55 protein-coding genes (1 of these 55 running past the window's edge) are annotated in these 57671 nt (G+C 32.3%); 24 read left to right on the forward strand and 31 right to left on the reverse strand.

What is annotated here, in order from left to right; translation table 11 throughout:
* Positions 1-459: 459 nt before the first annotated feature.
* Both IRZ99_RS18895 and IRZ99_RS18900 read left to right on the forward strand, forming a co-directional pair.
* Entirely contained in the window at positions 460-912 is a 453-nt protein-coding gene (locus tag IRZ99_RS18895; protein ID WP_194658788.1) for a DUF1569 domain-containing protein, read from the forward strand.
* 16 nt (positions 913-928) lie between these two features.
* Positions 929-1363 (forward strand): nuclear transport factor 2 family protein, encoded by a 435-nt coding sequence (locus IRZ99_RS18900; RefSeq protein WP_194658790.1) that lies wholly within the window; start codon positions 929-931, stop codon positions 1361-1363.
* 7 nt (positions 1364-1370) lie between these two features.
* On the opposite strand, the gene nth is transcribed toward IRZ99_RS18900, so the two are convergent.
* Positions 1371-2015: an endonuclease III gene (nth, locus tag IRZ99_RS18905; protein WP_194658791.1), complete on the reverse strand. Its 645-nt coding sequence runs from the start codon at positions 2013-2015 to the stop codon at positions 1371-1373.
* Positions 2016-2062: 47 nt separating this feature from the next.
* Positions 2063-2929: an alpha/beta hydrolase gene (locus IRZ99_RS18910; protein ID WP_194658793.1), complete on the reverse strand. Its 867-nt coding sequence runs from the start codon at positions 2927-2929 to the stop codon at positions 2063-2065.
* Positions 2930-3028: 99 nt separating this feature from the next.
* Here IRZ99_RS18910 and IRZ99_RS18915 point away from each other — a divergent pair, with 99 nt between their 5' ends.
* The 6 genes from IRZ99_RS18915 (at position 3029) to IRZ99_RS18940 (ending at position 12659) form a co-directional block, all read left to right on the forward strand.
* Positions 3029-4456: a glycogen synthase gene (locus tag IRZ99_RS18915; protein WP_194658795.1), complete on the forward strand. Its 1428-nt coding sequence runs from the start codon at positions 3029-3031 to the stop codon at positions 4454-4456.
* Entirely contained in the window at positions 4446-5726 is a 1281-nt protein-coding gene (locus IRZ99_RS18920; RefSeq protein ID WP_194658797.1) for a glucose-1-phosphate adenylyltransferase, read from the forward strand. Before IRZ99_RS18915 ends, IRZ99_RS18920 begins: the two co-directional genes overlap by 11 nt.
* Before the next feature lie 36 nt (positions 5727-5762).
* On the forward strand, positions 5763-7667 hold the full coding sequence (glgB, locus tag IRZ99_RS18925; RefSeq protein ID WP_194658799.1) for a 1,4-alpha-glucan branching protein GlgB: 1905 nt from the start codon (positions 5763-5765) through the stop codon (positions 7665-7667).
* Positions 7668-7869: 202 nt separating this feature from the next.
* Entirely contained in the window at positions 7870-10269 is a 2400-nt protein-coding gene (locus tag IRZ99_RS18930; RefSeq protein WP_194658801.1) for a glycoside hydrolase family 31 protein, read from the forward strand.
* Positions 10270-10358: 89 nt separating this feature from the next.
* The gene (locus IRZ99_RS18935) at positions 10359-11171 is read left to right on the forward strand and encodes a M48 family metallopeptidase (protein ID WP_194658803.1); all 813 of its coding nucleotides are present in this window, start codon (positions 10359-10361) and stop codon (positions 11169-11171) included.
* Positions 11172-11333: 162 nt separating this feature from the next.
* Complete coding sequence (locus tag IRZ99_RS18940) at positions 11334-12659, forward strand: MFS transporter (RefSeq protein WP_194658804.1); 1326 nt, start codon at positions 11334-11336, stop codon at positions 12657-12659.
* 99 nt (positions 12660-12758) lie between these two features.
* On the opposite strand, the gene IRZ99_RS18945 is transcribed toward IRZ99_RS18940, so the two are convergent.
* Genes IRZ99_RS18945 through IRZ99_RS18960 form a run of 4 tightly spaced genes read right to left on the reverse strand, consistent with a single transcriptional unit; the run spans position 12759 to position 15644 of the window.
* Positions 12759-13490 (reverse strand): head GIN domain-containing protein, encoded by a 732-nt coding sequence (locus IRZ99_RS18945; RefSeq protein WP_194658806.1) that lies wholly within the window; start codon positions 13488-13490, stop codon positions 12759-12761.
* Positions 13491-13508: 18 nt separating this feature from the next.
* Entirely contained in the window at positions 13509-14570 is a 1062-nt protein-coding gene (locus IRZ99_RS18950; protein WP_194658807.1) for a hypothetical protein, read from the reverse strand.
* Positions 14554-15093 (reverse strand): anti-sigma factor, encoded by a 540-nt coding sequence (locus IRZ99_RS18955; protein WP_194658808.1) that lies wholly within the window; start codon positions 15091-15093, stop codon positions 14554-14556. The genes IRZ99_RS18950 and IRZ99_RS18955 overlap by 17 nt, the downstream gene beginning before the upstream one ends.
* Positions 15090-15644, reverse strand: coding sequence for an RNA polymerase sigma factor (locus IRZ99_RS18960; RefSeq protein WP_194658809.1), 555 nt, complete (start codon positions 15642-15644; stop codon positions 15090-15092). The genes IRZ99_RS18955 and IRZ99_RS18960 overlap by 4 nt, the downstream gene beginning before the upstream one ends.
* Before the next feature lie 273 nt (positions 15645-15917).
* Between IRZ99_RS18960 and lon the strand changes: the two genes are divergently transcribed.
* From lon to rpsA, 8 genes are all read left to right on the forward strand, one after another.
* Positions 15918-18371 (forward strand): endopeptidase La, encoded by a 2454-nt coding sequence (lon, locus tag IRZ99_RS18965; protein ID WP_194658810.1) that lies wholly within the window; start codon positions 15918-15920, stop codon positions 18369-18371.
* Between the two features lie 166 nt (positions 18372-18537).
* A complete protein-coding gene (gene porQ / locus IRZ99_RS18970) occupies positions 18538-19557 on the forward strand; it encodes a type IX secretion system protein PorQ (RefSeq protein WP_194658811.1) in 1020 nt (339 codons plus the stop codon).
* Between the two features lie 8 nt (positions 19558-19565).
* Complete coding sequence (locus IRZ99_RS18975; RefSeq protein ID WP_194658812.1) at positions 19566-20165, forward strand: murein L,D-transpeptidase catalytic domain-containing protein; 600 nt, start codon at positions 19566-19568, stop codon at positions 20163-20165.
* A 51-nt stretch (positions 20166-20216) separates the two neighbouring features.
* Entirely contained in the window at positions 20217-20819 is a 603-nt protein-coding gene (locus IRZ99_RS18980) for a murein L,D-transpeptidase catalytic domain-containing protein (RefSeq protein ID WP_194658813.1), read from the forward strand.
* 44 nt (positions 20820-20863) lie between these two features.
* A complete protein-coding gene (gene cmk, locus IRZ99_RS18985; protein ID WP_194658814.1) occupies positions 20864-21556 on the forward strand; it encodes a (d)CMP kinase in 693 nt (230 codons plus the stop codon).
* Positions 21557-21624: 68 nt separating this feature from the next.
* Entirely contained in the window at positions 21625-23001 is a 1377-nt protein-coding gene (locus tag IRZ99_RS18990) for a nucleoside permease (RefSeq protein ID WP_194658816.1), read from the forward strand.
* A gap of 152 nt (positions 23002-23153) precedes the next feature.
* On the forward strand, positions 23154-24398 hold the full coding sequence (locus tag IRZ99_RS18995; RefSeq protein WP_194658819.1) for a hypothetical protein: 1245 nt from the start codon (positions 23154-23156) through the stop codon (positions 24396-24398).
* A gap of 411 nt (positions 24399-24809) precedes the next feature.
* Positions 24810-26588 (forward strand): 30S ribosomal protein S1, encoded by a 1779-nt coding sequence (gene rpsA, locus IRZ99_RS19000; protein ID WP_029270489.1) that lies wholly within the window; start codon positions 24810-24812, stop codon positions 26586-26588.
* A 304-nt stretch (positions 26589-26892) separates the two neighbouring features.
* On the opposite strand, the gene IRZ99_RS19005 is transcribed toward rpsA, so the two are convergent.
* Positions 26893-27432, reverse strand: coding sequence for a biopolymer transporter ExbD (locus tag IRZ99_RS19005; protein ID WP_194658821.1), 540 nt, complete (start codon positions 27430-27432; stop codon positions 26893-26895).
* Between the two features lie 11 nt (positions 27433-27443).
* Positions 27444-27968 (reverse strand): biopolymer transporter ExbD, encoded by a 525-nt coding sequence (locus tag IRZ99_RS19010; RefSeq protein WP_194658823.1) that lies wholly within the window; start codon positions 27966-27968, stop codon positions 27444-27446.
* 211 nt (positions 27969-28179) lie between these two features.
* Here IRZ99_RS19010 and IRZ99_RS19015 point away from each other — a divergent pair, with 211 nt between their 5' ends.
* Entirely contained in the window at positions 28180-28734 is a 555-nt protein-coding gene (locus tag IRZ99_RS19015; RefSeq protein ID WP_194658825.1) for a fasciclin domain-containing protein, read from the forward strand.
* 86 nt (positions 28735-28820) lie between these two features.
* Here IRZ99_RS19015 and IRZ99_RS19020 read toward each other — a convergent pair whose 3' ends face one another.
* From IRZ99_RS19020 to IRZ99_RS19055, 9 genes are all read right to left on the reverse strand, one after another.
* Entirely contained in the window at positions 28821-29666 is an 846-nt protein-coding gene (locus IRZ99_RS19020; protein ID WP_194658826.1) for a DMT family transporter, read from the reverse strand.
* A gap of 115 nt (positions 29667-29781) precedes the next feature.
* On the reverse strand, positions 29782-29922 hold the full coding sequence (locus tag IRZ99_RS19025) for an SsrA-binding protein (protein ID WP_194658828.1): 141 nt from the start codon (positions 29920-29922) through the stop codon (positions 29782-29784).
* A 77-nt stretch (positions 29923-29999) separates the two neighbouring features.
* Positions 30000-31439 (reverse strand): serine hydrolase, encoded by a 1440-nt coding sequence (locus tag IRZ99_RS19030; RefSeq protein WP_194658830.1) that lies wholly within the window; start codon positions 31437-31439, stop codon positions 30000-30002.
* Between the two features lie 113 nt (positions 31440-31552).
* The gene (locus tag IRZ99_RS19035; RefSeq protein WP_194658832.1) at positions 31553-33310 is read right to left on the reverse strand and encodes a M56 family metallopeptidase; all 1758 of its coding nucleotides are present in this window, start codon (positions 33308-33310) and stop codon (positions 31553-31555) included.
* Between the two features lie 5 nt (positions 33311-33315).
* Positions 33316-33684 (reverse strand): BlaI/MecI/CopY family transcriptional regulator, encoded by a 369-nt coding sequence (locus IRZ99_RS19040; protein WP_194658834.1) that lies wholly within the window; start codon positions 33682-33684, stop codon positions 33316-33318.
* Between the two features lie 33 nt (positions 33685-33717).
* Positions 33718-34527, reverse strand: a complete 810-nt coding sequence (locus tag IRZ99_RS21325; protein ID WP_370527672.1) for a hypothetical protein — start codon at positions 34525-34527, stop codon at positions 33718-33720.
* Positions 34524-35336, reverse strand: a complete 813-nt coding sequence (locus IRZ99_RS21330) for a M56 family metallopeptidase (protein WP_370527673.1) — start codon at positions 35334-35336, stop codon at positions 34524-34526. The genes IRZ99_RS21325 and IRZ99_RS21330 overlap by 4 nt, the downstream gene beginning before the upstream one ends.
* Before the next feature lie 12 nt (positions 35337-35348).
* On the reverse strand, positions 35349-35717 hold the full coding sequence (locus IRZ99_RS19050; RefSeq protein WP_194658836.1) for a BlaI/MecI/CopY family transcriptional regulator: 369 nt from the start codon (positions 35715-35717) through the stop codon (positions 35349-35351).
* Positions 35718-35864: 147 nt separating this feature from the next.
* Positions 35865-37100, reverse strand: coding sequence for an MFS transporter (locus IRZ99_RS19055; RefSeq protein WP_194658838.1), 1236 nt, complete (start codon positions 37098-37100; stop codon positions 35865-35867).
* A 99-nt stretch (positions 37101-37199) separates the two neighbouring features.
* Between IRZ99_RS19055 and IRZ99_RS19060 the strand changes: the two genes are divergently transcribed.
* The 7 genes from IRZ99_RS19060 (at position 37200) to IRZ99_RS19090 (ending at position 42137) form a co-directional block, all read left to right on the forward strand.
* Positions 37200-37799 (forward strand): DUF1684 domain-containing protein, encoded by a 600-nt coding sequence (locus IRZ99_RS19060; protein WP_194658840.1) that lies wholly within the window; start codon positions 37200-37202, stop codon positions 37797-37799.
* On the forward strand, positions 37799-38446 hold the full coding sequence (locus tag IRZ99_RS19065) for a TatD family hydrolase (protein WP_194658842.1): 648 nt from the start codon (positions 37799-37801) through the stop codon (positions 38444-38446). Before IRZ99_RS19060 ends, IRZ99_RS19065 begins: the two co-directional genes overlap by 1 nt.
* 119 nt (positions 38447-38565) lie before the next feature.
* On the forward strand, positions 38566-39282 hold the full coding sequence (locus IRZ99_RS19070; RefSeq protein WP_194658844.1) for a ThiF family adenylyltransferase: 717 nt from the start codon (positions 38566-38568) through the stop codon (positions 39280-39282).
* A gap of 182 nt (positions 39283-39464) precedes the next feature.
* Positions 39465-40127 (forward strand): HAD family phosphatase, encoded by a 663-nt coding sequence (locus IRZ99_RS19075; protein ID WP_194658846.1) that lies wholly within the window; start codon positions 39465-39467, stop codon positions 40125-40127.
* Positions 40128-40196: 69 nt separating this feature from the next.
* Entirely contained in the window at positions 40197-41039 is an 843-nt protein-coding gene (locus IRZ99_RS19080; RefSeq protein WP_194658847.1) for a DUF2911 domain-containing protein, read from the forward strand.
* Positions 41040-41196: 157 nt separating this feature from the next.
* Complete coding sequence (locus tag IRZ99_RS19085; protein ID WP_194658849.1) at positions 41197-41721, forward strand: TetR/AcrR family transcriptional regulator; 525 nt, start codon at positions 41197-41199, stop codon at positions 41719-41721.
* A 2-nt stretch (positions 41722-41723) separates the two neighbouring features.
* On the forward strand, positions 41724-42137 hold the full coding sequence (locus IRZ99_RS19090) for a nuclear transport factor 2 family protein (protein WP_194658851.1): 414 nt from the start codon (positions 41724-41726) through the stop codon (positions 42135-42137).
* Here the strand turns inward: IRZ99_RS19090 and IRZ99_RS19095 are convergent, their stop codons facing one another.
* The 14 genes from IRZ99_RS19095 to IRZ99_RS19160 form a co-directional block, all read right to left on the reverse strand.
* Positions 42138-42767: an MCP four helix bundle domain-containing protein gene (locus IRZ99_RS19095; protein ID WP_194658853.1), complete on the reverse strand. Its 630-nt coding sequence runs from the start codon at positions 42765-42767 to the stop codon at positions 42138-42140.
* A 79-nt stretch (positions 42768-42846) separates the two neighbouring features.
* The gene (locus IRZ99_RS19100) at positions 42847-43455 is read right to left on the reverse strand and encodes a hypothetical protein (RefSeq protein ID WP_194658855.1); all 609 of its coding nucleotides are present in this window, start codon (positions 43453-43455) and stop codon (positions 42847-42849) included.
* A 204-nt stretch (positions 43456-43659) separates the two neighbouring features.
* Complete coding sequence (locus IRZ99_RS19105; RefSeq protein WP_194658857.1) at positions 43660-45384, reverse strand: sodium:solute symporter; 1725 nt, start codon at positions 45382-45384, stop codon at positions 43660-43662.
* Positions 45385-45507: 123 nt separating this feature from the next.
* On the reverse strand, positions 45508-48039 hold the full coding sequence (locus IRZ99_RS19110; protein WP_194658859.1) for a PIG-L family deacetylase: 2532 nt from the start codon (positions 48037-48039) through the stop codon (positions 45508-45510).
* A gap of 205 nt (positions 48040-48244) precedes the next feature.
* Positions 48245-49873: a hypothetical protein gene (locus IRZ99_RS19115; RefSeq protein WP_194658861.1), complete on the reverse strand. Its 1629-nt coding sequence runs from the start codon at positions 49871-49873 to the stop codon at positions 48245-48247.
* Positions 49874-50092: 219 nt separating this feature from the next.
* Positions 50093-50608, reverse strand: coding sequence for a hypothetical protein (locus IRZ99_RS19120; protein ID WP_194658863.1), 516 nt, complete (start codon positions 50606-50608; stop codon positions 50093-50095).
* Between the two features lie 196 nt (positions 50609-50804).
* A complete protein-coding gene (locus tag IRZ99_RS19125) occupies positions 50805-52637 on the reverse strand; it encodes a hypothetical protein (protein WP_194658866.1) in 1833 nt (610 codons plus the stop codon).
* A 71-nt stretch (positions 52638-52708) separates the two neighbouring features.
* On the reverse strand, positions 52709-53824 hold the full coding sequence (locus tag IRZ99_RS19130; RefSeq protein WP_194658867.1) for an AI-2E family transporter: 1116 nt from the start codon (positions 53822-53824) through the stop codon (positions 52709-52711).
* Positions 53825-53937: 113 nt separating this feature from the next.
* Positions 53938-54468 (reverse strand): mechanosensitive ion channel domain-containing protein, encoded by a 531-nt coding sequence (locus IRZ99_RS19135; protein WP_194658870.1) that lies wholly within the window; start codon positions 54466-54468, stop codon positions 53938-53940.
* 11 nt (positions 54469-54479) lie between these two features.
* Positions 54480-55064, reverse strand: coding sequence for a Maf-like protein (locus IRZ99_RS19140; RefSeq protein WP_194658872.1), 585 nt, complete (start codon positions 55062-55064; stop codon positions 54480-54482).
* Positions 55057-55983, reverse strand: coding sequence for a geranylgeranylglycerol-phosphate geranylgeranyltransferase (locus IRZ99_RS19145; RefSeq protein WP_194658874.1), 927 nt, complete (start codon positions 55981-55983; stop codon positions 55057-55059). The genes IRZ99_RS19140 and IRZ99_RS19145 overlap by 8 nt, the downstream gene beginning before the upstream one ends.
* A 106-nt stretch (positions 55984-56089) precedes the next feature.
* Entirely contained in the window at positions 56090-56617 is a 528-nt protein-coding gene (locus IRZ99_RS19150; protein ID WP_194658875.1) for an HAD family hydrolase, read from the reverse strand.
* Entirely contained in the window at positions 56601-57362 is a 762-nt protein-coding gene (locus IRZ99_RS19155) for a Rossmann-like and DUF2520 domain-containing protein (RefSeq protein ID WP_194658876.1), read from the reverse strand. The genes IRZ99_RS19150 and IRZ99_RS19155 overlap by 17 nt, the downstream gene beginning before the upstream one ends.
* Positions 57363-57515: 153 nt before the next feature.
* Positions 57516-57671 carry the 3' portion of a glycoside hydrolase family 28 protein gene (locus IRZ99_RS19160; protein WP_228519129.1) on the reverse strand. It continues 1410 nt past the right edge of the window, so only the last 156 of its 1566 coding nucleotides appear in the window; its start codon lies off the right edge, out of view — the gene reads right to left on this strand; the stop codon is at positions 57516-57518.

A 57671-nucleotide genomic window follows, 5' to 3' on the forward strand; every position in this document is an offset into this window, starting at 1 on the left:
GGTTTTTGGTTTTGTAAAATCGGCAGTTATGTGGAAGCCCCGATAGCCATCGGGGGTCGTCGCTTTTCTTTTTAAAAACCCTTCCCGATTTATCGTGAGGGGTTTTTTGTTTTAATTCTGTTTGTGTTTTTTTACCGCAAAGAACGCAAAGGTTGTTTTCTTGTGCGTTTAGGGTTGACTTTATTTAGGTCGTAAAGCTGTTCATTGCGAACTTTGCGTATCTCTTTGTGTTCTTTGCGGTTAAATAGCAGTACGATATAAAAGTTTCTTTTGAAAACGTTACTTCTTATCTAGCCTATTTTGAAGTGTAACCCGTCTATCGCAAAAGATACAAAGGACAGCCCGACCCGGAGGGAAACGCCCAGATTCTCGAATTAACTTTCCTGGGCTATTCTGATCTTAAATTTTATATATTTGTTGTGTTATCACTATTGCCCAAAACTTCAATAAACACAAAAAATGAAAAATATTTTTCGTACAGAAGATTGTCATGAATTCGAAAACAGAATTAATCACCTTACATCGGAATCAAAAGCACTTTGGGGTAAAATGAGTGTTGCTCAAATGCTGGCTCATTGCAATGTCACATATGAAATGGTATATGAAGATATTCACCCGAAACCTAATATTTTTATGAAACTTATTTTAAAAGTATTAGTTAAAAAGAATGTAGTTAACGAAACTCCCTATCCTCGAAATAATCAGACTGCACCACAGTTTATTATTAAGGATAACAGGAATTTTGATATAGAAAAAGAGAGACTGATTTCTTATCTCAATAAAACTCAGGCTTTAGGTGAGAATGAATTTGAAGGCAAAGAATCTCACTCTTTTGGAAAATTAAGCGCATTGGAATGGAATAATATGTTTGCTAAACATCTGAATCATCACTTAAATCAATTTGGAGTGTAAGTTTAAAAAGTTAATTATGAATAGATTAATTGTAGTTTTTTTCCTGTTTTTCGGATTATGCTCAAATGCACAACAACAGGAAGTTCAGAAAACCATAGAATACTTTTTTGAGGGATTTCATCAAAAAGATACAACTAAATTAAAGTCGGTTTGTGCTGATACTATTATTCTTCAGTCGATAAGTGAAAGTGTGATAAAGGGCAATAAATTATCTGACGAGACTGCCAAAGAATTTTATAAATCCATCGCTTCAATTCCGTCAAGCATGAAATTTCAAGAGAAAATTTTAAGCTATACTATTCAAATTGATGGAACGATGGCGCATGTTTGGGCACCTTATGAATTTTATCTAAATGATAAATTAAGTCATACCGGTGTCAATACTTTTACTTTATTTAAGGAAAAAGATTCCTGGAAAATTATTTACCTCATTGATACTAGAAGGAAATAATCTTGTATTATGCCACATAAGTTGCATAATAAAGACAAATATCTGCGAGTACACATTCCTCACATTTTGGTTTTGGTCTGCAGGTTTCTCTTCCTAAAAAAGATATCGCCATTCCAATTTCGGACCAAATTGATTTTGGCAGCACTTGCATAAGTTCTTTTTCAACTTTAATCCCATCCTTAAATTCTTTTATAATTCCGATTCTTGGAGCTACTCTAATCACATGAAGATCAGCTATTATTCCTTCTGCTGGCTTATGGGTTTCTCTTAATATGACATTTGCTGATTTCCTGCCAATTCCTTTAAGGCTCGTTAATTCCTTCATATTTAAAGAAATATTTTTGTCTTCTTTAAGTGTTTTTGCAATTTCTAAAATCCATTGTGTTTTTGTTGGATAATTTCGAACTTTACTGAGGTAAGGTATTAAAGTTTCAGAATCTGTCTGTGACAAACTTTTTAGAGTGGGAAATCTTTCAAATAAAGATGGGGCAATTTTATTAATATTGGCATCTGAATCTTGTGCTGATAAAATTACCATGACCATCAACTGATAGGTATTTTGATATTCAAGAGGATGTCTCTTTCCTTTGTATTTTTCCAGAATGGGCTGAAGTTTCAATTCCCAATCTGATGTTTCTCCAAATAAATTCATGTTGTATTTCTTTAGATTTAAATAGAAAGTATATAACTCTCACAAAATTAGCTACTTTTAATGAAACTGATGATTTTATTTATCACATTTTGATTTCCTAAAATTTTTCTGTGTCCTAAACCATCAGTTAAAAATAGTAATCCCTTTTCTAAGTTTTTATGAATATGAATTCCTGCTTTTACCGAAACTTCCGGGTCATCATTATCATGTATTACTAAAATTGGAATTTGTACTTTTTGAGCCGCTTTATAAGCTGAAAAATCATCCATTTTAACCTCGTATTTTTCTTCAAAATAATCACGGAGCTTTATACTCATTTCGGGTTTTAAGCCTAATTTAGAAGTAAATTCATCGAGAATATCCTGGACAATATCACCACTTCCGATTATAATCGCTTTTTCCACTTTTAGACCATCTTTAATAGCATTCAAAACTGACATTCCTCCCAGAGAATGACCAATTGCAATGTCAAAAGGGCCAAATTGTTTTTCAATTTCTAATATTGAATGAATGAATTCGGACATTATAGTTGTTGTTCCTTGTGACTTACCATGCGCTGGAGCATCAAAACTAATAATAGAATATCCAACTTTTAGTAATGAATCTGCTATTTTGAATAATTGTGTACCTCTGCCTGACCAACCATGAACTAACAATATTTTTTGCTCACTTGTTCCATATTCATATGTGATTATATTTTTTCCAATAGCAGCAACATTGATTGTCTTTTTGATACTTTTAGTATCCATCTCAAGCTCTCGTTTGGGAACTTTATGTTTTATAGGAGTTGTAAATAGTTTTGCAGCATAGGTTGTTGCTAATTTAGTGGATATAAAAGCACATAATTTAGCAGATAGAATTATAAGCTGTGGAATTTTTAATGATTTAGTAGGATTAGTTTCCTTTTTTGCCATATTAATAATTTTTTTATGAGGGCTAGATGTTGCTTATTTTTTCCTAAATTTAGGAAACATAAATGTAGTACAATAAATAGATGTTTATAAATTTCTAAAATGGAAATATTTCATATCAGTGCAGAATGTTATCCAATGGCAAAAGTTGGCGGTCTGGCCGATGTTGTTGGAGCTTTACCAAAATATCAGACAAATGCTGGTCATCAGGTTCGAGTAGTTGTTCCTTGTTATGATACAAAGTTTAAAAAGGAAAATGATTTTGAATGCGTTCATTGGGGAAATGTAAAGCTGGGGAATTTCGATTTTCCGTTTAGCGTTTTAAAAGAAACTACGAATAAATTAGGTTACGAACTATATCTGATCGTAATAAAAGAATTATTTGATAGACCAAATGTATATGGATATGAAGATGATATCGAAAGATTCTTATCTTTTCAAATAGCAACTTTGAATTGGATTACCGCCCGTCAAACCGTTCCGAACGTAATTAATTGTCACGATCATCATACGGGATTGATTCCGTTTATGATTAAATATGCCTATAAATATCAAACGTTAAGAAGTATAAAAACTGTTATTACAATTCATAATGGTTTATATCAAGGTTGGTTTGACTTTGATAAATTGCATTATTTACCTGAGTTTGATTTAATTCATGTTGGCTTTTTAGAATGGAATAATTCACTTAATTCATTGGCTGTTGGAGTAAAATGTGCCCATGCTGCTACAACAGTGTCTCCTAGTTATTTGAATGAAATAAATATTGCTGCAAATGGTTTAGAAGATTTATTTAAATCGGTTAGAAGTAAATCCAAAGGAATCTTAAATGGTATTGATTTCGAAGTTTGGGACCCTTCAAAAGATCAAATGATTGCCGGAAATTATACAATCGAAAATTTTCAATCCGGAAAGAAGGCAAATAAAGAAAAGTTGTGCGAGCAGTTTGAATTAGATCCAACAAAACCATTGTTTAGTTTTATAGGACGTTTATTTGAAGAAAAAGGTGGAGATTTATTACCTCAGGCAGCTGCTTTAGCCTTATCTGAAAATTTTGAGAATATCAATATATTGATTTTAGGATCGGGAAATGCTCTAATTGAAGAACAGTTGGTGCAACTCCGAAATGATTATAAAGGAAATTACAATGTTTTTATAGGTTATAATGAGGAATTAGCTCATTTAATATATGCAGGTTCAGATTATATTGTAATGCCTTCAAGAGTAGAACCTTGTGGATTAAATCAAATGTATGCATTACGATATGGCACAGTTCCAATTGTTAGAAGGACTGGGGGGTTACGAGATACGGTAATTGATTTTGGTGACAATGGAAATGGAATTTGCCATGATCAGGCTTCGGTTGGAGATATTTGTTATTCTATAAATCGTGCGGTAAAATTGTACGACGATAAAATAAATTTCAATGAAATTATAAAAAAGGGAATGGCAACAGATCATTCCTGGGAAAGAGTTTGCCAAGAATATATTGAGATATACAACCTAATAATTGAGAAAAATGAAATTTAAAAAGAAAAATGTAGTTGCTATTATTTTAGGAGGAGGACAAGGATCACGTTTGTTTCCATTAACAGAAACAAGATCTAAACCAGCGGTACCAATTGGTGGAAAATACCGATTAGTTGATATTCCTATTTCAAATTGTATAAATTCTGATATTTTTAAAATATTTGTTTTGACACAGTTTAACTCGGCATCATTAAACGCACATATCAAAAACACTTTCAATTTCAGTATTTTCAGTCAATCATTTGTTGATATTTTAGCAGCAGAGCAAACTCCGGATAATCCAACATGGTTCCAGGGAACGGCGGATGCTGTTCGACAATGTATGTCACATTTTTTAAAACATGAATTTGATCATGCTTTGATTTTATCTGGGGATCAATTGTATCAAATGGATTTTAACGAAATGTTGGAAGCGCATATAGCGGCAGATGCAGAAATCTCAATAGCTACTTTACCGGTAAATGCTAAAGATGCACCCGAATTTGGAATTCTTAAAACGAATCACGAAAGTTGTATTGAAGCTTTTATTGAGAAACCTGACGCTTCTTTATTACCTCAATGGGAATCTGATGTAAGTGAGCAAATGCAGGAAAAAGGAAAAAAATATTTGGCCTCAATGGGAATTTATATTTTTAACCGACGATTATTAGAAGACTTAATGGCCGATCCTCATACGAAAGATTTCGGAAAAGAAATTATTCCGCAGGCTGTCGGAAAACATAAAATTCTTAGTTATCAGTATGAAGGATATTGGACAGATATTGGAAATATAGAATCGTTTTTTGAAGCTAATATTGGATTAACAGCTGATATTCCGGAATTTAATCTGTTTGATAATGATAATAAAATTTTTACCAGACCAAGATTACTTCCTCCATCTAAATTTAGAAATTCGATTATCAACCAATCTCTAATTTCTGAAGGATGTATTATCAATGCTAAAGAAATCAAAAGTTCTGTTATTGGAATTCGTTCCAGAATTGGAGCAGGAACTGTACTTGAAAATTGTTATGTAATGGGTAACGATTTTTATCAGGACTTAGATGAACTTAATCACGAAGTAAGTGTCAATAAAATTCATGTTGGAATTGGTGAAAACTGCTTTATTCAAAATGCTCTGGTAGACAAAAATGTACGTATTGGAAACAATGTTCATATTAGTGGAGGTAAGCATTTAGATAATTTTACTAATGAATTATATAGCATCAAAGATGGTATTGTTGTTATTAAAAAAGGTGCCATTTTATCAGATAATTTCAGAATTGAATAAGAATTTTTAAATTAATTATTGCCTTAAAAACCAAATATGTCTAAAGTAATCACGCATTCTCTATTTACTGATTTTGATATCGATTTATTCAAAGCAGGAAAACACTTCAAATTATATGAAAAGTTAGGAGCGCATTTAGTTGAAGTTAATGGAGTAAAAGGTGTTTATTTTGCCGTTTGGGCTCCAACGGCCCAATCCGTTTCTGTTGTAGGTGATTTTAATTATTGGACAGGAAATGAACATCAATTACAAGTGCGCTGGGATTCTTCAGGTATTTGGGAAGGCTTTATTCCTGATATTACAAAAGGTGCATTATACAAGTACAAGATTCAATCAAACATAAATGGAATTGTAACTGAAAAAGCAGATCCATTTGCTTTATATTGTGAAAAGCCGCCTCACACAGCTTCTGTTGTCTGGGATTTAGATTATAAATGGAAAGATGAAAACTGGATGCAATCCCGCCAAAATCATAATGGTTTAGATAAACCTTATTCTGTTTATGAAGTGCATTTAGGTTCCTGGAAACGTGGTGAGCATAATAGATTTTTGACGTACTTAGAGTTAGCAGATGATTTAGTGGATTATGTGAAAGAAACCGGATTTACACACGTAGAATTTATGCCGATTATGGAGTATCCTTATGATCCCTCGTGGGGATATCAGCTGACAGGATATTTTGCACCTACTTCTCGTTTTGGAAAACCGCAAGACTTCATGGTTTTAGTTGATAAACTGCATCAGGCTGGTATTGGCGTAATTTTAGACTGGGTTCCATCTCATTTTCCAGATGATGCACATGGTTTAGGTTTTTTTGATGGATCACATTTATACGAACATCCTGATCGCCGAAAAGGGTATCACCCAGATTGGAAAAGTTTGGTTTTTAATTATGGACGAAATGAAGTTCGTGCATTCTTAATTAGCAATGCGGTTTTTTGGCTAAATCATTATCATGCAGATGGATTACGAGTTGATGCTGTTGCTTCAATGCTTTATCTTGATTATTCGAGAGAAGAAGGCGAGTGGGAACCGAATATTTACGGAGGAAGAGAAAATCTGGATACCATAAGTTTTCTTAAAGAATTTAATGAAGTAATTTATGCTAATTTTAATGGCGTTCAAACTATTGCAGAAGAAAGTACTTCTTTTCCAATGGTTTCAAGACCAACTTTTACAGGAGGTTTGGGTTTTGGAATGAAATGGATGATGGGCTGGATGCACGATACTTTAAAATATTTTCAAAAAGAAACAATTTATAGAAAATACCATCAGAACGACTTAACTTTTTCGATGACATATGCTTTTACGGAAAATTTTATGCTTCCGTTTTCGCATGACGAAGTTGTATATGGTAAAAAATCTATTGCCAATAAAATGCCCGGAGACGAATGGCAGAAATTTGCCAATTTAAGACTTTTATACGGTTACATGTTTACACATCCCGGAACCAAATTACTATTTATGGGTTCTGAGTTCGGACAGAGTGATGAATGGAATTTCGAAAAAAGTTTAGATTGGCATTTACTTCAATATGATTATCATTCTGGTGTAAAAAGAATAATTACAGATTTGAATCAACTATATAAATCTCAACCTGCATTATATGAAAAACAATTTACAGGTGAAGGTTTTGAATGGATCAATTATTCCGATCATCAAAATGCCGTTTTATCTTACATCCGAAAAGGAAATAATGCCAAAGAAAATTTAGTCATTGTGGGGAATTTTACACCAGTTATTCGTGAGAATTATAGAATTGGTATTTCACAAAAAGGTAAATTAATTGAGATTTTCAATACAGATGCTACTATTTATGGTGGAAGCGGCATTGCAAATTCAGGCAATTTAAAAATTGAATCTTCACCTTACGATGGCAGAGATTATTCCGTAGAATTAACATTGCCTCCGTTGAGTGTGACTGTTTATTCGTTTGGATAAAATTTCTGTGTTAATTTTCAGAATATCATTTTGTCATTTTTTGATTCTAATATTACCGAATTGTTGATTTTTTGAGATGTAATTTGTTAGTCAGACAGAAAAAACGTTTTCGTGAATAAACCTCATATTCATAGGGCTTTATGTAGTTTTTTTGTATGTTTGGAATAGCGATATAGTTAGATTAATTAATTTCATTAGCGATATGATTACAAATACATCATTAGAATATAAAGGCGATTTATATCCATCAAAAATTGTCTCGTATGAACATGAGGGCGATTCTATTTTCTTTCATACAGATAATAAAGTAATCTTAAAAGTCACTATTCTTAGAGACAGTTTAATTCGATTTCGTTTCACTACCAAAGGTTATTTCAGTAATGACTTTTCGTATGCAATTGATAAAACTCAGCTTCACGGTTATAATTTTCTGGAACTTACCGAAGAAGAAACTTATTTTTTGATAAGAACCAGTAAAGTAAAATGCAAAATTCAAAAAGCAGATCTTCGTTTATCCATTTATGATTTAAGTGATCTTTTAATTCTGGAAGATGAGCTTGGTTTTCATTGGGAGGAAAGCTATGAATATGGTGGAAATATTGTAAAAATGAGTAAATCTTCTAAAGATGGAGAATGTTTTTACGGTCTTGGTGATAAGGCAACTCAAATGAATCTTAAAGGTAAAAGACTTGAAAATTTTGCTACAGATCAATATGCTTTTCAAAAAGAACAAGATCCATTATACAAAGTAGTTCCTTTTTATATTGGTCTACATAATAAACAATCGTACGGGATATTTTTTGACAATACCTTTAGAACCTTTTTTGATTTTTGCCAGGAAAGACGAAATGTTGCCAGTTTTTGGGCTGAAGGAGGGGAAATGAACTATTATTTCATTTACGGTCCGCAAATGCAGGATGTTGTTACGACTTATACTGACTTAACAGGTAAACCTGAATTACCGCCTTTATGGGTTTTGGGTTATCATCAATGTAAATGGAGTTATTATCCGGAAAGTAAGGTAAAAGAAATTACTTCAAAGTTTAGAGAGCTTAAAATTCCATGTGATGCCATTTATTTGGATATTGATTATATGGAAGGCTTTCGATGTTTTACCTGGAATAAAGAATATTTTCCTGATCCGAAAAAAATGGTGGCTGAATTAGCCGAGGATGGTTTCAAAACAGTTGTCATCATCGATCCCGGAATTAAAATTGATAAAGATTATTGGGTTTATCAGGAAGCTTTAGAAAAAGATTATTTCTGCAAAAGAGCTGATGGACCTTATATGAAAGGTAAAGTTTGGCCGGGAGAATGTAATTTTCCTGATTATACAAATCCCGTAGTTAGAGAATGGTGGGCAGGATTATTTAAAGAATTAATTTCAGATATTGGCGTAAAAGGAGTTTGGAACGATATGAACGAACCTGCCGTGATGGAGGTTCCGAATAAGACTTTCCCAATGGATGTTCGTCACGTTTACGATGGAAATCCTTGTAGTCATAGAAAAGCCCATAATATCTACGGTACACAAATGGCGAGAGCCACGTATCATGGCGTAAAACGCTTTGTATACCCTAAGCGACCTTTTGTTATTACCAGATCTGCTTACTCGGGTGCACAGCGTTATACATCGTCATGGACAGGTGATAATGTCGCCACCTGGGAACATTTATGGATTGCAAATATTCAGGTTCAGAGAATGTGTATTTCAGGAATGGGCTTCACTGGTTCGGATATTGGAGGTTTTGCAGAACAGCCAACAGGAGAATTATATGCACGTTGGATTCAGTTAGGTGTTTTTCATCCTTTCTGCAGAACACATTCTTCAGGCGATCATGGAAATCAGGAACCTTGGGCTTTTGATGAAGATGTGATCGATATTACGAGAAAATTTGTGAGTCTCCGTTATCAATTATTACCTTACTTATATACCATGTTTTGGCAATATATTGAAGAAGGTGTTCCCATGTTAAAACCTCTTGTTTATTATGATCAGGAAGATATTCAAACTCATTATCGTAATGACGAATTTATCTTCGGAAATCAAATTTTAGTTTGTCCTATTCTTGAACCTAATGCTGTAGGTAGACGTATGTATATTCCACGAGGGGAGTGGTATAACTATTGGACTAATGAATTCTCGATAGGAGGAAGAGAAGTTTGGGTTGATACTAAATTTGATGAAATTCCAGTCTTTGTAAAAGCAGGAGCTATTATTCCAAAATACCCGGTTCAGCAATTTGTTGGTGAACTTGAATTTGATGAATTGACACTTGATTTATACTTCAAAATTGGTAAGGAGCAATCTTTTGTATACGAAGATGCGCAAGATGGTTATGACTATAAAAAAGGTCGTTACAGTTATTTATCTTTTAGAACTATAGGAAAAGAAAAAGAACTTATTATTCAGTTACACAAAGAAGGTAAATATGATACGCCATATAGCAAATATAAAATCAACTTAATTGGATTGCCGTTTAAAGTTATGGAAATCGAAATCGATAATGAAAAAGTGGACTTTGATAAAGTTATATTTGAATCAAGTCATGTATTGCTCGTTGATAAAGGTTTTAATGAACTTCATATAATTGGTGAATGATAAAATTATGATATGTTTTAATTTAATTGTGTAAAAATTTCAGAATATAATATTTGTATTTTTACTTTGTATTTTAAAATTTAAGAATAATGAAAAAGTTTTTACCAATAGGGATCTTCGTAGCACTAATAGTTTGCGCATGTGCCACAAATCCAATTACAGGAAAGCAAAATTTAAATTTTGTTTCGAATAGCGAATTATTTCCAACTTCGTTTCAACAATATAATGCTTTTATAGCTGAAAATAAAGTGATAACAGGTACTGCTGACGCTAAGCGAGTTGACCTTGTTGGTAGTAAAATTAAAGCAGCAGCCGAAAGATATTTAACCTATTTAGGTCAAACCCAATATTTGAAAGATTATCGTTGGGAGTATAAACTTGTTGATAATAAAGAGGTAAATGCGTGGTGTTTGCCTGGAGGTAAAATTGTCGTTTATTCCGGAATTTTACCCGTTACACAAAATGAATCAGGATTAGCAACGGTTATGGGACATGAAGTTTCTCACGCATTGGCGAATCATGGAGCACAAAGAATGTCTGCTGCGCAATTACAACAAATCGGAGGTGTAGCTCTAGATGCTGCAACAAGCAATAAGTCTGAATCTACCAGATCAATATTTTCTCAGGCTTACGGAATTGGTTCAGAAGTAGGAGTAATGCTTCCTTTTAGCAGAAGTAATGAAAGTGAGGCTGATAAAATTGGTTTAACATTGATGGCAATTGCAGGTTACAATCCTGATGATGCCATTGCCTTTTGGAGTAGAATGTCTGCGAAATCAGGAGCTGGAGGAACTCCTGAATTTATGAGCACTCACCCTTCTGATGCAACAAGAATTGCTAATTTAAAATCACTTATTCCACAGGCGAAAGAAATAGCTCTTAAAGTTGGAACTATCAGATAACTTTTTACCTTAATAAATAACTAAAGCTATTCTTTCAGAGTAGCTTTTTTTATGTACTCTATTTTTTAAAGTTGTTGATTTAATAATACAGGATTTGAAGAAAATTCATTTGATTATGATAAAAAATAGATAAATTCGTAGCGCATTAACAAAACCATTTCTATGAAAAACCTACAAAAAGGAGATAAAAAATTATTAAATGCCTGGGCATTTTATGATTGGGCAAATTCAGTTTATACACTAACTATTGCTTCTGCAGTATTTCCTATTTTTTACGAAGCCTTATTCTCAAAGGACAATCATTACATTGATGTTTTTGGAATGCATTTAAAAAATACAGCTTTAATTAGTTTTATAACTGCTTTTGCCTTTTTAGTAGTTTCATTTATATCGCCGCTATTGTCAGGAATTGCAGATTATGTGGGGAATAAAAAGTCATTCATGAAATTTTTCTGCTATTTGGGAGCTTTGTCTTGCATGGGATTATATTGGTTTGATCTCGATAATATCTATATCGGATTAGCTTTTTATTTCTTGGGACTGATCGGATATTGGGGAAGCTTGGTTTTTTACAATTCCTATTTGCCGGATATTGCTTTTGAAGACCAACAAGACAGAATTAGTGCAAAAGGATATTCGTTAGGTTATATTGGAAGTGTGATTTTATTGATTATCAACTTAGCCATGATCATGAAGCCAAAACTTTTTGGAATTACCGGCACTGATGGCGAAGCTGCAATAAAAGCAATGAGATATTCTTTTATTATGGTAGGAGTTTGGTGGATTTTATTCAGTCAATATACTTATTATTATTTACCAAAAGGAAGTAAAGAAAATGGCCAAAAATTAACGAATGATGTGATTTTTAACGGTTTTAGAGAATTGAAAAAAGTTTGGGCTTTGTTACAGGATAATATTCCATTAAAAAGATATTTGGGTGGTTTTTTTGTTTCAAGTATGGCGGTACAAACCGTGATGCTTGTAGCTACCTATTTTGGAGCGCAGGAAATTCAATGGTCAACAAAAGAAGAAGGTACGATTGGTTTGATCATTTGTATTTTAATTATACAATTAGTTGCAGTTGTTGGAGCCATTCTTACATCAAGAGCTTCTGCTAAATTTGGAAATATTCCCACTTTAATTGTTATAAATATTATTTGGGCAATATTCTGTGCATTAGCATTTTTTATAACATTGCCAATACATTTTTACGTTATGGCGACCGTTGCAGGATTTGTAATGGGAGGAATTCAGGCTTTATCGCGTTCTACCTATTCAAAATTATTGCCTGAGACAGAAGATACAGCTTCTTTTTTCAGCTTTTATGATGTTGCAGAAAAAATCGGAATTGTAATTGGAATGTGTGTTTACGGAATAATAGATCAAATAACCGGAAGTCCGCGTGCAGCAATTGTAATTTTAGGAGTTTTCTTTGTTACTGCCATTTTCCTATTGAGAAGAGTTCGTAAAAAAGGCGCTATAAATTAATGTAGCGCCTTTGATAGATTATTTTAAAGAAATTTTTTATTTGATTGATGATGATTTTTTTGAATCTCTTCATTAATGAGATTTATCTGTCACAAATAATTATGCTTTTGAAATATTTCCTGAACCAGAAACTTTTACATCTCGTTTCTCAGGATTTCCTGTGTATTTAATATCGCCTGATCCAGAAACTCTCGCTGTTAAACTTTCGCTACAGTTTACTTTACTGTCCCCTGATCCGGAAACATTAACATCAACTTTTTTTGATTTTAGTTCGGCAGCATCGATATCGCCAGAACCAGAAAGTTTTGTTGTAAAGCTATCGGCTGATCCTTTCAAACGTACATTTCCAGAACCACTTAAATTAAGTTCTAAAGTATTTGAATCTACTGCCAGGTTAAAATTTCCTGAACCAGAAAGTCTTGCTAAAAATTTATCATTTTTGATCGCGTCTTTTGATTGAATATCACCAGAGCCAGATAAACTTAGTTCAGAAATTTTCTCAAACGGTACTGTTACCTGAACTTTTTTACCCATACCAGAACGGATATTAGTGTTTTTCTTTACCTGAATTTTAAGTGTGTTATCTTCAACTTCAACCACAATAACATTCAATATGTTTTCTTCACCTTTTATTGTAATTTTACCTTCTTTTCCGGCAACTAAATCAACATCAAAAGAACCGGAAACTTTTATAGCATCGTAATCGGCTGTATTTCTTGTTTGGGTTACTACTTTTCCATTTCCATCAACTCTGTTATTTGAAGATTGTGCATTTGAGACAAAACTTGCTAAAAATGCGCTGCAAACTAATAATTGAACTGCTTTTTTCATTTTTTTGATTTTTTAGGTTTATTGTTTTTTGATGAGTGTTACGTTTCCGTAATTAGAATTTATTGATATTTTATTTTGACCTTTTTTCTTATTGAATCCACTGATTCTTTTGGAAGTATTTTTGCTTTCTGTAACAGATACCTCTAAAGAGTTATCACTTTTAACATTTCCATATTTTGTATTAATATCAAAATCAAAAGCATAGTTTGTATCGTATCCCAAAGAAACATCGGTATAACCCGAAGTGATATTTACATTATTGGCTTTACTTGTTATCGTAGAAACATTTATTTTACTGTAATTCGCATCAACATTTATGCTGTTTGAGATTTCAGCAATGGAAATAGTAAGATAGTTTCCAGAACCCGAAAAGGAATTTAATTTCTGAAATTTTAAAGTTCCGTAGTTACAGTCGTATTTGATATTTTGTCCATCAGAAACAATCAAATCAGTATAATTAGTATCAAGATTCAAATTACCAGAATCATTGATTTTTAAACCTGAATATCGGGCTTCAATTGTTCCGTTTTTAATATAATCAATCGTAGAATTTTGACAATATTCAATCTGAAATCTATTATTAGTATTGTTTAATTTTCCGGCGGTAACTTTTCCATATTTGCAGGTAATATCCGAAGCGCCTTCTAAACTAAGAACGTTAATGTTACCGTATTTATTCATCAGTTTTACAGTTCCGTTTTTTGGAATTTTTATCACATAATTAATCTCAAAACTATTATTGCTCCCTTTGCTTTTTATGGAAGAGCTACCAAGTTTAGTTATAGCGGTAACCATAGATTTCAAAGCAGTAATATCTACATCAATACCGTTTAGTCTTTCATTTACCCAATTTTCATTAGGTCCGGTAACTTTAATTGTGATATCAAAATCAATTTTATCTTCATCCCAGGTTGAGACTGATATGTTTCCATATTTATTGTCGACATCAATTCCTGCATTTGAATTGACGATATAAGTTTTTTTTATGTTTTTTTGTTTTGAAATAAAAGTATCATCATTTGAAAACCCCAAAAAAGGAATTAATATGAATAGAATAAGTATTTTATAATGTTTTTTCATCTGTGGTGTTTTTTAGATTTTCGTTTTCTTCAATTCTTTTTAATACAGTCTGTAAAAATGATATCCTGGTTTGCAGATTGCTGATCATGGCGTAAATTATTTGTTTGTTTTCGCCATTCTTTTGTAATTCATTAATAATTTTTTGATAATCGGCATCAAAAACTTTCATCTGTTTTAATGCGTCATTTATGATTTGTTCGTTTTCCGGCGAACTTTTTTCTTTTAGTTTTACAAGTTCATTGTCGATTAAAATGCTAAAAATTGAATCTGTTCGCTGTGTTTCCTTAGAGGCAAATTTGAATTCTTTTGGCTTTTCATTCTTGTAAAATAATGACACTCCCAACATTAATACAATCGATGCGGCAATAGCAGTTACGAACCAATAATTTTTTCTTTTTGGCTGTTTTTTATTATTTAACTTATTCAAAAAATCTACCTGATGATCAGAATTCATTTCCTCAACATCCCATTGATTTTCAAACTTGCTAAATAATTCATCTAAATTGTCATTTTCCTTTTTCATATCTCCTCTAATTTTTTTCGTAAACTTTCTTTTGCTCTGCTCAATGTTGTTCGGCAATTGGCATAACTAATATTCAAAATTTCGCAAATCTCTTCCTGATCGTAACCTTCGATGTAAAAGAGCGTCAATACCATTCGATAATTATCTTTTAGGCCTGAAATGGTATCTAAAACCTGTTTTACTTTAAGTGAATTCAAGTCAATATTCTCAGAAAAAAAACTATCATTTTCTTCGATTTTATAAAGTGTCTTGCTTAGGTCTTCAACCTGAAAAGCATTATTCTTTTTGTAAAAATCGATACTATAATTGATAATAATTTTTTTTAGCCAGGCGCCAAAAGCTACTTCCTGCTTGTAATCGTTTATTTTTGTAAAAGCTTTCAAGAAACCTTCCTGCATGACGTCTTGTGCAAAATGTTCGTCTTTTACAATCCTGTAAGCTACGTTGTACATGGCTTTACTGTAACGATTGTAAATTTCGAATTGTGCTTTCTGATTGTTAGTTTTACAAAGCGCGATTAATTCTTCGATATTTTGATTGGTTATACTCAAGTAATGGTTGCTAGTTTTATATAAGGACTTTACTTTTTTTGATATGTTACACTTTTCATAAAATTAATTTTATTTTTTTTGAAATAATTAGATTTGCGACTTTAAATTGAATTTCAAAACTGACTCTTTTGCATTTGGCATAATGATTGTCTATTTTTACCGCCTATGTTGTAATTGAAACACTTATTATAGTTTTATTAAAAACCAGAGTATTTGAGACTAAATTTACAACTTGGATTCACTTTTTAATGACAAAACGACTTATATACTATTATGTCAAATCATAAAATACTTACTATTGACAATCTGTCACTTCAAGAATTTGATTCAGAAGCAGAATTAATTCCATTATTAACACCAGAAGACGAAGAGGAAATGAATAACGAAGAGCTTCCGCTTTCGTTACCAATTTTACCTTTACGTAATACTGTTTTATTTCCGGGAGTTGTTATTCCAATTTCTGCCGGAAGAGATAAATCTATTAAACTAATAAATGATGCCAATGCTGGCGGAAAAATTATTGGTGTAGTTTCTCAAATTAATGAAGAAGATGAAGATCCGTCTAAAGATGATATTCATAAAATTGGAACTGTTGCCAGAATTCTTCGTGTTTTAAAAATGCCTGACGGAAACGTTACTGTTATTTTGCAAGGAAAAAAACGTTTTGAAATTGATGAAGTAGTTTCAGAAGAACCTTATATTACTGCAACTATTAAAGAAGTTTCAGAAGAACGTCCTGATGAAAATGACACTGAGTTTACGGCAATCTTAGATTCTGTCAAAGAATTGGCTATTCAGATTATAAAAGAAAGCCCAAATATTCCATCAGAAGCTACATTTGCGATTAAAAACATTGAAAGCCAGTCGTTTTTAATCAATTTTGTTTCTTCTAATATGAATTTATCGGTAAAAGAAAAACAAGGCTTATTATCAATAAATGGACTAAAAGAGCGTGCTTTAGAAACATTGCGTTACATGAATGTGGAACTTCAAAAATTAGAATTGAAGAATGACATTCAGTCAAAAGTTCGTTTTGATTTAGATCAGCAACAGCGTGAATATTTCTTGCACCAACAGATGAAAACCATTCAGGAAGAATTGGGGGGTGTTTCGCAGGAAGAAGAAATGGACGAAATGGGGCAGAAGGCGAAAACCAAAAAATGGGACGAGAAAACGCAGAAACATTTCGAAAAAGAGCTATCTAAAATGCGTAGAATGAATCCGCAATCACCAGATTTTGGAATTCAGCGTAACTATTTAGAGTTATTTTTAGAATTGCCTTGGGGTGAATACTCTAAAGATAAATTTGATTTAAAACATGCACAGAAGATTTTAGATAAAGATCATTTTGGACTTGAAGAAGTAAAGAAAAGAATGATTGAACATTTGGCTGTATTGAAGCTTCGTAACGATATGAAATCGCCAATTATTTGTTTGACAGGACCTCCGGGAGTCGGAAAAACATCTATTGGGCGTTCAGTTGCTGAGGCTCTTGGCCGTGAATATGTACGTATCTCTTTAGGAGGGTTGCGTGACGAAGCAGAAATTCGAGGACACAGAAAAACATATATTGGTGCGATGCCAGGACGTATTATTCAAAGTTTAAAGAAAGCCGGAACCTCAAATCCTGTTTTTATTTTAGATGAAATTGATAAATTGTCAAGCGGTAATAGTGGTGATCCGTCTTCAGCTTTATTAGAAGTTTTAGATCCGGAGCAAAACAATGCTTTTTATGATAATTTCCTTGAAATGGGATTCGATTTGTCTAAAGTAATGTTTATCGCAACTTCAAATAATATGGCTACTATTCAGCCAGCGTTGCGTGACAGAATGGAAGTAATCAAAATGTCAGGCTATACTATTGAAGAAAAAGTAGAAATTGCAAAAAGACATCTTTTTCCAAAACAATTAGAAGCACACGGATTAACATCTAAAGATTTAACCATTGGTAAAAAACAATTAGAGAAAATTGTTGAAGGTTATACACGTGAATCCGGAGTTCGTAATTTAGAAACCAAAATAGCTCAGGTTATCCGTAATGCAGCAAAATCGGTTGCAATGGAAGAGGAGTACAATAAAAAAGTTACAGATGAAGATATTGTAACTGTTTTAGGTGTACCGAGATTAGAGCGTGATAAATATGAAAATAATGATGTTGCCGGCGTAGTTACAGGTTTAGCCTGGACAAGTGTGGGTGGTGATATTTTATTTATTGAATCCTTAATTTCTGAAGGAAAAGGGGCGTTGAGCATTACAGGAAATTTAGGTACTGTAATGAAAGAATCAGCTACTATTGCTTTGGAATATATTAAAGCTAATGCCAAAAAGTTAGGTTTAAATACAGAGTTGTTCCAAAAATACAATATTCATTTACACGTTCCTGAAGGAGCAACACCAAAAGACGGGCCGAGTGCAGGTATTGCGATGCTGACATCTTTAGTTTCTTTATTGACTCAAAAGAAAGTGAAGAAAAACCTGGCAATGACAGGTGAGATAACACTTCGTGGAAAAGTTTTACCTGTTGGAGGAATTAAAGAGAAAATCCTTGCTGCCAAAAGAGCTGGTATTAAGGAAATTATCTTATGTCATGAAAACAAAAACGATATTGATGAAATTAAAGCTGAATATTTAGAGGGTCTTACATTTCATTATGTTAAAGAAATGAGTGAAGTTTTAGCTTTAGCATTAACTGATCAGAACGTTAAAAATGCTAAGACATTGAAATAATTTTCAATTCAATTTCAATATTTAGAATCCCAAAATTCCAAACATCGTGCATTGGAAATTTGGGATTTTTTTATTGGAATATATTTAAGGTTTAATTTTATTTTTGCTGTTATATAATTTTATATTTGTATTTGCGTTATTCCCATATAGGAATCGCCCCAAAAGCATGTTAAAACGATTAGTTTTACTTTTTTTTATCTTGATTTGTTCGATTTCCTACGGGCAAATTGGAGGGAGGTACACCTATCAGTTTCTTAATTTAACCTCGTCACCAAGGCAGGCAGCGTTAGGAGGAGAGAACATAACAATTTATGATGAAGATGTTAATCAGGCGATGGCAAACCCTGCAGCTTTAAATGGAGATATGGACAATCATTTAGCAATGAATTATGGCAGTTATTATGGAGAAGCTTCGTATGGAACTGCTTCATATGCTTACACCTATGATCGACACGTTCAGACTTTTTATGCAGGTGTAAGTTACGTTAATTACGGAACCTTTGAAGGTTATGACGAAAATGGTCAGTCAACATCAGATTTCTCTGGAAGTGAAGGGGCTCTTTCTCTGGGCTACGCGTATAATATTCCCTTTACAAATGTTCATATTGGTGCCAATGCCAAGTTAATAACTTCTACTTTAGAAAGTTATAATTCTGTTGGCGGAGCAATTGATGTGGGAATTATGTATCAAATTGAAAAAAATAATGTAAATTTGGCCTTAGTATTTCGTAATATTGGAACTCAGTTTACCACATATTCAGGAATACAGGAGAATTTACCGTTTGAAATAATTGCTGGTGTATCGCAAGAATTAGAACATGTTCCGCTTCGTTGGCATCTTTCCTTAGAAAATTTGCAACAATGGAATATCTCTTTTTCGAATCCTGTTAGGGGAGAAACCAATATTGATGGAACAACAAGTGAGGAAAAAGTTTCCTTTGTAAATAATGCTTTGCGACATGCTGTGTTTGGTGTTGAGCTTTTCCCAGGGAGAGCAGTCAATTTGCGATTAGGTTACAATTTTAGAAGGGCAGAAGAATTGAGAATAGATGAACAACGTAATTTCTCAGGGATTTCTTTAGGGTTTGGTCTGAAAATGAATCGTTTAAAATTTAACTATTCATATTCACGATATACATTGGCAGCAAATACGAGTCTTTTTGGGTTAATTTTAAATTTTCAATAGGTAATTTTATGAAGCTATTTTATCTAATTCTATTTTTTACAGCAGGTCTTTTTAATACCTCAAATCTTAATTTTAAAGATGAATCCCTTAGTGAAGTTGAAATCGAAAGAATCAACTATCACGTAAATACAGTAAGAGAAATGGTTTATGCCGGTCCTCAATACAATACTAAAATTGCTTTTTTAGTAGATATGAGAATTAAATCCGGAAAAAACAGATTCTTTGTTTATGATTTGGTAAATAACAAAATTTTAGATCAGGGACTTGTAGCCCACGGTTCAGGCTCTGAAACAGGAATTAGAGGAGAACTTAAATTCAGTAATACACCAAATTCAAATTGCACCTCATTAGGCAGATATTCTATCGAAAAATGTTACAAAGGAATATTCGGAAAAGCCTACCGCTTAAATGGATTAGATGAAAGTAATAATAATGCTTTAAAAAGAGCTATAGTGTTACATCATTATTCTGCAGTACCACTTGACGAACAAGATTATTATATTTCGAACAGCCATGGATGCCCAATGGTTAATGAAGAATTCTTTAAAAGAATCGAAAAAATAGTTGATAGTTCTAAATCGAAAATTATATTGGATATCTATTATTAGCCAGCCATTTTCATTTAGTTTTAATATTTATAATTTAATAACAAGTATCATATGAAGAAGATCTTAATCGTTTTTCTTATGATACTTTTTGTTTTTATAGGGTATGAAATTTTTTATAAAGACAATAAATATTATTCATCTGCTACCGCAACAATTGAACTTAAGCATATAAATGAGGTTAAGAGGCTGATAGAAAGCAATAAAAAATACAATAAAAGAATTGCATTTTTTATTGATATGAAAATACCGTCTTGTAAGAATCGTTTCTTTGTTTATGATTTAAAAACTAATAAAATTATAGATAAAGGCCTGGTTGCTCACGGTTCAGGATCCGAAACAGGGATTAAAGGAAAGTTGAAATTCAGTAATGTTCCCAATTCATTAAGTACTTCATTAGGTAAATATTATATTGGAAATTTCTATTACGGAAAGTTTGGGAAAGCCTATAAATTATACGGATTAGATAAAACCAATAGCAATGCATTTCATCGTGATATTGTTTTTCATTACTATTTTGATGTTCCATATCAAGAGCAAAAAGGATATATTTGCAACAGTTTTGGTTGCCCGATGGTCAATAAAAAATATTTTGAAAGAACGGCTAAAATAATTGACGGTTCTCAATCGAATATTGTTATGAGTATTTATTACTAACCGAAGAACTGAAAGACTTAAAATTAAATTTAAAATATAAAAAATTGAAAAAAATAACAATTGCAATCGACGGGTTCTCGTCAACAGGAAAAAGCACTTTAGCAAAACAATTAGCAAAAGAGTTGGAATATGTTTATGTAGATACCGGAGCAATGTATCGTGCAGTAGCTTTCTTTGCAATGCAGCATAACTTTATTGGAGCTGATTCTTTTGATAAAAAAGCACTTGTAGAAGCGTTGCCAAAAATTCAATTAGAGTTTAAATTTAATGCCGATTTAGGCTTTGCTGAAATGTACCTGAACGGTGAAAACGTAGAGAAACAAATCAGAACTATTGAAGTTTCTAATTACGTAAGCAAAGTGGCTGAAGTTTCTGAAGTACGTTCTAAATTAGTAGAACAACAGCAGGAAATGGGTAAAAACAAAGCGATCGTAATGGATGGAAGAGATATAGGAACTGTCGTTTTTCCAGATGCAGAATTAAAAATATTTATGACCGCAAGTGCTGAGACTCGTGCCCAAAGACGTTTTGATGAACTACAGCAAAAAGGTAACGATGTTTCTTATGAAGATGTTTTAAAGAATGTGATGGAAAGAGATTATATAGATACACATCGGGAAGATTCTCCTCTAATCATTGCCGATGATGCTATTGAAATTGATAATTCTTACCTAACGAGAGAAGAACAATTTGCAGCAGTTTTGGAATTGATAACTGACGTTGTTAAAACGGTATAATTTTTTGCAGATATCATTTTTAATGGTAGTTTTACCGCTTCATTTTATTTAAAAGACAATTTCATCATATGGGAATTAAAAACAGATTGATTGTAATGAGTTTTCTTCAGTTTTTTGTTTGGGGAGCGTGGCTTATTACTATTGGGAATTATTGGTTTGGAACTAAAAATTGGGAAGGAACTCAATTTGGTCTTGTTTTCGGAACCATGGGAATTGCTTCTTTATTTATGCCTACCTTAACAGGGATTATTGCGGACCGTTGGGTAAATGCCGAAAAATTGTATGGTTTTTTACATATTGCTTATGCGGTAGTTTTGTTTGGAATTGCACAGGTTACTACACCAGATACTTTTATTGCCGTAATGCTTATTGCTATGTGTTGTTATATGCCGACAATTGCTTTGAGTAACTCCATTTCTTATACTTCATTAAAGTTAAATGATAAAAATATTGTAAAAGATTTTCCACCTATTAGAGTTTGGGGAACAATAGGTTTTATTGTTGCAATGTGGATTACAAATTTAAGTGGAAGTAAAGCGACTGAATACCAGTTTTATATTGCTGGTGTTGGTGCTTTGATTCTTGGGATTTATGCATTCACATTACCAAAATGTGAACCACAGCGTTTAACAAAAGAAAATGCTTCATGGGTTGAAACTTTGGGTCTTGAAGCGTTTAAATTATTTGGGAATTACAAAATGGCTTTGTTTTTTGTTTTCTCTATGTTTTTAGGAGGTGCATTGCAATTGACAAATGCTTATGGAGATGTATTCTTAGATGAGTTCAAACATTTTCCGAAATATGCAGATTCATTCGTAATTGAATATTCGACAATCATTATGTCGATTTCTCAGGTTTCTGAAACTTTGTTTATTTTGGCAATTCCGTTTTTCTTAAGACGTTTTGGAATTAAACAGGTAATGTTGATTTCTATGTTGGCTTGGGTATTACGTTTCGGATTATTTGCTTTTGGAGATCCTGTAACTGGTTTATGGATGATTATTTTGTCTTGTATCGTTTACGGAATGGCATTTGACTTTTTTAATATTTCAGGATCATTATTTGTAGAAAGTAATACGGATTCTAAAATACGTTCTTCTGCACAAGGATTGTTCATGATGATGACCAATGGAGTAGGAGCAGTTTTAGGAAGTTTGACTTCAGGTTGGGCAATTGATAGATTTTTCACAAAATCTTTTAGTAATACAATCGAGTTGTCTGGATTTTTGCAAACCGAAACTACAAATCCTAAAATGTTAGAATTTGTAAAAAGTCAGGGAAATTCAGTTTCTCCGGAAGGAATTTTTAGCAATCCAATTTTAATGAAAGACTGGCATACGATCTGGTTATCATTTGCGGCTTATGCTTTGGTTATTGCAATTGCTTTTGCTGTTTTGTTTAAGCATAAACATGATCCTAAGGAATTGGAGAATTTGAGTCACTAATAATATAGATTTTTGTCAAAGTTTTAAACTTTGACAAAGATGATTACACATAGTAAACTCGACAGTTTTTTAAAACCTGTCGGGTTTGTTGTTTCTGTAGCATTCTGTTTCAAGTAAAAACTATAACTTAGTAATTCATTTTTAAAACTTTAATGATGCAGAGATTTAGATTATTTGTTTTGCTTTTGATTGGAGTTTCTGGTTTTGCACAAACTAAGGTTTTGTACAATCGAAGTATTGAAGCATATAAAAGCAAAGATTATGTTTTGTTTTTGAAGTTGGCTAAACAGTTGGACAGTATCCGGCCAACGCATCCTGCATATACTTATAATTTGGCATCAGCTTATTCTTTAAATGGTAAAATTGAAGAGGCTTTATCGGTTTTAAAAAAGATTATTCTGGCAAATAATACTATTGCTTTTGAAGATGATGCTGATTTTGAATCTATTAAAAAAGAGAAAGGTTTTAAAGATTTATTAGATTTGAAAGTTTCACAATCAAAAATAATTGAAACTTCTGTAGAGAAAATAAGGCTTTCTGAAAAAGATCTACATCCGGAAGGATTGCTTTATTTACAGAAACGCAAACTTTGGCTGGTATCGAGTATTCGCAATAAGAAGATTGTTTCTTTTGATGAAAATGGAAAATGTTCTGATTGGTTTACCGAATGTTCTTATTCGGTTTTTGCTTTAAAAACTGATTCGGATGAAAAATATCTTTGGGTTGCCTGCTCAGCGATTCCTGAAATGAAAGGTTTTTCCAAAGAAATTGATGGAAAAAGCGAAATTTTGAAAATTGAAATTGCCACGAAAAAATTAGTAAATCGTTATACTGTTGATGGAAATCATGTTTTTGGAGATTTGATTGTGATTAAAAATAATGATATATATATTTCAGATAGTGCCGAACCGATTATTTATAAAATTGAAAACGAGAATTTAGTTGTTTGGAAAGATTTGCGAAAAGAAGCTTTTAATCTCCAAGGAATTGCTTTGAATAAAAGTGAATCGAAATTGTTTGTTGCTGATTATTTGAAAGGGATTATTTCTATTGATATAAAGTCTCAAAAAGGAAACTGGCTAGAATTTCCGGAAGAAGCTTCTAAAAAGGGAATTGACGGATTGGTTTTTTCTAAGAATTCGTTATTTGCGATTCAGAATGGAGTAGTGCCAATTCGAATTGTACGCTATAATTTGAATGAAACCCAAACTAAAATAACTGATTTTAAGGTTTTGGATAATAATAGAAAAGAATATAATGAACCTGCATTGGCGACCTTGGTTAAAAACAAAATGTATTTCTTTGCCAATTCGCCTTGGAAGTTTTATGATAAAGATTTTCAATTGGATGAAAGTAAATTTGAAAATCCGAAGTTGTTTGAGCTTGAGCTACAGTAAATCTTTGTCAAAGTTTAAAACTTTGACAAAGATAGTTGCGCATCGTATACCCGACAGGTTTTTTAAAATCTGTCGGGTTTGTTTTTAATTTAAAGTTAAAGGTTTTAAAAACAACTATTCGTTCTTGTCTAGCCCCGATAGAAGCGGTATTCTTTTTTGCTTTTTCTGCAAAAAAGATACAAGTGGATAGCGGGACTGAACGCCTTAAAAAATCTAAAATCTTCTGCTCCTGAACAATTGGCTGATAATCATTTAGAATTGTTTTGCTATTACAAATATTTGTATTAATTTTGCAAACCTTTTGGCAAAGAAGAGTTTCCTTTAGGTATCAACTATTTATGTAAAACAACTTCTGTTTTTTCTACTGCTTTATGAAACTCGAGGAAAACAGAATACAAATTTTTTATCAGCATGTCTGAACAATTAAAATCACAAGAAGAGTTTTTAGCAAATTTTAACTGGCATAACTTCCAAGAAGGAATTGATGCAGTAGATGAGAAAAACTTACAAGAATTCGAAGAACTAGTTTCAAAAACTTTCATCGCTACAGATCAAGAAGAAGTAGTTGAAGGTGTAGTTGTTAGAATTACTGATAGAGACGTTATCGTTGATATCAACGCAAAATCGGAAGGTGTTATTTCTTTAAACGAATTCCGTTACAACCCAAACTTAAAAGTTGGTGACAAAGTAGAAGTATTAATCGACATCCGTGAGGATAAAACAGGTCAATTAGTATTATCTCACAGAAAAGCACGTACTATTAAATCATGGGATAGAGTTATTTCTGCAAATGAAACAGGAGAAATCGTTAATGGTTTTGTAAAATGCAGAACTAAAGGTGGTATGATCGTTGACGTTTTCGGAATTGAAGCTTTCTTACCTGGTTCTCAAATTGACGTTAAGCCAATTAGAGACTACGATGTATATGTAAACAAAATGATGGAATTCAAAGTGGTAAAAATTAACCACGAATTCAAAAACGTTGTTGTATCTCATAAAGCGCTTATCGAAGCTGATATCGAAGTACAGAAAAAAGAAATCATCGGTCAATTACAAAAAGGACAAGTATTAGAAGGTGTTGTTAAAAACATTACTTCTTATGGTGTGTTCATTGACTTAGGTGGTGTTGACGGATTAATTCACATTACTGACCTTTCTTGGAGTAGAATCAACCACCCAAGTGAAGTTCTTGAATTAGACCAAAAATTAAACGTTGTAATCCTTGATTTCGATGATGAGAAAACAAGAATTCAATTAGGATTGAAACAATTAAACGCTCACCCATGGGATGCTTTAGATGCTAATTTAACTATTGGTGATAAAGTAAAAGGTAAAGTAGTTGTAATCGCTGATTACGGTGCATTTATTGAAGTTGCTGAAGGTGTTGAAGGTTTAATCCACGTTTCTGAAATGTCATGGTCAACTCATTTACGTTCTGCTCAGGATTTCGTAAAAGTTGGAGATGTTGTTGAGGCTGTTATCTTAACTTTAGATAGAGATGACCGTAAAATGTCATTAGGTATCAAACAATTGACTCAAGATCCATGGACTGACATTACTTCTAAATACCCAGTAGGTTCTAAACATACAGGTATCGTTAGAAACTTTACAAACTTTGGTATTTTCGTAGAATTAGAAGAAGGAATTGATGGATTAATTTACATCTCTGACTTATCTTGGACTAAGAAAATCAAACACCCATCTGAATTTGTAAATGTTGGTGAGAAACTTGATGTAGTTGTATTAGAATTAGATGTTGAAGGACGTAAATTATCTTTAGGTCACAAACAAACTACTGCTAATCCTTGGGATCAATACGAAGATTCTTTCGCTGTAGGAACTATCCACAATGGTGAAATTTCTGAAATCGTTGACAAAGGAGCTACTGTAGAATTCGGAGATGATATCGTTGCTTTCATTCCTACTCGTCACCTTGAAAAAGAAGACGGAAAGAAATTGAAAAAAGGTGATACTGCTGATTTCAAAGTAATCGAATTCAATAAAGAATTCAAAAGAGTAGTTGCTTCTCACACTGCTATCTTCCGTGAAGAAGAAGAGAAAAACGTGAAAGCTGCAACTGAAAATACTTCATCTAACTCTACTACTAATGCACCAGCTGCAACTTTAGGAGATAACAATGATGTATTAGCTGCATTAAAAGCTAAAATGGAAAAAACTGAGAAAAAATAATTCTTAGTTTCCTCTAAATAGAAAGTCCCACAGTAATGTGGGACTTTTTTTTGTTTATTTGTTCCAGGTTTCAGGTTTTGTTTTGTTTCAGGTTTCAAGTCCCCTGTGTTGCGTTTGCCTGTTCGGACGTTCCGAAGTTTTGATAGAGAGTGTTTCCTAATTGGAATTTGGAGTTTAAAAATTGGAATTTGTTTTTCAGGAGCTATTTCCAGCTATCATTCCAAATCTTTTGCGCCGAACCCCGGCACAAAAGGATTTTCTCTTCTATCTAGGCTATGGCAGTCATTTTCAAAAGAAGGTTTGATTATTTTGCTGCTAATAATTTTGATTCTTCAGGAGTGAATTCATTGACAATTGCATATGTACCAATTTGTGCAATTGCCATTTCATCTAAAATATCTACCAAATTTTTAAAATTTGACTTTTTGCTCGGTTTTATAATTACAATTGGACCGTTTCTCGGTCTTCCAATTTTAGTCGAATGTTCGCGAATAATTTTATTTTTAATTGCTAGTTCTTTTCTGATTCCATTTTTACCGTAGCTTAAAATTTTGGGATTTTCTAACGAATAAAATAAAGGCCCGGAATAAGTAACTATTTTATCATTTTCATCAAGTAAAATAGTTATTAAACGTTCGTCAGCTCCTAAACCACATTGTATAATGTGACTCCATTTGTCTTCGTAATATTTTTCAGGCAAACTTAAATCCATAACTTTTGGCTTAGACAATTCACCTACAACCATAAAAAATATAATCAACAAAAACGAAACGCTGACCATAGCAGTTAAATCAACTCTTGTGCTTAACTTTTTACTTCTTATTTTTTTAGGTAGATTTTCCATGGTTTAAATGTTTATTTAGAAGCTAATAATTTTGATTCTTCTACAGTGTATTCGTCTACAATAGCATACGTATCAATTTTTGCAATTTTCATTTCATCCAAGATGTCAACTAAATTTTTATAGTTGCATTTCTTGCTTGGTTTGATAATTACAATAACACCACTTTTTGGTTTACCCATTGAGGTCATATATTCTTGTATTTGTTTCTTTTTAAGAAATACTTCTTTTCGAATACCACCTTCTTCAAAATTAACTTTTTTAGGTTTCTCAATTGGATATGATAATAAACCAGAATAAGTAATTATTTTATCGTTATCATCTAGTAAAATTGTGTACAAGCGATTACCATCAATACATCCCGCTGGGCCACAATCTGGATCTTTATCTGGTAAAGCAAAATCCATTGCTTTCGGCTTAGCCAGCTCAATAGTTACCATAAAAAATATAATTAACAAAAATGAAACGCTGACCATAGCGGTTAAATCAACTCTTGTACTTAATTTTTTGCTTCTTACTTTTTTAGGTAAATTTTCCATAATGAATCAATTTGGTCACTAAAGTTAGTAATAAAAGTAATACAATAAGAATGTCGATTTACAAAATATTTAAAAATAAATTCACGAATTAATATGTTGTTTTACAGTTGTTTTTGAGGTTTTTTCAATGGTTTGAAAACTTTTTTAAATTTTTCATAAAACCAAATCGAAAACAATCCCGTAAATGAGCTTATAACTTAAAAATATAATTATGAAAACTAGAAAATTTTTAGCCGTATCAATCTTAACACTTGGATTTGCATTTACATCTTTTGCACAAAAAACAGTAATGGTTGGTGGAGCTGCAATGTATCCAAATAAAAATATTGTGGAGAATGCCGTAAACTCAAAAGACCACACCACATTGGTTGCTGCTGTAAAAGCTGCAGGTTTAGTAGAAACATTACAAAGTAAAGGACCATTCACTGTTTTTGCCCCAACAAATGAAGCATTCGATAAATTACCAGCTGGAACTGTTGAAACATTATTAAAACCAGAGAATATCAAAACATTGCAAACCATCTTAACCTATCATGTCGTTGCAGGAAAAATGAACTCCTCTGATATTGCAAAAGCAATTAAAATGGGTAAAGGAAAAGCAACTCTTAAAACAGTAAGCGGTGGAACTTTAACTGCCTGGATGGACGGTGCAGCTCTTTACATTAGCGACGAAATTGGTAACAAATCTAAAGTTACAATTGCAGATGTCAATCAATCTAATGGTGTAATTCATGTAGTTGATACTGTTTTATTGCCTAAAATGTAATGTTTGTGCAATTCCCAAATAACAAAAATTCCAAATCCCAACTTTAAATTGGAGTTTGGAATTTTTATTTTTGAGATTTTATACTTTTATCTTTTAGCAGTTAAAGTCGATCCGGCAGAAGCAACAACTACACAAACAACAGCTAAAATTTCATAAAAACTTAAATTTTCCTGCAAGAATATAAAAGCACAAATTGCTGCTGCTGCGGGTTCTAAGCTCATTAAAATACTAAAAGTACGAGGAGGAAGCTGGCCTAAAGCTTTCATTTCTAAAGTGAATGGAATAGCACTAGACAAAAGAGCGAGTGCAGCTCCCATACCCAAAAACTGTGGGGTAAGATTGGCTAATCCGTTTTCGTAAAAGCCAAATGGTAATATTAAAATTGCAGCAAACAACATTCCTGTGGCAACTGCTTGACCATCGTGCATGATCTTAGAAATTTTTCCGCCCAAAATAATATAAGCAGCCCAAAGTGCACCAGCTAGAAGAGCAAAAAACACTCCTAATAAATCTACTCTGTCGTTTGACCATGGTGCAATTAAAACGATACCTAAACCGGCCAGTATTACCCAACAATAATCTATCAGACGTGTTGATCCAATTATGGCTACTAATAACGGTCCCATAAATTCTAAAGTTACTGCCAGACCAATCGGAATTCTTTCAATAGCTAAATAAAAAATTAAATTCATAGCACCTAATGTCAAACCATACGGAGCTACAATTTTCCATTGATTAGGTTTGATTTGCTTTAAGTTTGGTCGGTATGCAAAAAGTAAAATTATAGCCGAAATTCCAATTCTTAGAGAAGCTGTTCCCGCCGCTCCAATTGCCGGAAACAGCGTTTTGGCAATAGCTGCACCACATTGTACGCTGATAATAGCTAATAGTACTGCGGGGACAGGAGGAAGGTTGAATTCTTTATTTTTCATGAGGAATTGAAATGGACTGCAAAACTACGAAATAAGTTTTGAAGGATATATTTCAATACTATTCAATTAGGAAAAATGTGTTACAAAAAATCAACTAAAAAAAGCAAATTGTATTTTATTCTAAAGCACGTTTCGTTACATAGGCACGATAACCAATAATTGCCATCTGCCATTTTTTTGCTTTAGAAATGTCTAGTCCTTGTTTTGTAAAACTTGGTAATAGGGCTTTATTTATTTTGGCTAAAATTTTAAACATAGTAGGTTTGTTTTTTCAAAGATATAAAAAAAGACTTTGTTAAAATACAAAGTCTTTTAACAACAAATAAGTTCTGCTTATTCAATTTTTAAAACTAAGTTTTTATCTGGTCCATTTTCTATATTTAAAGCATTTGGAGGTGCTTCAATCCAACCAGTTTTATTGATTACAAATTTAAACATGTGGATTTTATCTTTTTCAAATTGATTTTTTGGGATCGAGAATACAAAAGTATTTTTGTTTTTTCGGTTCATTTGATACTTTTTATCATTTGGGTTCCAATTATCAAAAGAACCTGCTATAGATACACTTTTTATTAAATTAGCATTTAGTGATTTATCGTGTTCATAAGAGAAAATAATATTATCATCGACAATTTTATAGCCATAAACCTCTTTTTTAGAATCATTTTTTGAAAGTAAATTTTGCGATAAATTTACAACAGCAGTTCCTAATGCATTGGCCGTTTTTTCACTACTGGTATTTACGATGATTGAAATTCCTAAATTACGTTCCGGATAAATCAATAACATATTTTGGGTTCCGAATGCACCTCCATGTTTCCAGCAATTTCTGCCATTATCATCCACTTGAATATTATCCCAAAAATATCCGTTCCAATCAGTATCAGAATTTAGGAGATTTCTTTGCGATTCAGTAATAGTTTTATTTTTGGTATCTAATTCAAAAGCAATAAATTTAACCATGTCATTTAAAGTAGATTTTAAATATCCTGCTGCACCCCAAAGATTATCAGACAGGTTAGGCATCAACTTACCATTACCGTTATAACCATTGGCAACAACAGTGTTTTTGTCTATAGATAATCGCGTTGATGTCATATTTAGTTTTGACAAAATATTTTCTTGTAGCAGCGTTTCATAACTTTTATGATATATATTTTCTAAAATATGTGCGGCCAACTGAACACTCCCGTTACTGTATTTAAATTTTGTTCCTGGTAAAGTATCCAATTGAATTGTTCTTAAATCTGCAAAGAATTTTTCTCTGGAATATGTTTCATCCATTTTTTTAAAATCAATATAACTACTGTCGCTAGGGTTTTTCCTGAATTTTGAATTATCAGGTAAATCTTTATTGAAACCACTTTTAAAAGAAACTAAATCTTTAATTCTTATTGGATGTCCCTGATATTCTAAATTCGGATAAGAACCTGTAATGTATTTTCTAATGTCATCGTCTAAACTTATTTTATGATCAACAACAGCTTGAGCTATCAATAAACCTGTAAATAATTTGGTAATCGACGCAACTTCAAAAACGGTATTATTATTTGCTTGATTACCTTTTCCTTTGTCTATTTCGCCATAATGCTTGGTATAAGTTTTCCCATCTTTTACAATACCAATGGAGGCCGAATTAGCTTTTGAAGTTTCTAATAACTTTTTAGCAGTATGATCCATTAATTCAATGATTTCTTTTTCAGAAATTGTTACTTGCTGTGCCCAACAAGAAAAAGTAAGGAGCAGGAACAGTACTAAAATTATTTTTTTCATTTTGTAAACATCTTAGATTACTAACTAGATTATTTTTTTGATTTTGATAGGTATTTAAAATATAAAACCAGTGTTTTTTGTACACTGGTTTTATATTTTAAATTCTTTAGGAGTTAAGATTTTTTGCTTTCTTTCTCCATTTTCTTCATTTCTTTTTCATAAGCTTTCATATCCTTTTCGTAAGCTTTCATGCTTTTCTCATATTCTTTCATGTCTCTTCCAACGGTTTCTTCTATGTACTTTCCGTACTTTTCCATCTCAACGCTGAATTTTTCCATGGCAATTTCATACTTTTCCATATCCTTGCCATATAGAGCTTCATGTTTAGACATTATTTCATCTACTTGTTTTTCGTAAGCAGATAATTCTGGCTCAAAAGCTTCCATTTTTTTCTCAAATTCGGACATATCTTTTTCAAATTTAGCCATAGCTACTTTGTCTCTTGGATTTGCTGGTGGTGCCGGAGCTTTTGGCATTTTAGACATATCGATAGTCGGTAATTTTGGCATAGATCCTCCAGGAAAAGCTGGTGCGATAGGCGCAGCTGGAGGAGCTATTGAACCAACTCTAACAGGTGGTGCTGGTGGAGCAGGAGGCGTAACATGCATATTATCAACATCTGCACCATCAACTTCATCAACATCTGCAACGCGATCCTGAAGCATCATGGAGTCGTTTGGTTCACCATCTGTAACAACGCCAATTTTTTTGACATTATCGTCGTTAGTTGATACTACAAGACCAAAGCTTTTTATTGCCTCGTCTCCATCTATCTCAATGGTTTGAACCTCATGAGTCCCTTTTTTAATGTTCATTTTGATGGCTGTCAATTCCTTAGCTGTATTTCTTTTCACATTCGATATAGCAACATCAAAATCGTGCTTTTGCTTTATTTTTTCAGAGATTACTTTTAATTCCTGATCTGTTGTTGTTTTTTCGATTTTGTAAACATCATCTGATGTAGCTGTAGTAACTTCCTGATTTTCTTTTTTCTCTTGTGCTATGATTTCTATTTGAAATAAAAATACAAATGCAGCAAGTGCCGGAATTATGGTGCAATACTTCCAGTAATTTGTTTTTTTTGATTGATTTTTGTTTAACATGACAATTCGTTTTTTGATTAATGATTGATAAAAATGATTGGTGATGGCAACACAAGTTTCATGCGTTGTTATTTTTAAAAGCGTGTATTGGTACGCTTTTTTGTCTGATATTTTTTTGGCAGCTTCACTGTCGGCGATGAACTCAAGATTTTGAAGAATTGCCTTTTTGTATAACCAAATAATAGGATTGAACCAAAATAGCACACAAAAAATTCTCGAAATAATGACATCAACAGTATGATTTTGATCGCTATGCACTTTTTCGTGCTCAATGATACTTTCTAATTCTGATGCCGTAAACATTGATGAGTTGTAAACGATATAATCAAAATAAGAAAAGGGTGCAATATTTTCCTCAATATCTATAAATTTAAAATCTTCTTCTTGTTGTACTTGTTTGCCTTTTAAAACAGAATTCAAACTGTAAAAATCAGCAGCAAACTTTATGATAAGAGCCAGAAATCCAATACCATAAACAATAAGCGCAACATAATTCCAATCGATTTCAAAGGTTTCTTCCGGAATAGTATTAGCATGTGGAATATAACCAGCAGCATAATCCATAACAGCAGGCACTGGAGTAGGATCGACCCACACAATTTTGGTGTAAACCACAAAAGGTAAAACTACTGAAGTGATAAGACCGGCTAATAAAAACCATCTGTTGCTATTGAAAAAAGTTTCTTTACGAAGTAAAAAAAAGTAAGCGCAGTAAAATAATACTAATAATCCGCTTGATTTGGCTATAAAAGTGAAAAGTGCTTCCATAATGCTTATTTGTCTTCGTTTGGTTTTTCGATCATAGCTAAGATTTCACGCAATTCAGCCGCAGAGATTTTTTCTTCTTTGGCAAAGAATGAAACCATACTTTTATAAGAACTATTGAAATAATTGTCAATTGCAGTACTCATAAAACCTTTTCGATAATCTTCAATACTTACACTTGGATAATATTGATGTGTATTTCCAAAAGCATTATGACTTACATATCCTTTTTCTTCCAAATTTCGAACTATAGTCGAAAGCGTATTATAATGCGGTTGATCTTCTGTAATTTCTGCCTGAATCTCTTTTACAAAAGCCTTTTTAAGCTTCCATAAAATATGCATTATTTCTTCTTCTTTATTGGTTAGTTTTTGCATGGTTTTGGTTAATTTTTAATTTCAAATTGAAAATTATTCTTTAGTTTCAATTTCAATAACACTGTTTTTATCCTCTTCACCATCTTTAGCTGATGTTTTTGAACTTTTATAAATATGTATTGTTTTAATGTTGTCAGAATTCAGATCTCTAACTTTTCCATCATAAACAACTTCTCCGTTGACAATAATTAATTGCTTTGATTGCGTATTAAAATTGTCGTTTGATATTACACTTATGTTTGTTTGAAGTTTTGGCTCAGTAGTTATATTACTATTATAACCAACTTTAACATTCGTATTTATCTTAGTATTTACATTAGTATCTGTATTATTTGCACTAGTGCTTGTATTAATGCTTGTATGAGTATTATCAGTAGTTTTAACATCACAGTTAGTTTTAGAGTTTGTAACTTTTTTTACTTCGACTTTACGTTCTTTATTAATGATTTTAACTTCATCACTTTCGTTATCCGTTTTTAAGCCTATTTTTTTAGAACCGTCACTTTCAGTTTCAATTACAATTTCACAATCTTTAATCGCTGTGGTTCCTTTAACTCTGTAAGATTGTGATTGTTCAGAATCTCTTTTTAGATCAAATCTGATAGCTGTTAATTCATTATCTGAATTTCTTTCAACATCAGAAATCTTTGCGTCAACATTGTGATTTAGCTTCATTTTTTCAGCCATTTCTTTTAATTGCTGATCAGTTGTTGTTTTACTGATTTTGTAAACATCAACATTACCATTTTTGTTTCTAATTTCTTTCGTTACAATTTCTCTTTTTTCTTTTGCAATTACTTCAATCTGAAATAATAATACAAAAGCGACGAGTGCCGGAATCACGACACAGAGTTTCCAGGAGCTCCTTTTTTTTTTGATTGATTTTTGTTTAACATGACAATTCGTTTTTTGATTAATGATTGATAAAAATGATTGGTGATTGATAGACAACTTTCATGAGTTGTAATTTTTAAAAGCGTATATTGATAGGCTTTTTTGTCTGAAATTTTCTGAGCAGCTGCTGCATCTGCAATAAATTCAAGATTTTGTGTTATTGCTTTTTTATAAAGCCAAATAACAGGATTAAACCAAAATAATATAGAGAAAGCCCTGGCAATCAAAACATCCATAGTATGATTTTGATCACTATGCACTTTTTCATGCTCCAAAATACTCTCTAATTCAGAAGCCGTGTACATTGATGAGTTGTACACTATATATTCAAAATAAGAAAATGGAGCAATATTTTCGTTTATGTCAACAAATTTAAAATCAGCTTGTTGTTTTATTTGTTTTCCCTTGATAACTGAATTTAAACTATAAAAATCTAAAGCAAATTTTATCAGTAAAGCTAAAACTCCAATACTATAGATCGCTATTAATACTAAACTCCAATTAATTTCAGAAACATTTTTTTCTATCTGCGCCGAATACAGCGATGCATAATTTACATTTGAAAGTGGGGTAGGATTAACCCAAATTACTTTAGTATAAACTACCAAAGGAAGTATCGCAGAAGTAATTAAACCACTCAATAAAAACCACCTGTTACTGTTGAAAAACGTTTCCTTGCGTAACAAGAAATAGTAAGCGCAATAAAATAATATAACTAGTCCAGCTGATTTTGCGATATAAATAAAAAGTGCTTCCATAAAAAATAATTTTTATTTGTCTTCTTTTGGAGTTTCGATCATAGCCAGAATTTCGCGTAATTCAGCAGCAGAGATTTTTTCTTCTTTGGCAAAAAATGAAACCATATTTTTGTAGGAGCTATTAAAATAATTATCAATAGCCGTTTTCATATACTTTTTGCTATAAGCCTCTAAAGTAATTATCGGGTAATATTGGTGTGTATTTCCAAACGCATTATGTCCCACAAAACCCTTTTCCTCAAGATTACGAACAATAGTAGAAAGTGTATTGTAATGCGGTTGATCTTCTGTTATTTCAGCCTGAACCTCTTTTACAAAAGCTTTTTTAAGCTTCCATAAAATGTGCATGATTTCTTCTTCTTTGTTGGTTAACTTTTGCATGTTTTCTAATTTTAATTCAAACCTATAACTATTTTTCTAGTTACACAACTATAAAAATAGTTATTTAACTAAAAATTAAGTTTTATTTAAGTTGAAAGCACATAAAATCTACTCAAATTTAAAAGTAATAAATTGAATTTGAGTAATTTAAGAGTTAAAATTATTTAATGTTTTTTTTTCGAGAAGTAAAGCTTTTTTAATCCAGAAACAACAAAGAGTAGCCACAACGCCAATGCAAGCCATGAAAAACCAGTTAATTTGATAACCTAATCGGGTGATAATTTCAAAACCAACTTTGGAGCTAATAATATGAGCCAAACTGAAACTCATAGTATACAATGCCATATAGCGGCCTTCCTGACCACGTGGGGCACGGCTTAAAGCGAAAGCATTAGAAAATGGAAAGGTCAGAATTTCTCCAATTGAAATACAAATCATACTAATTACCAGAATTCCGGCCCAAACATTTATAAGAAGCAAAAAGAAACTTGAAGCCATAACAAAGGAGCCAAGAATAATGATTTTAATTTTTGGGAAACCTTTACGCTCCATAAATCCAACAGTTGGCATTTCTAAAGCAAAAATCAAGAGCCCGTTTAACGTCATTAATAACCCTGTTTGAAATTCACTTAAACCAAATTTCTCATTATGATATAAAGGAAGCGTCGTGAAAAGCTGAAAGAAAATCATAGCCGTTACAAAACTGACAAACAAGAAAACCCAAAAGATTCGATCGTGAAAAACTGATTTCTTATCTGATGCGCTTTCCACTTTATCATCGTGGTCAACTTTTTTCTTTTCTTTTACCAATAAAGCAAAAATAGAAATCGATACTATACAAGAAGCACCGTCAACCCAAAATAATCCAGAATAACCAATTCCCATAATAATTAACCCGCCCAAAGCTGGTCCGGCCGCGAAACCTAAGTTTACGGCTAAACGTACTAAAGTCAAAGCACGTGTTCTGTTTTCGGGTTTGGCATAAGCGCCCAAGGACACAAACATTGCTGGTCTGAACATGTCTGCAATGACCATTAAAAGGAACATCGCAATACACAATCCCCAAAATGTTGTTATATATTGTACAAAGAAAAGGGAGACTCCACTGGTAAATAAACTGAAAATCATGATTTTGTAAAACCCAATTTTATCCGAAAGTTTTCCTCCTAGCCAAGATCCCAACATCGAACCTAAACCAAATGCAACCATAATCCAACCAACTTGATTATAAGAGAAATGAAGGTCTTCTTTTAAATATTTTGATAAAAAAGGAAGTACCATAGTACCGGCACGATTGATGAAAGTGACCAATGTAAGTATCCAAATTTCTCTCGAAAATCCCCTAAAATTATTGATGTAATGGTTGGCTGCAGTTTTGAGCATTATAAAAATATGTTATTTGCAACAAAGTTAGGAAACTTTGTCACGTATCGCGGTTGCTGCTTTGTTACTTTTAAACTATTTTTGTTCAAAATTTCCAAGATGAAAAAAATAGTATTTCTTATCTTATTATTAACTTTTAGTTTTGGCTTTAGCCAAAAGAAATTTGATAAAAAAGAAACAGAGAAATTTCAGAAGACCATAAATTCGGAATATGCTGATCCTAAGACGAGTCCGTTAATGGAAGAAGATCTAAAAGTTTTTAAAACTTTAGATTTTTATCCTATTAATGCCAAGTATTATGTCAATGCAAAATTTGTAAAGGCGAAAAATGAAAAAGTTTTCGAAATGAAAACGACCGGAACAAGAACTCCAAAATATATAAAATACGGAACTTTATACTTTACTATTGATGGTAAAGCATTGCAATTAAATGTATATAGAAGTATTGATCTTTCGAAAACAGATGAATATAAAGATCATTTGTTTCTTCCTTTTTCAGATTTAACTTCAGGAAAGGAAAGTTATATAGGAGGAAGATATATCGATTTGAAAATTCCAAAAGGCAATACTATCGCAGTCGATTTCAATCAGGCTTACAATCCGTATTGTGCGTATAACCATAAATATTCTTGTCCGTTAGTTCCTTTGGAAAATGATTTGAATATTGAAATTAAAGCGGGAGTAAAGAATTTTCACTAATGGAATTCTTTAATTTTCATACACACCAATTTACAAATCAACCGAATACTTTGGAATTGGTTAATCAGTATCCAAATGAATTTGATGCTTCGATCCCATTTTATTCGATCGGAATCCATCCATGGTATATTGTTGAAGACAGAATTGATGCTGATCTGAGAATTATAGAAGAAAAATTGCAGACAGAAAATTGTTTGGCGATTGGAGAATGCGGTTTAGATAAACGAATTGAAATTCCGCTGGAACAACAAATTATAGTTTTTGAAAAGCAATTAGCTTTAGCCGAAAAATATAAAAAACCAGTAGTTATTCATTGCGTAGCTGCCTTTCAGGAAGTGATTGAAATCAAGAAAAAATTGAAAATTTCAGTTCCAATGATCATTCACGGGTTTTCGAAAAATAGTCAACTGGCAAACCAATTAATTAAGGAAGGGTTTTGTATTTCTTTTGGAAAATATTTACTGAGAAATCCGGAATTAAAAACGGTTTTTCAGAACGTTCCAAACGATAGATTTTTATTGGAAACTGATACAATTGAAGAAAATATTAAACAGGTTTACGATTTAGCAGCTGGATATAAAAATATAACAATTAAGGAGTTACAAGAGATTATCTCAAGTAATTTTGAAAGGATATTTCGTGGTTGAAAGAATATCGAGTATAGAATATAGAATAAAGAAGAAAGAGTCAGGAGAAAAGTGCCTCAGCAAAACTTGAAACCTGAAACTTGAAACAAAAAAACAAAACAAAATAAACAAAAGATTTTATGGCAGAGTGGACAGAAAGAGCCGAGCTTTTATTTACAAAAGAAGGATTAGAAAACTTAAAAAACTCCAATGTTTTGGTAGTTGGTTTAGGAGGAGTGGGGTCGTTTGCAGCTGAGTTTTTGGCAAGAGCGGGAGTAGGGAGTATGACAATTGTAGATGGAGATGTTGTTGATATTACGAATATTAATCGTCAATTACCAGCATTACATTCAACAGTTGGACAACCAAAAATTACTATTGTTGGAGACCGTTTAATGGATATTAATCCGGAATTGAAATTAACGCGAGTGCAGGAATTTTTATCTCCGGAAAGAGCTTTTGAAATCGTTTCTCCGGAATTTGATTATGTTTTGGATTGTATAGACAGTATTACGCCAAAACTTAATTTGATTATTGCGGCAAAACGCAAAAGAGTAAAAATATTAAGCAGCATGGGTGCTGGCGGAAAAATGTTAGCTTCAAAAGTAAAAGTGACAGATATTTCTAAAACAATAAATTGTTACTTTTCTAAGACTATCCGTAAACGTTTAAGAGCAGAAAAAATCAACAAATTAAAAGTGGTATTTTCTTCTGAAATCCAGGATGAAAAAAGCTTAAAATTAACCGACGGAAAAAACTTCAAAAAATCTTTCTACGGAACGAACAGTTATATGCCAGGCTTATTTGGCCTTCACGCTGCAGAAACGGTGATTCGTCATTTGCTTAAAAAAGAGTAGAAAAATTGTTTCAGGTTTCACGTTTTCTTTGTTTCAGGTTCTGGATCGAGTAAAATTTTGTCAAATTTATCAAAACATGAGAACTTGAAACTTTGAACCGCTAAAAATGTGCACTGCTGTGCGCCTCTACAGAAAAAACCTTTGAACCTTTATTCCTCAAAACCTTTGAACCTTAAAAAAAGATGATAAAAACAGTAATTTTTGATATGGATGGTGTCATTGTAGACACTGAACCTGTACACCGTTATGCCTATTACAAGCAATTTTCAGAGTTAAATATTGAAGTATCTGAGGAAATGTACACTTCGTTTACAGGATTTTCGACCCGAAATACATTTCAGAGTTTAAAAGGATTTTTTCCGACTATTGATCACGAAGTTGAAGATTTAATTCAGAGAAAGAGAAATATTTTTAATGATGCTTTTGATACTAAAGAAGATTTGTATTTACTCGAAGGTGTTGAAGATTTGATTAAAGATTTATACGCTAATGGAATCCAGTTGATTTTAGCTTCTTCTGCGTCAAAAGTTACAATTGAACGTGTCTTTACAAGATTTAATTTACATCAATACTTTACTCATATTGTAAGTGGGGAAGATTTTCCGCAATCGAAACCAAACCCTGCTATTTTTTTACACGCAGCTTCTTTGTCTATTGCGCCAAAAGAAAATTGTATTGTAATTGAAGACAGTACAAATGGTGTAAAAGCGGCAAAATCAGCAGGAATTTATTGTATAGGTTATAAAAGCCAGCATTCAAATTTACAAGATTTATCAGATGCTGATTTAATTATCAATCATTTCAATGAATTGAATGCTCAAAAAATATCACAGTTAAAGGCTTGAATTAAGTTAAATTTAACATTTGTTCCCTAATTGAATTTGTAAATTTGAACAAACAAATAAAACCTAATAATGAAAAAAATACTTATTGCATTAGCTATTATTTTAGCTCCATTTGCTACAGAAGCACAGATAAAAACACCACAGGCAAGTCCAAAAGCTTATATCAAGCAAACAGTTGGTTTAACAGATGTTGAAGTTACCTATTCAAGACCTGGAGCAAGAGGTAGAGCTGTATTCGGAAATTTAGTTCCGTTTGGTAAATTATGGAGAACGGGAGCTAATGAAAACACAATCATTAATTTTAGTGATGATGTTGTTATTGATGGTAAAACATTAAAGAAAGGAAAATATGCAATCTATACTATCCCTAAAATCGAAAGCTGGGAAGTAATTTTTTATCTTTCTACAGACAATTGGGGATTGCCAGAAAACTGGAGCGATGCTTATGTTGCCTTGAGAACTACAGTTAAAGAAAATGCATTACCAACTCCGGTTGAAAGTTTTACAATTGGAATTAATGGTTTGGATCCAAATTTCGCTTATTTAGAAATGGCTTGGGAAAATTCTCATGTAGCATTAAAATTCGAGGTTCCAACGGCAAAAACGGCTACCGCAAGTATCGATAAAGTTTTGGCCGGGCCATCTTCAAATGACTACTTTGCTGCAGCTCAGTATTTGTTCCAATCAAACGGAAACATTGAAACTGCAAGAACATACGTTGATAAATCGTTAGATATGAGTACTGAAAAACCATATTATATCTTAAGATTAAAATCATTGATTCAGGCAAAACAAGGTGATAAAAAAGGAGCTGTTGAAACTGCAAAAGCTTCATTAGCAGCTGCTGAAACTGCTAATAATCAAGATTACGTAAAAATGAATAAAGATAGTATTGCGGAGTGGAGCAGATAAGGCTTTAAAATTCCAATATTTTTAAATTCCAAATTCCAAAACTTTTATAAGCATTGGAGTTTGGAATTTTTTTTATTCTTTTTTTATAAATTATATACAGACTTGTCTGTATGGTTAAAAAGTTTTATATATTTGTCTTTTAAAAAATTTAAGTCGGATGTCACCTAAAGAAAGAATTTTGGAGAAAACAGCTGTATTATTTCATCAGCAAGGTTATAATGCTACTGGTATTAATCAAATTATTGAAGAGGCTAAAGTAGCTAAAGCCAGTTTTTATCAGCACTTTAAATCAAAAGAAGATTTATGTGTCGCCTTTTTAGAAGCACGTCACACTTTTTGGTTTAATCAATTAGAAGAATTTACACTTGGTGAAAAAGAGACTAAAACAAGAGTAGTGGCTTCCTTTGATTTTTTGATCTTTATGAATAAAAAAGAAAATTTCAGAGGTTGTAGTTTTTTAAATATACTTTCTGAAATTGCTTCAGATAATATTAAGATCCTAAGTGTGATTCAAAGTCATAAACAGGATTTAAGAGTTTATTTTCAGAATATTATCAATGATAAACTATTAACAGATCATGTTTATTTACTGTTTGAGAGTTGTATAGTCGAAAGTCAGCTATTCAGATCAAACCAACTTATTGAACAGTCAAAAAAAATAATTAAAACTTTAATTTCGTAAAAATGGAACAAAAATTACCGTTGCCACCTTTCACTTTAGAAACGGCAAAAGAAAAAATTCAATTAGCAGAAGATGCATGGAACAGTCAGGATCCTGAAAGAGTTTCAAAAGCTTATACAGTTGATAGTGAATGGAGAAACCGAGATCAATTTGTAAATGGGAGAGAGGAAATTGTTCATTTTCTAACTCAAAAATGGAAAAAAGAAATCAGATATAAACTAAAAAAGGAATATTGGGCACATACAGAAAATCGAATTGCAGTTCGTTTCGAGTACGAGTATCAAGATCTTAATGGAAACTGGTTTAGAGCCTATGGAAATGAAAATTGGGAATTTGATTCGAATGGTCTAATGCAAAAAAGATTTGCCAGCATAAATGATCTTGCAATTAAAAAAGAAGATCGAAAACTGTTATAATTAATTCATACTTGGCGGTTCTGGAATTTTGATACTTCTTTTGACTTTTTTCACGATCAAAAGATAGAAGGTAATACCTCCTAAAATAATAAGCAATGCAATCTGGAGTTGTCCAAGACTGTTGTTATCGTTATACATCTTGTTGGCGCTGGCTAATTTTGCTTTGCCTTCTTTTATCTGAATTTGAGATAATGATTCAAGAGTTTTAAGAGCTTCTCCGCTGGAATAAGCAATTTTATTCCAGTTTTTATTTTCAACCTGATTGTTAATTTCTTTGCAGGAAGCTAAGAAAGCATCAAAATGCTCTTTTTCTTTATTGGTTAAAACGGTTTTAGCATACAGATCATCAATGCTGTGAACGATTTTTAGAGTATGGATGATTTCATCTTTTTTAATAGTATCACTCAAATCTAGTTTTTCGGCTTCGCTTTTTATAAAATGAAGTTCTTTAGCATATTGAAAAATGTAATGAGAAACCATCAAACGATCGTTGTAAATGGCATTAATGTTTTCGTTTACATTTTTGGAATTTCGGAGCGTATTGAAATTACTCAATAAGATGATTAACATTACAATCAGTAAAATGAAAGCTGCTTTTGTTTTATTGCTGTATTTCTTTAAATCTCTCATCGTGATGCGAATTTTAGGTCAGAATATGTTCAAAAAATGCTATAGTAATACTAAAAAGAAAATGGAATCATTTTTATATTTATTTTGATAAAAAGTTTCCTTTTATTCTTTTTTCGACACTTTTTACAGCTGAAATTGGTACCATTTTCATGTTTTTACTTCCTTTTACAGTATAAAAATAATAAATGCTGTTTGAGCCAATAAGGCAAATTTGCTCTGATTCGCCACTATTATAATTCACTTTATAATCATACTTAGCTTTATTGTTTTTAATATTTTTTAAAGTAAAATAACCTGAACCAACTCCCGTTCCCATAAAAAAAGACAATAATACTATGGCAAAAATCTTGAAGGAAATTAAATTGTAGTAATTCTTTGCTTCCTGTTGTGATAATTCTGCCGTAGATTTTAATTCAAATGTTTTCTGTACCGTTTTATTTTCGCGATGTTTTAGCAACAGTTTTGGTAAATAAAAATGAAACGAAAAAAGTACAATGATGAGTACTAAAGTTATAGGGTTTGAAGTGAACTCAGCAATGGGACTAATTAAGATGTCCATGATGGTAGAGTATTTCAATATATTAATACCAAATTGATAATAGAAAAAACTCTCTTTTAATATTCCTAATATTACAAGATAGAGATATCCTAACGGAAGTAATGTTTGAATGTCTTCTGAAAATTTCATTGAAAATCTTTGTTTAAGATTGATTTTGAGACATACTAAAATAGTGCTTTTTTAATTACAAATAGCACAAGAATTATTTATTTAGAAAAGAGATTGTCTAATTATTGGTTTGTTTTAGCTGTTTTTTAAAGTAAATTTCTACAGAATTATGAGTAAGTTTACACTATCATTTTGTTTTTTGCTTTTAGTAAATGATGTATTGTATTACTCCGATACTACATTCTCAACGTCCGGTTTACTTTTAAAAAACAAAAACTGCATCACTAATGCCAATACTATTGTCAATATAGCGCCAATAAAATTCAACCATAAATAACCTAGTTTTTCTTGCGTATAAATCATGAAATAATAGATAATAAAAATGGTGATCTGGCTGATAATTGCACTGTAAAACATGGGCTTTGCCTGAACACGTCGAAGATAAAATCCGACTAAAAAGATTCCTAAAACAGTTCCGTAGAAAATGGATCCAATGATATTTACCAGCTGAATTAAATTCTCAAACAAAGTACCTACGCAGGCGAAAAGTATTGCTACAACTCCCCAAAACAAAGTGAAGAATTTGGTTGCATTAAGATAATGTTTTTCAGATTTCTCGGTTTTCAGATTTCGTTTGTAAATGTCAATTGCTGTTGTTGAAGCTAAAGCATTTAATCCGGAAGCTGTTGATGACATTGCTGCCGAAAGAATGACCGCTAACAATAAACCAATTAAACCTTTTGGCAAATAATGCAAAATGAAATGGAAGAAGACATAATCTTTATCGTTGGTTTCACTATTGCTGTCGGCTTTTGAAATGATTTCTTTGGCGCGATCGCGAAGGTCTTTTTCTTTGTTAGATAAAGCCACTAATTCTTTACGCAAAATAGGATTATCGTAATCCTGATTGAGCTGATCGATGTACAGTAAATTAATTACTTTTTTATCTTCTGAGAGTGTAATCAATTTTTTCTCTAAAGCGTGGTATTCCTCTTTAAAAGCTGATTTTTCAATTACAATTTTATTATTTGGATTAAAATTTAATGGAACTGGATTGAACTGAAAAAAAACAAAAACCATAACTCCGGTCAGTAAAATAAAAAACTGCATCGGAACTTTTAAAAGTCCGTTCATAATTAATCCCATCTGACTTTCACGAACTGATTTCCCGGACAAATAACGACCAACCTGAGACTGATCTGTCCCAAAATAGGCAAGAGCCAGAAAAAAACCTCCGGTGATTCCACTCCAAAAAGTATATTTTTCTTCTGGATCAAAAGAGAAATCAACAATATTCATTTTATCATTAGCACCTGCAATATGCATCGCACTGGTAAAAGTCATATCGTTTGGTAAGTAATGTAGAATTAGGAAAAAGGTGATAAACATTCCCGACATAATCACAAACATTTGCTGTTTCTGCGTGACGTTGACGGCTTTCGTTCCTCCTGAAAAAGTATAAATGATAACCAAAACACCAATCATGATGTTCATTAAAGTTAAATTCCAACCTAAAAGTGCAGACAAAATAATGGCAGGAGCATAAATAGTCAATCCAGTTCCTAAACCTCTTTGCACTAAAAAAAGAATGGCAGCAAGTGAACGCGTCTTAACATCAAAGCGTTTCTCCAGAAATTCATAGGCTGTGTAAACTTTATTTTTATGATATAGCGGAATAAAAGTCACACAAATCACAATCATGGCAATTGGTAAACCAAAATAGAATTGCACAAACCCCATTCCGTCATGATAAGCCTGACCTGGTGTAGATAGAAATGTGATCGCGCTGGCCTGAGTTGCCATCACAGAAAGTCCAACTGTATACCAAGGCGTTTCGTTGTTTCCCAGAATAAAATCTTCAACGTTTTTACTTCCTTTAGTTTTCCAGGAACCATATCCAACAATGAATAAAAGGGTAACAATAAGTACGATCCAGTCAAATAGTTGCATAGGTTATGAGTATAATTGCATGATTAAGAAAAAAATCAGGATGTAAATAGCATTGGCTACCAAAACATAGGTGTAGCTCTTTTTCCATTTTTTTTGTTTTTTAGCTTCCATGTTTTGCGATTTTTATTTCTTTAATTCTTGTTTAGGAGCTTCTATCGGTTGTTTTAACGAAATGATATTTGAAAGCAATCTGTATGCGCCGGCAACACCTTCGGGTAATTCTCTAAAAAAGCTTAAACCAGTGTAAATATAATATCCTTTTCCGTATGGTGCGATTAATAAAGCGCCATCTTTAGCAGATTCACCTTTATCGTGAGACGAAATAATAGGAGTGAAGGCAGAGTCATATTGGTCTGGATAATACAAACCTTGCTCTTGTGTCCATCCTTGAAAATCTTTTTCAGTGATTTTATTAGGTGTGTTTAAAACAGGGTGATTTGGAGCTAAGAAAGTAATTTTTGCATTTTCCTCGGTTACACGATCGTTTGATACTTTTAACGAATATGGAGCGATCTGATCAGTGACCATTCTTCCGTAGGTATTATACTGAACAATCATGTTTTTACCACTTTTTACAAAATCAAAAAGTATTTTTTGTTTATTGGCTAAAGCATTTACGGTATTGTAGGCACGAACTCCTGTTATAACTGTGCTAAAAGAGTCTAGTCTTTCAGGCGTAATTTCTTCGGGTTTCAAAATGGTAACTTTATATCCCATTTGAGTTAAACTTTCCGGCACTTCATCACCCGCGCCCATAATATAAGCAATGGCATCTCCAGAATTTTTTAAGTCAATTCGGATGCATTTTGACTCAGCTGGTTTTAAAACCATTTGTTTGGTAATATGACTGTAATCAATGATAGTTTCATCTTTTTCAAAACGTTTATTGTCTACAGTTGCGATTGCTTTTGCAACAGTTTCTTCCTGATTAATCGGAGGTGTTACTTCAAAATAAAACGTTTGTTCATTTCCTTTTTTACTCAAAGAAAACGGAATCTGTTTTGGTGAAACTACCCAGCTTTTTGGTAAATCTAATTGCAAATTCCCTGTAATAGCATCTTTTCCAGCACGAACTTTTACCGGAATCATTTTGCTTTTGGTGTCTTTAAAAATCAATACTCTTTCAGAAATTGAAGTGGTAACTTCTGGAACAATATCAAGGAAGTTGTACATTTCACCTTTAACACCATCATTGTATTTGTAAACAACAATACGCTCAAAAGGAATTTCAACACCACTAATTTTTACATTGAAAACTACTTTTACTTCTCTGATAATGTCCGGAATTCCAATGTTTTCCTGATTTGAGACGGTGTACATTCCAACGCTTGCTTTTTCTTTTAGCCAATAGGGTTGTGTGTATTCTAAATTCTCTGGAAGTTGAATTTGAAGGATACTTTTCTGATCGTTATTATTTTTTAAAATGCTGTTTTGTACCGTTGTTTTGTTATCCGGTAAAGAAGTCACGCTTGTTAGCTGCATTTCAATTGGACTTCTGTTAATTACTTCAAGGCTCAGTTTGATTGTACTTCCCGGTGTTGCTTCCTGTTCACTGGCCACTGCTTCAAGATATAAGCCAGAACATGAGGCTATTATGTTTTTTATTGCCGTTGCTTTTAAAGGTTTCCAATGATCATCATCTAAAGTATGAATCATCGTATATGCTTTTACCAAGTCCGGAATACTTGCTGAAGGATTAGTGAAATCGTATTTTGAAATAATTTTTGAAATTAATTCACCGACAGGTTTTCCGTTTTTAACACGGTTCCATGAAGTATCGATGCCATCAAATAAGTTATCTCTTTCTGTCGGAGTTTCACCATTGATAAGTTCCAGATATTCTGTTTCCTCGCCACGGGCACCAGTACTTCCAAAACCTTGAGACTGATGACGGCTTCGGCTTAAAGCTGCTATTTCCTGATTTGATTTCCCAATACCGGTATAATAAACTCCTGTTTCTAATTTGGTGAATTTTGATTTATTGGCAGCGTCAAATTTTTCCTGACTTCCATAAAACCACCATGACGGATTGAAAAACTGGCGTTTAACCTGCCAGGGTTTTACATATTTTAATTGTTCAGGATATATTTTAGGATCATTTGTCAATTTAAAACTCTCAACACTCAACATGGCCGATGATGTATGATGTCCATGAGTAGTCCCCGGTGAACGATGATCAAATCTATTAATAATTACATCCGGTTGAAATTTTCTAATTGTCCAAACGACATCAGCAAGCACTTTATCTTTATCCCATATTTGTAAAGTTTCATCTGGATTTTTCGAAAAACCGAAGTCGTTTGCACGTGAAAAAAACTGTTCTCCGCCATCGATTTTTCGGGCTTCAATTAATTCCTGTGTTCTAATTACGCCTAGTAATTCACGCAATTGCGGACCAATTAAATTCTGACCTCCGTCGCCACGTGTCAATGACAAATAGCCTGTTCTGGCATTCATTTCGTTTGCCATGTAGGAAATTAAGCGTGTATTTTCGTCATCAGGATGAGCGGCAACATATAAAACAGAACCTAAAAAGTTCAATTTTTTTATTTGATTGTAAATCTCAATTGAATTTGGTTTTTGTGGTTGTTGTGCAAATGAAATCGAAATTCCTGTTAAAAAAAAGAAGAGAATTTGTAACTGAATTTTTCGCATAGCGTATTGTGGTGTTTTGAAAGTGCTTCAAAAATAGTAATTATATTGTGGATCACTATTTAAATGAAATGTTAATGTTTAGTTATTGAATTTCTTTCAACAAAATTTATTCCAAAAAAAAAAGCTGCCAGATAAAATCTAACAGCTTTTAAGAGAATTGATCTAATAATTTAGATCATGTGGTATTTCTTAGGATTACAGAAAATTATTTCAATTTGTTTTCTGTGTCTTTATAGTTTCCAGTAATGGTTACACCACTGTTTTTCGTTACTTTTCCGTAAATAGTAATAGAAGAGTCATTTCCAATAAAATTAATTTTGGCACCGCTGTTTAATCTTAAATCTCCCCAAATTACTACAGAACCTTCAATTTGTAATGTAGCATTACTGTTGATAATCAATTCTGTTGGATTCTGTTGCTGGTATTTACCCTGAGCTAAAGTTCCTCTCATATTAAAAGTTCCTCCGCTATTTAAAATCAAAGTATTTTGAATGCTTATTGATCCACAATGTGTCAAAATTCCACCAGAATTAACAATTACAGAACTAATAGCTGTTGATCCTGAATATGATTTTACTTCATTTGAATTTAAAATTAAATTCTGACCTTGATTATAAGTGCCATAATTAGAACAATTTGCAAATGTAGTATTCGGTTTTTCCATTTTAATGATTTTCAAACCGCCTTTTCCACTCGCCACATAAATATAATTACCACTTGATTTTACGTAATTTGACGAACCTGTAATTCCAACTGTTCCAACTAAACTAAGTTGAGATCCAGATTGATAAACATTTAAACCTGCTGCTCCGTTTGCAACAAAAGCGTAACCCTCATTTACAGAAACCGCATTGGTAACATTGTCTTCTCCAGCAGTTGTTAAACCAATAGTTTGTAATTTAGATCCACTGTTAATATCATAAACACCTAAACCATTGTACCCTTCAGAAACCAATAATTTTGCACCATCAAAATCCATTGTTCTTTTTGCACCGCTAACATCCGTAGATGTAGTGAAACTTTTTTGTAAAGCTAAACTAGATTCGTTGTAAATGTTTACACCTTTAGTACCGCTTAAAGTAACGATTTTGTCACCACTTACAGCTACAGTACGTAAATCTGCTAATGCTACTTTTCCTGTAATTGCTTTAGATGAACTGTTTATTTTGTATAAATTTCCAGCATCTCCGGTTACAGCAAAATAGGATGATGAATTTGCAGCTACATCAGTTGTAACTTTTCCTTCAAGGTTGTTGATCGTATATTTATCAGTAAGCAAACCTGAACTCAATTGCATATTGATTACAATTGATGGGTTTGTTAAAGTAGCGTTTTTGTCAATATCTGTTGCTCCTGCAATTATTAAATTTCCGTTAGAATACGTAAGAGATGTAATATCTGTATTAGCAATTAAAGCCGATGTAATTAATTTAGGTTTGTAAGGATCTGAAACGTCAATTACATCAATTGCACCAGAGTAAACATCGCCACTCATAGTATACGCAACATAAGCATAGTTTCCGTTTACAGCAACATGATTAGCCTGCAAGGTTCTTCCGTTACTATCTTTTGGAGGATTTATTTCGGCAATTTGTACTAAAGGCAAATCAGTAGTTGCCTGGCTGCTTTTTAATAATTTTGATGTCGAAGTGTTTGTAATTGTAATAACGCCCGAATTTGTAAGGTCTAGCCTTTTATTTAAAGACGTAACATCAGAGTTGATTTCGATATTATTTTCTTTTGCCTGGTTATCAGTAGAAGTGTCATCATTGTTATCACAAAATGTAAAAAGTGACATTGCTAAAAACGAAAATAAATAAACGCTCTTTTTCATAATTTCAATTTTGGTTTAAAATATTTTGCAAAGATACGGTGTAATTGTAGTATAATAAGCTAAATATTATGAATAGTTTAACTTAACAGCTTGTTTTTTATGCATTTATGTAAAATGTTTTGCAAATTAACATTTTTATTAAATACTATGCATGCATAAAAAAAGAGTATCAAATTTTTGATACTCTTTTGTGCTGAAAATTAGCTATTTACTAATCTTTTATCTTCTTCCATGTCCATGATTATCATGTTTGTCATGTTTATCATGGTGATCATCATGGTCATGACGATCGTGTTTATCATAATGCTTATAATCTCTATGATTATCATGACGGTCATTATAACCATAAACCGGTCTTGGTTTATAAGGTCTTTGTGGTGCACCATGATATCCTTTATAATATCTTGTTCTGTGACGATCAAAGTATACATAAGGCGTTCTACCGTGATAATCATTCAGAACTACTTTGTAACCTCCATATAAGTCATAATTTCTATATTGTCTTGGTAAGTAAGTTGTTCTAACCCATCTTCCTCCACCAAAATAAATAAATTGCGATGCTCTTACATCATAATAGGCTTCAATATCTGGCAAATAATAATATTCCATTTCAGCATATCCTGATGGACCCCATGCTGGAGGTGTACCAATGTTAACATTAATTGAGACTTGGGCTTGTGTGGCATTTGCAACCAAAAGGAATAATCCGGCGATTGCTATTTTTATTGTTTTCATTTTTTTTTAAGTTTTAATGTTACTCTTGTATAGTGATATTCATATACTGTGCCAAAAATAAAAACAAAATGTATTTCGTCGGATAAAATATGCACTTCAACGATTGTTGGAATGCTAAGTGTTTTATAAATTATTGATTTTTAAATTGTTTTGAAAAGTTTAAAAATAAAATAAAAGTGAAAAAAAAAAATCAACTCTATCTGTAATCTACAATTCGTGGCTTTCCAAGTTCAAAACTTTGTAAACCATAATCTGTGGTTTCAAAAGTATTGGTTTTGAAAACATTATCTCCATCATTTGGAATAGTAGGATAGTATGACAATGACAATTGAAAGGAACTGAAAACTAAATAGTCATTACTGATTAATAGGCCAAGAGTCACTTTCTGATAGGCTTTATTTCGGCCCATAGCGTTATTTGGACTTCCTAAAACGGCAATTGAATAATTAAAAAACGGATTCATGCGGAATCCCCAAAGTGCATAAGGGGAATAAGTCTGGGTCTGAAGTGATAAAACCATTTTATCTGTTCCATATAAGGCACTGTTGAAGCCTGCTAAGCCATTTTTCTCGTTGATATTTAATTGATCGCCTACAATATCTTCCCGATTTACACCGATAACAATCCTCGGATTAACAAATTGTCTTAGCTTCCATTTTCCTATACTATATAGTTTTGTAAAATAATTGCTTTCAATTGCAAAGGCCGTTTCATAGGTTTTGGATTGATGGAAAAAAGTACCTGCTTCAAAATTAGTACTGAAAAATCCCCATCTATAATAGTTTCCAAAAGAAAATTGTCCTCCTATATATGGCCGCCACATGGTATTTTTATATTGATAACCAAGTGTAATCCCGTAAATTCGGCCAATAGGTACATCTTCTGTTTGCCCGTTTCTAAAGATGTAACTGTCTTTAATAAACTTTCGGGTATTAAGTCCAATTCCGGATAGAATTAGTTTTTCATCTGAATAAAAATTCGTCGGATCATATAAGTCTGATGGGCTTTCACTATAATTTACGTTTAGAAAACGCGCTGAAACTATCAAATTAGTTAAACCTGCATTTTCGGTTTCAAATACTTTAGTTGCCTTTCCGGCCCAAAAATCCTGAAAATTATATTTAAAAGGCTGATATTGAAAGGTCATATCAGGAGCCTGTATAGTGTCTTTTCTGAAATTTTGCCCAACATATACTCCGCCAGCCCATTTGGTTAAGGGAGAATAGAAGAGACGTTCAATATTTATTGTTTTCGAATAATTATTATCTAGATCAATATTATAATGGAATGTTGCCCCGATATAAGTATTCTTAATATTGGGAACAGTATACGTAACATCGTTTCCATTTCGCCCATCATCAAAACGATTTGTAAAACGATATTCTAGTTGTTGACCAGAACCAAAAAAATCTTTCTCTTTAAATCCAACAGAAACCTGATTACTGGAAATTGAGAATTTCGGAATAGTACTCCAGGAATCCAAAACACGAATGGTAACATCTACAGAATCAGAAGCTACACCAACCAATTCATGTGTAACCCTAACTGCAGTTACATATTTCTGTGCACGAATTAAACGCTCAGATTCCTGCATTTTATAGCTGTCGTATACAGAGTTTCGTCTAAATAGTAATAAGTTGGTAATAGCAATTCTTTTCGTTTTTAGATGAAGTCTGTTTCCTGTTCTTTCTCCCCAATTTTTGGGTTCCCGTGTTGTATCAATAAGAGAATGTCCAAACGGATCTAAAGTAATGATATTTATTTTTCTAATTATTTTTCCATTATAATCAGCAGAATCATGAGGGATAATAAGATTCTCTTTTTTTTGAGGTTTTTTACTTCTAAATAAAAGTTTGTGCAGCGTTTGTGTAAACTTATTTTTCTTGGAGTAATTTCTAATTTTAGTATAGATCTCCGTACTATCTTTTTTGACCTTACTATCTTCTTTTTTAGTATTGTCTTGGGCTTGAGTAATTTGCGTACAAAAGCATATTAAGATAAGAAGTGCTATTTTTTTAATTAAAGACATTCAAGTATTTTTTTGCTATACTATAAAGTGATTTTTGTATGAATATAAGTAAAATAAGAGTAATATCCTTACTATTGATTTACTTTAGCTTCAATTTTAGCTTTTCTAATTCGCCATGTAAATTTTCTGGGCATATGATTTCCCATCAGATATCCCCAAGGCTCTAAAGATTCAATTCTTTCAAATATAATTTTAAGAATCGCTAATAATGGAATTGCCAAAAACATACCTGAAATTCCTGCTGCAGAACCTCCAATAATAATTCCCATAATAGACACAAAAGCATTAATTTCTACTTTGGAATTAATTATTAAAGGCACAAGTAGATTATTATCAATTAATTGCACAACAAGATTTACAAGTAAAATACTTAAAATCATTGAGGTTTGGGGCGTTCCGGTTAAAGAAGCCAAAAGCGTTATTACACCGGCAATTGTTATTCCAATATAGGGTATCAAATTTAAGATTCCGGTTATTAATCCAAGTAGAATAAAATATTTTACCCCAACAATCCAAAGACCAAGACCCGTAAGGATAGAAACAACAATCATCTCTAGCAATAAACTAACAATGTAATTGTTTATTGAAACTTTAATTTGTGATAAAATATCTTTTAAGGCTGAATGGTCTTCCTTGTTAATTAGTTTGGCTAAAAACAGAATAAAATGATCTTTATAAAGAAGAAATAAAAAGGTGTAAATAGGAATGATAGTGCAATCTAATAGCAGATCTGTAATAGATAATATTGCTGAACCAACAGTGCCCGCACCGCTATTTTTAACGGAATCTTTTGTTACGGTGTCCAGGTATTTTTTTTGTTCTCCAATACTTATATGAAAATTATCCTTTACAAATTTATGCACCTCAGTGATAAAATAATTGGTATTTTTCTTAATAGCTTCAAAGTCATTGGCAATATCTTTTACCTGGTACGATATAAAAACTAATATTCCGACAATAAATGCTGCAAACATAAGCACGCATAGTATTGCTGCAAGATGCCGTGGAAACTTAAACCTAACATTTAACAATGTAAAAACAGGAAGCAGTAAAACGGCGAATAAAAAAGCCATTAATACAGGTGTAATAATGTCTTTTCCTAAGCAGAATATTACAGCAAAACATATTAAACTTACAAGTATAAGGGAAAGTTTGGCATAAAATGGCAATTTTATTGAACGGATCATTTTGGTTATAGAAATTAGGTTTAAAAATCTGAACTAGTCTAAACAAAATTCCTTTTTTTTAGATAAATACCGTTCTACGTTTCCTAATTAACGTTACAAAATTCCCATTCAAATTAATCGAAAAACTCTTTGTCCTCGTATTGTACCGGCATTATTGAAATTCCTTTTTGAAGCAAAAGGTTATTCGGAAAAATGATTTTTTCGCCTTCTTTGGTTTTTAAATTGACATGAAAAGCACTAATATCTTCAATTTCAGCTTCAATTGGAAAATCTTTATCATGAATTTTGATCGTATCGCCAATTCTAAAAGGAAAAGAGAAGAATAAAATCATTCCGGAAGTAATATTGCTCAGAATAGACCATTGAGCAAACATGGCGACCCCAATTACTGTTGCAATGGAGGAAATAGTTATGAAAAGATCTTTGGTGTCAACCCCCCAGATAACAATCAAACTTATCGTAACCAATATATTCATCAATAAATGAATGTATTTGATTACCAGATTAGTTCGGTGCTCTAATAACTGACTAGTACTTGCATAACGTCGAATTAATTTTGCGATAATTATACGTAATGCGACTAGTGCCAAAAGAAGGATTCCTGTAGCTAATAATTCCTGGCTATATTCTTTAAAAGAAAACATACTTTAATATTTTACACTAAAGTACTCAAATATTCATAAACTTTTGCTGTTGGCAAGCCCATAACATTGGTATAAGAACCTTCAACTTTTGCAACTGCCATAAAACCAAACCATTCCTGTATTCCGTAAGCACCTGCTTTATCATAGGGTTTATAGTTTTCTATATAATATAAAATAGCTTCATCTGATAAATCATTAAAAGTTACTTTAGTAGTATCATGTAATAGAGTAGAAGTAGTGTTGGTTTTAAAACAAACCGAAGTAATTACTTCGTGAGTAGTATTAGACATCGATTTGATCATTTCAAAAGCTTCTTCAGCACTTTTAGGTTTTCCTAAAGCTTTTCCCTCGTGCCACACTATCGTGTCACTGGTAACTAATATTTCATTGTCTTTAAGTTCACCCTCAAATGCACTTGCTTTTAATTCAGATAGAAAATCAGTGATTTCAACCCCTTTTAATTCTGGGGGATAAATTTCTTCGATATCTTTCAGTCTTATTTCGAAATCCAGATTTAGATCCTTGAAAAATTGCTGTCTGCGAGGTGAACCCGAAGCCAGAATTATAGTATATTTTTTTAGTTTTTCTTTAAGCATTGTACTTAATATTTAAGTTGATAACCAGGATTGATAAAATACCAAAAAGCAATATCAATTTTAAAACTGTACTCAAATGCTGAAATTCTTTTTGAGATTTAGCTCCAAATATTTTTACAATAAAATATAAAAGAGGGGCCAAAACAAAAGCAAAAGCATATAAAGTAACAATTAAAAGATCGTTTTCCATGAAATATTTGTTGATATAAAGCAACGATAATATAAATGGAATAATCGCAAATCCTAACGCTATTTTTGCAGCTCTACTAATTCCGATGGCAATAGGTAAAGTATTCATACCTTGATTATAATCTCCATTTACATCTTCAATATCTTTAACTATTTCACGAATAAAATTAATCATAAAAGCAAACAAAGCATAATCAATTAAAATAGAAAACAGGCTCGCCATTTGCGCCTGATTCTCCGCATTAGTTGCAGGAAAAATATCAAAAACACCAATAATAATGACACTTAAAGCCAATAGCAGCGCAACAACAAAATTTCCTAAAAGCATGATTTGCTTTAAAGTTGTAGAATAGAAGTAAAGCAGAGAAGCAATTAGGATAAAAATGGTGGCAAAACCAGGTCTCATAATTACATTTGACAAATAGAAACCAAGGGCAACACCTGCGACATTCAACCCGAAATAAATATTATAAGCCTGTGTTTCAGGAATTCCTTTTCCAATAACAACATCATTTGGCTTGTTGATAGTGTCTGATGCGACATCAAATATATTATTGATTACATAACCCGCGGCCGCTAATAAAACAGTGCTCAAAACCAATAATCCATATTGCCAATCAGTTAAAGCCAACGGGATATCTTGTAGTTTTAAAAAGGAATAACGAAATAAAAGCTGCATAAATGCAAGCATCAGTAGGTTTTGATATCGAATGAGTTTGAGGTATTTCATTTTTTTCTTGAGTTACAAAGGTTCAAAGGGGCAAAGTGACAAAGTTTTTTTTAATGCTGTTTAAGCGATCAAAAATCTACAATCTACAATCAAAAATCTAAAATAATTAATCGTGTTTTCCACTAAAATGTTCCATCCATTTTCCTTGTACTTTCATTACTTGTTCAATTACGTCACGTGCAGCGCCTCTTCCGCCTTTTACGTGCGAGATATAACGGCTGATATTTTTGATTTCAGGACTTGCATCCTGGGGACAGGTTGGTAATCCTACTAATTTCATCACATGGAAATCAGGAATATCGTCACCCATATATAATACTTGTTCCGGTTTAATATTATAAGTATCGGTATATTCTTTAAAAGTTTGTACTTTGTCAGGAGTTCCCAAATGAATATCGCTAATGCCTAAATTTTTTAGTCTCACGCGAACACCTTCATTGCTTCCGCCAGAAATAACGCAGACATTATAACCACTTTCGACAGCTGCTTTCATGGCAAAACCATCACGAATATTCATTGTACGAAGAATTTCTCCTTCATTGGTTACAAAAACTGAACTGTCTGTAAGTACGCCATCAACATCAAAAATAAAAGTGGTGATGTCATTCATTATTTCCTTATAACTTTTTGCCATTATGCTGTATTGATTGTGTTAGTATTTTATAAATATTTTTTTGATTTTCATTGGTTAAATACTCTAAATGAGCCTCAATTGTACTCGAATCATTGCGTTTTGCAGGTCCGGTTTGGGCATCAATTGGCTCTAAAGTTTTTATTTTTTCGGCAGTTTCCTGAATCAGCGGTTTTAAAATATCGAATGAAACCTGATTTTCTTCGCAAATTTCCTGGCCAATTTGATATAAATGATTCGTGAAATTGTTTACAAAGACAGCTGCAACGTGCAATGCCTTACGCTGCTCTGAATTAATTGGAAAAACAGCTTTTGAAATGCTTTTTGCAACGGTTTCCAAAACACGAAAATCAAATGTATTATCGGCTTCCAGACATATCGGAATTATCGAAAAATCAATTTCTTTATTCTTAGAAAAAGTCTGGAGCGGATAAAAAACGCCTTTACGATTTTTATCATCTAAAGTTTCAATAGAAGCAGTTCCTGAAGTATGAACCACAAGTTGGTTGTTAAAAGGTAATTGTTGTGAGACTTCTGCAATGGCGTTATCTGTAACTGCGATAATGTAAAGATCAGCTTCTTTTAGATTCTCATAATTGCTAACAATTTTATCGAATTCAATAAGAGAACTCAATTTTTCCTTTTTTCGCGAAAATACCTGTGCAATTTCTACAGCTTCACTTTTAGAGAAAGCTTTTATCAAATGCTGCGCAACATTTCCGGAACCAATTATTGTTATTTGAATCATATGGCAAAATTAAGATTATTTTTTAAAGTATATTGGTTTTGTCTCGTTAGTCTTTCGTTTAAAAGTGACCTGATTGCCTTAATTTTTATACAAAAGAAAAACCCGTTACTTAACTAATTATAAGTAACGGGGTTATTCTGAATTTTAGTGCATTTAAAGTTTTACTGTTCCTTTTGAAACATTTTCACTAATTGTGGTTTTGGTAGCAAAATCTGTTTTTTTGGAAGAAATTAATTCAATATTTTTACTCGCAGCACCATCAATTGTAACTGCTTTTGAAGAAGTTGAATTGAATTCAACGTCTTTCAA

It is taken from the genome of Flavobacterium sp. LC2016-12, from assembly GCF_015351595.1.
In the GTDB taxonomy this organism is placed as follows: domain Bacteria; phylum Bacteroidota; class Bacteroidia; order Flavobacteriales; family Flavobacteriaceae; genus Flavobacterium.

Bases quoted from the DNA above. Each gene is read 5' to 3' on its own strand.
- IRZ99_RS19130 (WP_194658867.1), bottom strand. From the start codon at position 53,824: ATGATCCGTTCAATAAAATTGCCATTTTATGCCAAACTTTCCCTTATA.
- IRZ99_RS18995 (WP_194658819.1), top strand. From the start codon at position 23,154: ATGATGCAGAGATTTAGATTATTTGTTTTGCTTTTGATTGGAGTTTCT.
- IRZ99_RS19050 (WP_194658836.1), bottom strand. From the start codon at position 35,717: ATGCAAAAGTTAACCAACAAAGAAGAAGAAATCATGCACATTTTATGG.
- IRZ99_RS19005 (WP_194658821.1), bottom strand. From the start codon at position 27,432: ATGGAAAATCTACCTAAAAAAATAAGAAGTAAAAAGTTAAGCACAAGA.
- IRZ99_RS18975 (WP_194658812.1), top strand. From the start codon at position 19,566: ATGAAGCTATTTTATCTAATTCTATTTTTTACAGCAGGTCTTTTTAAT.
- IRZ99_RS19110 (WP_194658859.1), bottom strand. From the start codon at position 48,039: ATGCGAAAAATTCAGTTACAAATTCTCTTCTTTTTTTTAACAGGAATT.
- IRZ99_RS19015 (WP_194658825.1), top strand. From the start codon at position 28,180: ATGAAAACTAGAAAATTTTTAGCCGTATCAATCTTAACACTTGGATTT.
- IRZ99_RS19095 (WP_194658853.1), bottom strand. From the start codon at position 42,767: ATGAGAGATTTAAAGAAATACAGCAATAAAACAAAAGCAGCTTTCATT.
- IRZ99_RS21330 (WP_370527673.1), bottom strand. From the start codon at position 35,336: ATGGAAGCACTTTTTATTTATATCGCAAAATCAGCTGGACTAGTTATA.
- IRZ99_RS19125 (WP_194658866.1), bottom strand. From the start codon at position 52,637: ATGTCTTTAATTAAAAAAATAGCACTTCTTATCTTAATATGCTTTTGT.
- IRZ99_RS18980 (WP_194658813.1), top strand. From the start codon at position 20,217: ATGAAGAAGATCTTAATCGTTTTTCTTATGATACTTTTTGTTTTTATA.
- IRZ99_RS19080 (WP_194658847.1), top strand. From the start codon at position 40,197: ATGAAAAAAATACTTATTGCATTAGCTATTATTTTAGCTCCATTTGCT.
- IRZ99_RS18895 (WP_194658788.1), top strand. From the start codon at position 460: ATGAAAAATATTTTTCGTACAGAAGATTGTCATGAATTCGAAAACAGA.
- IRZ99_RS18990 (WP_194658816.1), top strand. From the start codon at position 21,625: ATGGGAATTAAAAACAGATTGATTGTAATGAGTTTTCTTCAGTTTTTT.
- IRZ99_RS19145 (WP_194658874.1), bottom strand. From the start codon at position 55,983: ATGAAATACCTCAAACTCATTCGATATCAAAACCTACTGATGCTTGCA.
- IRZ99_RS19115 (WP_194658861.1), bottom strand. From the start codon at position 49,873: ATGAAAAAGAGCGTTTATTTATTTTCGTTTTTAGCAATGTCACTTTTT.
- IRZ99_RS18935 (WP_194658803.1), top strand. From the start codon at position 10,359: ATGAAAAAGTTTTTACCAATAGGGATCTTCGTAGCACTAATAGTTTGC.
- IRZ99_RS18900 (WP_194658790.1), top strand. From the start codon at position 929: ATGAATAGATTAATTGTAGTTTTTTTCCTGTTTTTCGGATTATGCTCA.
- IRZ99_RS18930 (WP_194658801.1), top strand. From the start codon at position 7,870: ATGATTACAAATACATCATTAGAATATAAAGGCGATTTATATCCATCA.
- IRZ99_RS18955 (WP_194658808.1), bottom strand. From the start codon at position 15,093: ATGAAAAAGGAAAATGACAATTTAGATGAATTATTTAGCAAGTTTGAA.
- lon (WP_194658810.1), top strand. From the start codon at position 15,918: ATGTCAAATCATAAAATACTTACTATTGACAATCTGTCACTTCAAGAA.
- IRZ99_RS19120 (WP_194658863.1), bottom strand. From the start codon at position 50,608: ATGAAAACAATAAAAATAGCAATCGCCGGATTATTCCTTTTGGTTGCA.
- IRZ99_RS19025 (WP_194658828.1), bottom strand. From the start codon at position 29,922: ATGTTTAAAATTTTAGCCAAAATAAATAAAGCCCTATTACCAAGTTTT.
- IRZ99_RS19035 (WP_194658832.1), bottom strand. From the start codon at position 33,310: ATGGAAGCACTTTTCACTTTTATAGCCAAATCAAGCGGATTATTAGTA.
- IRZ99_RS19030 (WP_194658830.1), bottom strand. From the start codon at position 31,439: ATGAAAAAAATAATTTTAGTACTGTTCCTGCTCCTTACTTTTTCTTGT.
- IRZ99_RS19040 (WP_194658834.1), bottom strand. From the start codon at position 33,684: ATGCAAAAACTAACCAATAAAGAAGAAGAAATAATGCATATTTTATGG.
- rpsA (WP_029270489.1), top strand. From the start codon at position 24,810: ATGTCTGAACAATTAAAATCACAAGAAGAGTTTTTAGCAAATTTTAAC.
- IRZ99_RS18910 (WP_194658793.1), bottom strand. From the start codon at position 2,929: ATGGCAAAAAAGGAAACTAATCCTACTAAATCATTAAAAATTCCACAG.
- IRZ99_RS18950 (WP_194658807.1), bottom strand. From the start codon at position 14,570: ATGAAAAAACATTATAAAATACTTATTCTATTCATATTAATTCCTTTT.
- IRZ99_RS19075 (WP_194658846.1), top strand. From the start codon at position 39,465: ATGATAAAAACAGTAATTTTTGATATGGATGGTGTCATTGTAGACACT.
- IRZ99_RS18920 (WP_194658797.1), top strand. From the start codon at position 4,446: ATGAAATTTAAAAAGAAAAATGTAGTTGCTATTATTTTAGGAGGAGGA.
- IRZ99_RS19085 (WP_194658849.1), top strand. From the start codon at position 41,197: ATGTCACCTAAAGAAAGAATTTTGGAGAAAACAGCTGTATTATTTCAT.
- IRZ99_RS19070 (WP_194658844.1), top strand. From the start codon at position 38,566: ATGGCAGAGTGGACAGAAAGAGCCGAGCTTTTATTTACAAAAGAAGGA.
- IRZ99_RS18915 (WP_194658795.1), top strand. From the start codon at position 3,029: ATGGAAATATTTCATATCAGTGCAGAATGTTATCCAATGGCAAAAGTT.
- IRZ99_RS19140 (WP_194658872.1), bottom strand. From the start codon at position 55,064: ATGCTTAAAGAAAAACTAAAAAAATATACTATAATTCTGGCTTCGGGT.
- IRZ99_RS19155 (WP_194658876.1), bottom strand. From the start codon at position 57,362: ATGATTCAAATAACAATAATTGGTTCCGGAAATGTTGCGCAGCATTTG.
- IRZ99_RS18940 (WP_194658804.1), top strand. From the start codon at position 11,334: ATGAAAAACCTACAAAAAGGAGATAAAAAATTATTAAATGCCTGGGCA.
- IRZ99_RS18945 (WP_194658806.1), bottom strand. From the start codon at position 13,490: ATGAAAAAAGCAGTTCAATTATTAGTTTGCAGCGCATTTTTAGCAAGT.
- nth (WP_194658791.1), bottom strand. From the start codon at position 2,015: ATGAATTTATTTGGAGAAACATCAGATTGGGAATTGAAACTTCAGCCC.
- IRZ99_RS19055 (WP_194658838.1), bottom strand. From the start codon at position 37,100: ATGCTCAAAACTGCAGCCAACCATTACATCAATAATTTTAGGGGATTT.
- IRZ99_RS19105 (WP_194658857.1), bottom strand. From the start codon at position 45,384: ATGCAACTATTTGACTGGATCGTACTTATTGTTACCCTTTTATTCATT.
- IRZ99_RS19135 (WP_194658870.1), bottom strand. From the start codon at position 54,468: ATGTTTTCTTTTAAAGAATATAGCCAGGAATTATTAGCTACAGGAATC.
- porQ (WP_194658811.1), top strand. From the start codon at position 18,538: ATGTTAAAACGATTAGTTTTACTTTTTTTTATCTTGATTTGTTCGATT.
- IRZ99_RS19010 (WP_194658823.1), bottom strand. From the start codon at position 27,968: ATGGAAAATTTACCTAAAAAAGTAAGAAGCAAAAAATTAAGTACAAGA.
- IRZ99_RS19060 (WP_194658840.1), top strand. From the start codon at position 37,200: ATGAAAAAAATAGTATTTCTTATCTTATTATTAACTTTTAGTTTTGGC.
- glgB (WP_194658799.1), top strand. From the start codon at position 5,763: ATGTCTAAAGTAATCACGCATTCTCTATTTACTGATTTTGATATCGAT.
- IRZ99_RS19150 (WP_194658875.1), bottom strand. From the start codon at position 56,617: ATGGCAAAAAGTTATAAGGAAATAATGAATGACATCACCACTTTTATT.
- IRZ99_RS19020 (WP_194658826.1), bottom strand. From the start codon at position 29,666: ATGAAAAATAAAGAATTCAACCTTCCTCCTGTCCCCGCAGTACTATTA.
- IRZ99_RS19090 (WP_194658851.1), top strand. From the start codon at position 41,724: ATGGAACAAAAATTACCGTTGCCACCTTTCACTTTAGAAACGGCAAAA.
- IRZ99_RS19065 (WP_194658842.1), top strand. From the start codon at position 37,799: ATGGAATTCTTTAATTTTCATACACACCAATTTACAAATCAACCGAAT.
- IRZ99_RS19100 (WP_194658855.1), bottom strand. From the start codon at position 43,455: ATGAAATTTTCAGAAGACATTCAAACATTACTTCCGTTAGGATATCTC.